The organism is Cypionkella sp. PAMC25878 (assembly GCF_058135695.1).
Genome location: NZ_CM176871.1, coordinates 1,436,700 through 1,493,403 on the forward strand (window position 1 = coordinate 1,436,700; position 56,704 = coordinate 1,493,403).

General features: G+C 60.8%; 55 protein-coding genes and 2 pseudogenes (2 of these 57 only partly in view). 21 read left to right on the top strand and 36 right to left on the bottom strand.

What is annotated here, in order from left to right; genetic code table 11:
• The 3 genes and pseudogenes from ACS5RD_RS06700 to ACS5RD_RS06710 all read left to right on the top strand — a co-directional run.
• Nucleotides 1-686, top strand: a protein-coding gene (locus ACS5RD_RS06700; protein ID WP_489927796.1) for an IS5 family transposase whose coding sequence is annotated in 2 segments (ribosomal slippage) — nucleotides 1-247 and nucleotides 247-686 — 759 coding nt in all (it extends 72 nt beyond the left edge of the window). Because the reading frame shifts where the segments join, the coding sequence is not laid out codon by codon here.
• A gap of 84 nt (nucleotides 687-770) precedes the next feature.
• Nucleotides 771-1,528, top strand: a protein-coding gene (locus ACS5RD_RS06705; protein WP_489927796.1) for an IS5 family transposase whose coding sequence is annotated in 2 segments (ribosomal slippage) — nucleotides 771-1,089 and nucleotides 1,089-1,528 — 759 coding nt in all. Because the reading frame shifts where the segments join, the coding sequence is not laid out codon by codon here.
• A 127-nt stretch (nucleotides 1,529-1,655) separates the two neighbouring features.
• Nucleotides 1,656-2,760 (top strand): annotated as a pseudogene (locus tag ACS5RD_RS06710) (integrase core domain-containing protein).
• Between the two features lie 343 nt (nucleotides 2,761-3,103).
• On the opposite strand, the gene ACS5RD_RS06715 reads toward ACS5RD_RS06710, so the two are convergent.
• From ACS5RD_RS06715 to ACS5RD_RS06765, 11 genes and pseudogenes are all read right to left on the bottom strand, one after another.
• Complete coding sequence (locus ACS5RD_RS06715) at nucleotides 3,104-4,222, bottom strand: IS110 family RNA-guided transposase (RefSeq protein WP_489930527.1); 1,119 nt, start codon at nucleotides 4,220-4,222, stop codon at nucleotides 3,104-3,106.
• 173 nt (nucleotides 4,223-4,395) lie between these two features.
• On the bottom strand, nucleotides 4,396-5,970 hold the full coding sequence (locus ACS5RD_RS06720; RefSeq protein ID WP_489930528.1) for a GMC family oxidoreductase: 1,575 nt from the start codon (nucleotides 5,968-5,970) through the stop codon (nucleotides 4,396-4,398).
• A 15-nt stretch (nucleotides 5,971-5,985) separates the two neighbouring features.
• Nucleotides 5,986-6,507 carry a Twin-arginine translocation pathway signal gene (locus ACS5RD_RS06725; RefSeq protein WP_489930529.1) on the bottom strand — a complete coding sequence of 174 codons (522 nt, stop codon included), beginning with the start codon at nucleotides 6,505-6,507 and terminating at the stop codon, nucleotides 5,986-5,988.
• A 61-nt stretch (nucleotides 6,508-6,568) separates the two neighbouring features.
• Nucleotides 6,569-6,964, bottom strand: coding sequence for a VOC family protein (locus ACS5RD_RS06730; protein ID WP_489930530.1), 396 nt, complete (start codon nucleotides 6,962-6,964; stop codon nucleotides 6,569-6,571).
• 90 nt (nucleotides 6,965-7,054) lie between these two features.
• Nucleotides 7,055-7,357 (bottom strand): ribbon-helix-helix domain-containing protein, encoded by a 303-nt coding sequence (locus ACS5RD_RS06735; RefSeq protein ID WP_489930531.1) that lies wholly within the window; start codon nucleotides 7,355-7,357, stop codon nucleotides 7,055-7,057.
• Between the two features lie 388 nt (nucleotides 7,358-7,745).
• A complete protein-coding gene (locus tag ACS5RD_RS06740; protein ID WP_489930532.1) occupies nucleotides 7,746-8,225 on the bottom strand; it encodes a hypothetical protein in 480 nt (159 codons plus the stop codon).
• Nucleotides 8,226-8,261: 36 nt separating this feature from the next.
• Nucleotides 8,262-9,413 (bottom strand): annotated as a pseudogene (locus tag ACS5RD_RS06745) (integrase core domain-containing protein).
• Nucleotides 9,414-9,577: 164 nt separating this feature from the next.
• Complete coding sequence (locus ACS5RD_RS06750) at nucleotides 9,578-10,057, bottom strand: hypothetical protein (protein WP_489930533.1); 480 nt, start codon at nucleotides 10,055-10,057, stop codon at nucleotides 9,578-9,580.
• Between the two features lie 66 nt (nucleotides 10,058-10,123).
• Nucleotides 10,124-10,921 carry a 3-methyl-2-oxobutanoate hydroxymethyltransferase gene (locus tag ACS5RD_RS06755; RefSeq protein ID WP_489930534.1) on the bottom strand — a complete coding sequence of 266 codons (798 nt, stop codon included), beginning with the start codon at nucleotides 10,919-10,921 and terminating at the stop codon, nucleotides 10,124-10,126.
• Nucleotides 10,921-11,235 (bottom strand): MocE family 2Fe-2S type ferredoxin, encoded by a 315-nt coding sequence (locus ACS5RD_RS06760; protein ID WP_489930535.1) that lies wholly within the window; start codon nucleotides 11,233-11,235, stop codon nucleotides 10,921-10,923. The genes ACS5RD_RS06755 and ACS5RD_RS06760 overlap by 1 nt, the downstream gene beginning before the upstream one ends.
• A gap of 3 nt (nucleotides 11,236-11,238) precedes the next feature.
• On the bottom strand, nucleotides 11,239-12,327 hold the full coding sequence (locus ACS5RD_RS06765; protein WP_489930536.1) for a fatty acid desaturase family protein: 1,089 nt from the start codon (nucleotides 12,325-12,327) through the stop codon (nucleotides 11,239-11,241).
• Nucleotides 12,328-12,464: 137 nt separating this feature from the next.
• On the opposite strand from ACS5RD_RS06765, the gene ACS5RD_RS06770 reads away from it, so the two are divergent.
• From ACS5RD_RS06770 to ACS5RD_RS06790, 5 genes are all read left to right on the top strand, one after another.
• Nucleotides 12,465-13,490, top strand: a complete 1,026-nt coding sequence (locus ACS5RD_RS06770; protein ID WP_489930537.1) for a LacI family DNA-binding transcriptional regulator — start codon at nucleotides 12,465-12,467, stop codon at nucleotides 13,488-13,490.
• A gap of 184 nt (nucleotides 13,491-13,674) precedes the next feature.
• Entirely contained in the window at nucleotides 13,675-14,481 is an 807-nt protein-coding gene (locus ACS5RD_RS06775) for a TIM barrel protein (RefSeq protein WP_489930538.1), read from the top strand.
• A gap of 80 nt (nucleotides 14,482-14,561) precedes the next feature.
• On the top strand, nucleotides 14,562-15,503 hold the full coding sequence (locus tag ACS5RD_RS06780) for a sugar ABC transporter substrate-binding protein (RefSeq protein ID WP_054005632.1): 942 nt from the start codon (nucleotides 14,562-14,564) through the stop codon (nucleotides 15,501-15,503).
• Nucleotides 15,504-15,613: 110 nt separating this feature from the next.
• Nucleotides 15,614-16,687, top strand: a complete 1,074-nt coding sequence (locus ACS5RD_RS06785) for an ABC transporter permease (protein ID WP_489930539.1) — start codon at nucleotides 15,614-15,616, stop codon at nucleotides 16,685-16,687.
• Nucleotides 16,684-17,442, top strand: coding sequence for an ATP-binding cassette domain-containing protein (locus ACS5RD_RS06790; protein ID WP_489930540.1), 759 nt, complete (start codon nucleotides 16,684-16,686; stop codon nucleotides 17,440-17,442). The genes ACS5RD_RS06785 and ACS5RD_RS06790 overlap by 4 nt, the downstream gene beginning before the upstream one ends.
• Before the next feature lies 1 nt (nucleotide 17,443).
• Here ACS5RD_RS06790 and ACS5RD_RS06795 read toward each other — a convergent pair whose 3' ends face one another.
• A complete protein-coding gene (locus ACS5RD_RS06795; RefSeq protein WP_489930541.1) occupies nucleotides 17,444-18,646 on the bottom strand; it encodes an MFS transporter in 1,203 nt (400 codons plus the stop codon).
• Nucleotides 18,647-18,707: 61 nt separating this feature from the next.
• Between ACS5RD_RS06795 and ACS5RD_RS06800 the strand changes: the two genes are divergently transcribed.
• Nucleotides 18,708-19,163 carry a MarR family winged helix-turn-helix transcriptional regulator gene (locus ACS5RD_RS06800; protein WP_489930542.1) on the top strand — a complete coding sequence of 152 codons (456 nt, stop codon included), beginning with the start codon at nucleotides 18,708-18,710 and terminating at the stop codon, nucleotides 19,161-19,163.
• 42 nt (nucleotides 19,164-19,205) lie between these two features.
• Here the strand turns inward: ACS5RD_RS06800 and ACS5RD_RS06805 are convergent, their stop codons facing one another.
• From ACS5RD_RS06805 to ACS5RD_RS06835, 7 genes are all read right to left on the bottom strand, one after another.
• Nucleotides 19,206-21,146 (bottom strand): cation:proton antiporter domain-containing protein, encoded by a 1,941-nt coding sequence (locus ACS5RD_RS06805; protein ID WP_489930543.1) that lies wholly within the window; start codon nucleotides 21,144-21,146, stop codon nucleotides 19,206-19,208.
• A gap of 147 nt (nucleotides 21,147-21,293) precedes the next feature.
• A complete protein-coding gene (locus ACS5RD_RS06810; protein ID WP_489930544.1) occupies nucleotides 21,294-22,535 on the bottom strand; it encodes a mandelate racemase/muconate lactonizing enzyme family protein in 1,242 nt (413 codons plus the stop codon).
• Nucleotides 22,536-22,565: 30 nt separating this feature from the next.
• Entirely contained in the window at nucleotides 22,566-23,783 is a 1,218-nt protein-coding gene (locus ACS5RD_RS06815; RefSeq protein WP_489930545.1) for a TCR/Tet family MFS transporter, read from the bottom strand.
• 120 nt (nucleotides 23,784-23,903) lie between these two features.
• The gene (locus ACS5RD_RS06820; protein WP_489930546.1) at nucleotides 23,904-24,575 is read right to left on the bottom strand and encodes an alpha/beta fold hydrolase; all 672 of its coding nucleotides are present in this window, start codon (nucleotides 24,573-24,575) and stop codon (nucleotides 23,904-23,906) included.
• Nucleotides 24,568-25,356 (bottom strand): 3-oxoadipate enol-lactonase, encoded by a 789-nt coding sequence (gene pcaD, locus ACS5RD_RS06825; protein WP_489930547.1) that lies wholly within the window; start codon nucleotides 25,354-25,356, stop codon nucleotides 24,568-24,570. The genes ACS5RD_RS06820 and pcaD overlap by 8 nt, the downstream gene beginning before the upstream one ends.
• Nucleotides 25,356-26,303, bottom strand: a complete 948-nt coding sequence (locus ACS5RD_RS06830; protein ID WP_489930548.1) for a threonine ammonia-lyase — start codon at nucleotides 26,301-26,303, stop codon at nucleotides 25,356-25,358. Before ACS5RD_RS06830 ends, pcaD begins: the two co-directional genes overlap by 1 nt.
• Nucleotides 26,300-27,121 carry an alpha/beta fold hydrolase gene (locus ACS5RD_RS06835; RefSeq protein WP_489930549.1) on the bottom strand — a complete coding sequence of 274 codons (822 nt, stop codon included), beginning with the start codon at nucleotides 27,119-27,121 and terminating at the stop codon, nucleotides 26,300-26,302. The genes ACS5RD_RS06830 and ACS5RD_RS06835 overlap by 4 nt, the downstream gene beginning before the upstream one ends.
• Before the next feature lie 126 nt (nucleotides 27,122-27,247).
• On the opposite strand from ACS5RD_RS06835, the gene ACS5RD_RS06840 reads away from it, so the two are divergent.
• The 3 genes from ACS5RD_RS06840 to ACS5RD_RS06850 all read left to right on the top strand — a co-directional run bounded on the left by ACS5RD_RS06840 (nucleotide 27,248) and on the right by ACS5RD_RS06850 (nucleotide 31,677).
• Nucleotides 27,248-29,032, top strand: a complete 1,785-nt coding sequence (locus tag ACS5RD_RS06840) for an ABC transporter transmembrane domain-containing protein (protein ID WP_489930550.1) — start codon at nucleotides 27,248-27,250, stop codon at nucleotides 29,030-29,032.
• Nucleotides 29,033-29,169: 137 nt separating this feature from the next.
• On the top strand, nucleotides 29,170-31,068 hold the full coding sequence (locus ACS5RD_RS06845; RefSeq protein ID WP_489930551.1) for an acyl-CoA synthetase: 1,899 nt from the start codon (nucleotides 29,170-29,172) through the stop codon (nucleotides 31,066-31,068).
• A 105-nt stretch (nucleotides 31,069-31,173) separates the two neighbouring features.
• Nucleotides 31,174-31,677, top strand: a complete 504-nt coding sequence (locus ACS5RD_RS06850; protein WP_489930552.1) for a hypothetical protein — start codon at nucleotides 31,174-31,176, stop codon at nucleotides 31,675-31,677.
• 212 nt (nucleotides 31,678-31,889) lie between these two features.
• On the opposite strand, the gene dtd is transcribed toward ACS5RD_RS06850, so the two are convergent.
• From dtd to ACS5RD_RS06895, 9 genes are all read right to left on the bottom strand, one after another.
• Nucleotides 31,890-32,333: a D-aminoacyl-tRNA deacylase gene (gene dtd / locus ACS5RD_RS06855; protein WP_054005646.1), complete on the bottom strand. Its 444-nt coding sequence runs from the start codon at nucleotides 32,331-32,333 to the stop codon at nucleotides 31,890-31,892.
• Nucleotides 32,330-33,253 (bottom strand): carbohydrate kinase family protein, encoded by a 924-nt coding sequence (locus ACS5RD_RS06860; RefSeq protein ID WP_489930553.1) that lies wholly within the window; start codon nucleotides 33,251-33,253, stop codon nucleotides 32,330-32,332. The genes dtd and ACS5RD_RS06860 overlap by 4 nt, the downstream gene beginning before the upstream one ends.
• Nucleotides 33,254-33,316: 63 nt before the next feature.
• Nucleotides 33,317-34,288 carry a phosphoribosylaminoimidazolesuccinocarboxamide synthase gene (locus ACS5RD_RS06865; RefSeq protein WP_489930554.1) on the bottom strand — a complete coding sequence of 324 codons (972 nt, stop codon included), beginning with the start codon at nucleotides 34,286-34,288 and terminating at the stop codon, nucleotides 33,317-33,319.
• A gap of 81 nt (nucleotides 34,289-34,369) precedes the next feature.
• On the bottom strand, nucleotides 34,370-35,503 hold the full coding sequence (locus ACS5RD_RS06870; RefSeq protein WP_489931345.1) for a TFIIB-type zinc ribbon-containing protein: 1,134 nt from the start codon (nucleotides 35,501-35,503) through the stop codon (nucleotides 34,370-34,372).
• Between the two features lie 12 nt (nucleotides 35,504-35,515).
• Nucleotides 35,516-36,610, bottom strand: a complete 1,095-nt coding sequence (locus ACS5RD_RS06875; protein ID WP_489930555.1) for an SPFH domain-containing protein — start codon at nucleotides 36,608-36,610, stop codon at nucleotides 35,516-35,518.
• A gap of 25 nt (nucleotides 36,611-36,635) precedes the next feature.
• Nucleotides 36,636-37,595, bottom strand: a complete 960-nt coding sequence (locus ACS5RD_RS06880) for a DUF2927 domain-containing protein (RefSeq protein ID WP_489930556.1) — start codon at nucleotides 37,593-37,595, stop codon at nucleotides 36,636-36,638.
• 2 nt (nucleotides 37,596-37,597) lie between these two features.
• Entirely contained in the window at nucleotides 37,598-38,782 is a 1,185-nt protein-coding gene (locus tag ACS5RD_RS06885) for a toxic anion resistance protein (protein WP_489930557.1), read from the bottom strand.
• 46 nt (nucleotides 38,783-38,828) lie between these two features.
• Entirely contained in the window at nucleotides 38,829-39,701 is an 873-nt protein-coding gene (locus ACS5RD_RS06890) for a 5-bromo-4-chloroindolyl phosphate hydrolysis family protein (protein WP_489930558.1), read from the bottom strand.
• A gap of 172 nt (nucleotides 39,702-39,873) precedes the next feature.
• Nucleotides 39,874-41,067, bottom strand: a complete 1,194-nt coding sequence (locus tag ACS5RD_RS06895; RefSeq protein WP_489930559.1) for a pseudouridine synthase — start codon at nucleotides 41,065-41,067, stop codon at nucleotides 39,874-39,876.
• A gap of 100 nt (nucleotides 41,068-41,167) precedes the next feature.
• Here ACS5RD_RS06895 and ACS5RD_RS06900 point away from each other — a divergent pair, with 100 nt between their 5' ends.
• Entirely contained in the window at nucleotides 41,168-41,596 is a 429-nt protein-coding gene (locus ACS5RD_RS06900; protein ID WP_489931346.1) for a nucleoside deaminase, read from the top strand.
• 133 nt (nucleotides 41,597-41,729) lie between these two features.
• Here ACS5RD_RS06900 and ACS5RD_RS06905 read toward each other — a convergent pair whose 3' ends face one another.
• The gene (locus ACS5RD_RS06905) at nucleotides 41,730-42,314 is read right to left on the bottom strand and encodes a flavin reductase family protein (RefSeq protein ID WP_489930560.1); all 585 of its coding nucleotides are present in this window, start codon (nucleotides 42,312-42,314) and stop codon (nucleotides 41,730-41,732) included.
• A 76-nt stretch (nucleotides 42,315-42,390) separates the two neighbouring features.
• Here ACS5RD_RS06905 and ACS5RD_RS06910 point away from each other — a divergent pair, with 76 nt between their 5' ends.
• From ACS5RD_RS06910 to ACS5RD_RS06925, 4 genes are all read left to right on the top strand, one after another.
• Complete coding sequence (locus ACS5RD_RS06910; protein WP_489930561.1) at nucleotides 42,391-42,915, top strand: GNAT family N-acetyltransferase; 525 nt, start codon at nucleotides 42,391-42,393, stop codon at nucleotides 42,913-42,915.
• Nucleotides 42,916-42,959: 44 nt separating this feature from the next.
• Entirely contained in the window at nucleotides 42,960-43,718 is a 759-nt protein-coding gene (locus tag ACS5RD_RS06915; protein WP_489930562.1) for an EcsC family protein, read from the top strand.
• A 134-nt stretch (nucleotides 43,719-43,852) separates the two neighbouring features.
• Nucleotides 43,853-44,242, top strand: coding sequence for a GFA family protein (locus tag ACS5RD_RS06920; RefSeq protein WP_489930563.1), 390 nt, complete (start codon nucleotides 43,853-43,855; stop codon nucleotides 44,240-44,242).
• Nucleotides 44,243-44,343: 101 nt separating this feature from the next.
• Nucleotides 44,344-44,919 (top strand): hypothetical protein, encoded by a 576-nt coding sequence (locus ACS5RD_RS06925; RefSeq protein WP_489930564.1) that lies wholly within the window; start codon nucleotides 44,344-44,346, stop codon nucleotides 44,917-44,919.
• Nucleotides 44,920-44,925: 6 nt separating this feature from the next.
• On the opposite strand, the gene ptsP is transcribed toward ACS5RD_RS06925, so the two are convergent.
• A complete protein-coding gene (gene ptsP / locus ACS5RD_RS06930; protein ID WP_489930565.1) occupies nucleotides 44,926-47,175 on the bottom strand; it encodes a phosphoenolpyruvate--protein phosphotransferase in 2,250 nt (749 codons plus the stop codon).
• A 251-nt stretch (nucleotides 47,176-47,426) separates the two neighbouring features.
• Between ptsP and ACS5RD_RS06935 the strand changes: the two genes are divergently transcribed.
• From ACS5RD_RS06935 to ACS5RD_RS06945, 3 genes are all read left to right on the top strand, one after another.
• Nucleotides 47,427-47,822 (top strand): hypothetical protein, encoded by a 396-nt coding sequence (locus ACS5RD_RS06935; RefSeq protein WP_489930566.1) that lies wholly within the window; start codon nucleotides 47,427-47,429, stop codon nucleotides 47,820-47,822.
• 64 nt (nucleotides 47,823-47,886) lie between these two features.
• A complete protein-coding gene (locus ACS5RD_RS06940; protein ID WP_489930567.1) occupies nucleotides 47,887-48,570 on the top strand; it encodes a L,D-transpeptidase in 684 nt (227 codons plus the stop codon).
• A gap of 70 nt (nucleotides 48,571-48,640) precedes the next feature.
• Nucleotides 48,641-49,066: a DoxX family protein gene (locus ACS5RD_RS06945; protein ID WP_489930568.1), complete on the top strand. Its 426-nt coding sequence runs from the start codon at nucleotides 48,641-48,643 to the stop codon at nucleotides 49,064-49,066.
• A gap of 131 nt (nucleotides 49,067-49,197) precedes the next feature.
• Here the strand turns inward: ACS5RD_RS06945 and ACS5RD_RS06950 are convergent, their stop codons facing one another.
• The 6 genes from ACS5RD_RS06950 to purD all read right to left on the bottom strand — a co-directional run bounded on the left by ACS5RD_RS06950 (nucleotide 49,198) and on the right by purD (nucleotide 56,066).
• Entirely contained in the window at nucleotides 49,198-50,454 is a 1,257-nt protein-coding gene (locus tag ACS5RD_RS06950; RefSeq protein ID WP_489930569.1) for an aspartate kinase, read from the bottom strand.
• Between the two features lie 173 nt (nucleotides 50,455-50,627).
• A complete protein-coding gene (locus ACS5RD_RS06955; RefSeq protein ID WP_489930570.1) occupies nucleotides 50,628-50,948 on the bottom strand; it encodes a hypothetical protein in 321 nt (106 codons plus the stop codon).
• A complete protein-coding gene (locus ACS5RD_RS06960; protein ID WP_489930571.1) occupies nucleotides 50,935-51,624 on the bottom strand; it encodes a calcium-binding protein in 690 nt (229 codons plus the stop codon). The genes ACS5RD_RS06955 and ACS5RD_RS06960 overlap by 14 nt, the downstream gene beginning before the upstream one ends.
• 87 nt (nucleotides 51,625-51,711) lie before the next feature.
• Complete coding sequence (locus ACS5RD_RS06965) at nucleotides 51,712-52,398, bottom strand: hypothetical protein (protein ID WP_489930572.1); 687 nt, start codon at nucleotides 52,396-52,398, stop codon at nucleotides 51,712-51,714.
• 208 nt (nucleotides 52,399-52,606) lie between these two features.
• A complete protein-coding gene (locus ACS5RD_RS06970; RefSeq protein WP_489930573.1) occupies nucleotides 52,607-54,598 on the bottom strand; it encodes a calcium-binding protein in 1,992 nt (663 codons plus the stop codon).
• Nucleotides 54,599-54,803: 205 nt separating this feature from the next.
• Nucleotides 54,804-56,066, bottom strand: coding sequence for a phosphoribosylamine--glycine ligase (gene purD, locus ACS5RD_RS06975; RefSeq protein WP_489930574.1), 1,263 nt, complete (start codon nucleotides 56,064-56,066; stop codon nucleotides 54,804-54,806).
• Nucleotides 56,067-56,150: 84 nt separating this feature from the next.
• Between purD and ACS5RD_RS06980 the strand changes: the two genes are divergently transcribed.
• Nucleotides 56,151-56,704: the 5' portion of a hypothetical protein gene (locus ACS5RD_RS06980; RefSeq protein WP_489930575.1), read on the top strand. It continues 31 nt past the right edge of the window; only the first 554 of its 585 coding nucleotides appear in the window; its start codon is at nucleotides 56,151-56,153; its stop codon lies off the right edge, out of view.

The window sequence follows — 56,704 nt, forward strand, 5'->3', positions numbered from 1 at the left end:
GTGCCGCGTGTCGATGATCGTCGGGTCTTGAGCGGCATTATCTTCATCAATCGCAATGGCTTGCGTTGGTCTGACGCGCCGAAGGAATACGGCCCGGCGAAGACGCTTTACAACCGTTGGAAGCGATGGGGCGACATGGGCGTCTTTGCCCGGATGATGGAAGGGTTGGCCTCCGAGGCGGCGGTCCCGAAGACGGTGATGATCGACGCGACCTATCTCAAGGCGCACCGCACGGCTTCAAGCCTTGGGGTGAAAAAGGGGGGCGCGGTCGTCTGATTGGCCGGACCAAAGGTGGCATGAATACCAAACTGCATGCCGTCACTGACGAAAACGGCCGACCGATCCGCTTCTTCATGACCGCAGGTCAGGTCAGCGATTACACCGGCGCTGCGGCCTTACTGGGCAGCTTACCCAAAGCGACGTGGCTGCTGGCTGACCGGGGTTATGACGCCGACTGGTTCCGAGACGCCCTGAAAAACAAGGGGATCACGCCTTGCATCCCCGGCCGGAAGTCACGCGCGAAGCCTGTCAAATACGATAAACGCCGATACAAACGCCGCAATCGGATTGAGATCATGTTTGGCCGTCTCAAAGACTGGCGGCGGGTGGCAACACGTTACGACAGATGCCCAAAAGTCTTCCTCTCCGCCGTCGCTCTCGCCGCAACCGTCTTGTTCTGGCTTTGACGATCAATGAGTCTGGACCCTAGGGTCAGGACCTATTGATTTTGCAACGCAGCCGTGATTCAGGCTCCGCAAGGAGACTGAGCAATGAGCAACCTTTACTGGCTGACGGACGAGCAGATGGCTCGACTTAAACCCTTCTTTCCCAAGAGCCACGGGGTGCCGCGTGTCGATGATCGTCGGGTCTTGAGCGGCATTATCTTCATCAATCGCAATGGCTTGCGTTGGTCTGACGCGCCGAAGGAATACGGCCCGGCGAAGACGCTTTACAACCGTTGGAAGCGATGGGGCGACATGGGCGTCTTTGCCCGGATGATGGAAGGGTTGGCCTCCGAGGCGGCGGTCCCGAAGACGGTGATGATCGACGCGACCTATCTCAAGGCGCACCGCACGGCTTCAAGCCTTGGGGTGAAAAAGGGGGGCGCGGTCGTCTGATTGGCCGGACCAAAGGTGGCATGAATACCAAACTGCATGCCGTCACTGACGAAAACGGCCGACCGATCCGCTTCTTCATGACCGCAGGTCAGGTCAGCGATTACACCGGCGCTGCGGCCTTACTGGGCAGCTTACCCAAAGCGACGTGGCTGCTGGCTGACCGGGGTTATGACGCCGACTGGTTCCGAGACGCCCTGAAAAACAAGGGGATCACGCCTTGCATCCCCGGCCGGAAGTCACGCGCGAAGCCTGTCAAATACGATAAACGCCGATACAAACGCCGCAATCGGATTGAGATCATGTTTGGCCGTCTCAAAGACTGGCGGCGGGTGGCAACACGTTACGACAGATGCCCAAAAGTCTTCCTCTCCGCCGTCGCTCTCGCCGCAACCGTCTTGTTCTGGCTTTGACGATCAATGAGTCTGGACCCTAGGTGTTTGATTCCACGGTTTGTTGGTGCGATCCTTTCTCAGGCATGGAAGGAAGCAACATGGGACAGGTTCGTCACGGAAGCACCACGATCCCGTTGCCCGGTAGGTGAATGCATGCATTCGCCGAGAGGCGCACGCCGTCAGAGCCGCAATACAGCGATCACAAGCTTCGCTCGCGCAGTTGAGGCGCGAGCTGGGCATCAACCCCAAGACGGTGGCGAAGTGGCGCAAGCGCGCGACGGTCGAGGATATGAAGACCGGGCCGTCGGAGCCGCGGTCCACCGTTCTGACAAAGGCCGAAGAGGCGATGATTGTCGCGTTTCGGCGCCATACGCTGCTGCCGTTGGATGACTGCCTCTATGCATTGCAACCGCCGATCCCGCACCTGACCCGTTCGGCGCGGCACCGGTGTCTGCAGCGACATGGCATCTCCCGCCTGCCCGACGTCGAGGGCGAGAAGCCCAAACGCCAGAAGCTCAAGCGCTACCCGATCCATTGGCCGACAGGCGATGCTTGCATCGCCGAGAGGCGGGTTCTTCCACATCCGCTGCCCGGCAGTGGTTTGCCTGCAAACCACAAGAGCGGACATCGCTGAGATGCAGACCGCTGAAGGCAAGCTCTCGTTCTTCGTCGGCATCGACCGGACAGCCAAGTTCGCCATCGCGCAACGCGTTGCAACGGCTGACAGACGCACCGCCTGGGAGTTCCGGCAACACATGCTCGAGGCCGTGCCCTATCAGGTTCAGACCATTCTCACCGATCGAGCCATTGGAAGCGCCACGGGTTCAAGCCCAATGGCGAGGGGCATCCCGTTCGCCGAGCAACCCCGGAACCGGAACACGATCTATTCCCGGCCAATGCGCTTCGACATGATCTGCGAGGCCAACGGCATCAAGCACCGATTGACGAAACCCAACCACCCATGGACGAACGGCCAAGTCGAGCGAATGCTTCTCGGCGTTTGACGGCAAACACCTGTCAGCCAACCGAACCGCACGATCAAGGACGCGACAGTAAAGCGCTTCCACTACGACAGCTACGATCAGCTGCGCACGCACCTTGCCGACTTCCTGGCCGCCTACAACTTCGCACGACAGCACAAGACGCTGAACGGCCGCACGCCCTACGCATACATCTGCAAAATCTGGACATCAGAGCCAGATCGATTCATCCTAAACCCGATCCACCGGATGCCGGGACTGAACACTTAGGGGGAAACACCTAGGTTCGGGACTTCAGTAACGGGGTCGTCCCAGTCAAGCGGTTTTGCGTATGCGGGATGCGCCGCCGAACTGCGGTTTTTGTCGGCTTAGGAAGTGATCTGCTTCCCTTCTCGGCAGCCTTCGCCTGAGGTCGACCCGGGTGCATGCTTCGGTCCGGGTCAGCGCGATGGCCGCCAACATGATGCTGGTCCAATGCAATTCCGATATGCCCATCTCATTGGCGTGCTCTATGTGATCGGCGTCAGTCCTGAGCACGGCATCATCGCAACCGTGTCCCGTCGGGACCTCGAAGGCCCGCGATCAGGCGGGCAGCAGTCTGGAGCTTGTGTCTTCAGCCGGCATGGATCACCGGAGTATCGAAGCGGAAGTCGATGTCATCCTTCCACATGCGGTGTAGGATTACGGCGATACGCCGCGCCAGCGCAACCATCGCGCGCTTGGCACCACGACGGCGCGCAAGTTTTGCGGCCCAGGTTCGCAACCAGCTCGCCCGTCCACCAATCGTCGGGAAAACAGTCCACCGGACTGTTTTCTGACCCTCATCATACATCATGACCGTGGCAGCCTGACACAGCGCGCGTCGAAGGTTGACGTCGCCCGCCTTGGTGATCCCACCCGAGATGTCTCGCTCGCCCGACTGGTTTCGCGAGGGAGTCAGGCCGACCCACGGCCCGACCCTCTTCGAGGAAGTGAACCGGTCTGGATCATCGACCGCAGATCGATAGGTCAGTGCCACAACAGCGCCGATCCCCATTGCCCGGCAGGCGATTTGCGAAGCAAATCTGCCGAGAGGGGGCATCGACATCAACCGGCGGCAGACCGGATCTTCCTGCGCGAGTTGCCGGACATGGCGTTCAAGGCCCGCCAACTCTCGCCGCAGCGGCAACCGCGCGCTGAGCATGGGTTCGGTTGCCGCTTCCAGCATCGGATTACCGGCCGCCAGCTCGCGGATACGCTGTTCGAACCGGCCTTGCGATATGGTGCCGACCTTAAGTCCGAAGTTCCGAAGCAGCCCGCGCAAAGACATTTCCAGCGTGATGAACCCCTGTTGCACGGCCTTTCGAGCAGTGAGCACCGCCCGAACCTCTTGTGCGGACACCGATTTGCAGTGAACAGGCCGGAACCAGCCGAGGTGCAGAAGACGCGCGATACCTTCGGCATCACGGCGGTCCGTCTTGATCGGCATAGCCTTAAGGGCGCCCTTCACTTGCCGGGCTTCCATGAGCACGACAGGCTGCCCAGCCTCGGACAACCCGCGATGCAACCACTGCGACAAGGGGCCAGCCTCGAGCCCGACGGCAGCGATTGCGCCGTCCTGATCGTTGATCCAACGCAACAGCGCCTCGGGCTCGCTCGCCACCTGCGCCTCCTTCACGATCTTCCCATGCTCGCTGATCACGCAGATCGCGGTCTTCTCCAGCGACACATCCAGTCCGACAAACAGCTTCATCCCGCACTCCTCCCTGTGGATCCGATACGGGAATGGCGCCAGCTTGCCCGCGATTCTGCAACGGTAACGGGCGGGTCGCGACGCAGGCCCCGTTACGGCATCTCCACTGGCAAGTCCGGCGAATACGCCGGGACCTTAAAAAATGCGCGCGGGGATCCCGCGCGCAGCTTGTATCAGATCGTGCCCGCAGCCATCTCGCTGGCGATATGATCTGCCTGACGGATCGCCAGCGCCACTATGGTCAGCGTCGGGTTTTCCGCAGCGCCAGTGGTGAACTGGCTGCCGTCCGAGATGAACAGGTTGGCGATGTCATGGGTCTGGCCCCATTTGTTGACCACGCCCAGTTTCGGGTCTTCCGACATCCGGTTGGTGCCAAGGTTGTGGGTGGATGGATAGGGCGGCGTCGGGAAGGCTCGCGTGGCCCCAACCGCCTCATACATCGCCACACCACGCTCGTAGGCATGGTTGCGCATAGCCATATCATTCGGGTGATCGGAATAATTCACATTGGGCGCAGGCAGGCCAAACTGATCCTTGGCATCCGCAGACAGCGTGACGCGGTTGGTTTCTTGCGGCAGATCTTCGCCGACAATCCACAGCCCGGCCATGTTTTCGTAGCTGTCCAAGCCCGAGGTAAATTCACGCCCCCAAGCGCCCGGATCAAGGAAGGCCGCCATGAACGGCAGACCAAGGCTGAGGGTTTCCAGCTCATACCCGCCGACAAAGCCGCGTTCCGGGGCGTGATGCGCCTCGTCCTGCATGATGCCTGCCATTGTGGTGCCGCGCCACATCCGCACCGGCTTGTCGAACACGCCGTAGACCGAGCCTGTGACATGCCGCATGTAATTGCGCCCGACCTGATCGGAGGAGTTGGCAAGCCCGTTCGGGAACATATCCGAGGCAGAGTTCAGCAGCAGCCGCGGGCTTTCAATCGTATTGCCCGCGACGCAAATGATCCGCGCCTTTTGGGTCTGCAAGGTGCCGTCCTTGTCATAGTATTCAACCGCCGTCACCTTACCCGCCGCGTCATGCAGGATCTTGGCGACATGGCTGCGGTCGCGGACCTCTAGGTTGCCAGTCGCTTCGCCTTCAGGGATGTCGGTATAAGCGGCGGACCATTTCGCGCCCCATTTGCAGCCCTGAAAGCAGAACCCGGTTTGCTGGCAGGCCACGCGATTGCCGGTTTCATCCGAGGATTGGATCGCCATCCGCCCGGTGTGGACTTTAGTGTAGCCAATCGCCGTGGCACCTTTTTCGAACACTTTGTAGTTGTTGTTGCCCGGCAGGCCGGGGCGATTGCCAGTGCGTGTCACGCCCAGCTTTTCTTCGGCCTTGTCATACCACGGTGCCATCTCGGCGCCATCAATCGGCCAGTCGAGCAGGTTCGCGCCCTCGACCTTGCCGTAGTTGGTCAGCGCCTTCCATTCGTGGTCCTGAAACCGCAGAGACGCGCCTGCCCAGTGCGTTGTGGTGCCGCCAACCGCTTTGACGATCCATGCCGGAAGGCCCGAGAAATCCTTCGCCACCCGCCAATCGCCGCTGGTGGTGCGGGTATCGGTCCACGCCAACTGACCAAAGCTGGCCCATTCGTCGTTCAGATAATCCTCGGGCAAATAGCGCCCGCCGGCCTCTAGTGCCACCACCTTGACGCCCTTTTGCGCCAATTCGTTGGCCAGCACGCCGCCGCCTGCGCCGGTGCCGATGATGACGACCACGGAATCGTCGTTCAGATCAAATTTCGCTACCATGTGTTCGTCCTCCCTTTACAACCAAGCAATGTCGTCGAAGCCGCGGTCGATATAGCCGCCCTTGCTGAAGGACTCGCCCTCATAGCCAAAGATCGGCCAGATCTCTTTCTGGTTATACAACCCGGTCACCAGACCACCCCGCACCTTCTGGAAGAACGCGCCAGTCTCGATGGCTTGCAGAACCTTCACCCGGTCCTTTTCCCAACCAATCGCCAGATACGAGGCATGACCCTGCGCCACCGCCGCCGCATCCAGCTCGGCAATCCCGGCGGCGATCATGTCTTTGCTGTCTTCGGTGTCATAGCCTTTGACGGCCACCGCATAGTATTGGTCGGCCACCTTGTCATGCGGATAGATATCGCGCGCCATTTGCAGCAGCGTCGCCATTTGATCCGGCGTGATCACCGCAACCTCCAGCGCCCAAGCCGCATCAGGTGCCGCGATAAAGCCCGCCCCCGAGACCGCCAGCGCCCATGTTGCGATGGAGCGCGACAGCAGCGCGCGCCGCGTGATGCCCTTAAGTTGATCTTGCTTCATGTCATCCTCCCTTGAGTGCGTAATGGCTGCGAACTCCCCCCCGCAGCCTTGCGTTAGCGCGTCAGAGATACCTGCCGCCGCGCTGCAAAACTTCGATCTGGTAGCCGTCCGGGTCGGCGATAAAGAAGAACCGCGCCACCAGCACATCGCCGTTTTTGAAATCCACCAGCTTGCGCGGCGCCAGACCTGCCGCCGTTAACCGAGCGTGTTCTGCGTCAAGATCATCCACCGACACGGCCAAATGCCCATAGCCATCGCCCAGATTGTAAGGCTCGGTGCGGTCTTTGTTGACCGTCAGTTCCACCTCAAACCCGCTCTCGGGATTGGACATATAGATCAATGTGAAGCTAGGAAAATCCAAGCGATCCGCTACCGAAAGCCCAAAAGCCGTCTGGTAAAAAGCAACAGAGCGCGCTTCCCGCAGCACACGGATCATAGAATGTATCGCCTTGGCCATAATCCCTCCTCAACCACCCCGGATTTGGTAAGATTACTGAACCAATTTATGCGTAGGGTAGTAGCCCTCTACTACAGCGCAATTTTATTGCTATTCCGCTGCAAACCGGGGCTGAACCTGATCGGGCATCTGATCTAGTTCGCCCAGATGAATGGTGCAGGCACAGCGCAGGAAAGAGGTAAAGTTTGGTGCCTCGCCATGTTGTTGCAGCACTTCGGAATGAAGTTTCGACAACAAGGCGGGCGTGGTCAGACCTTGTTTGTCTGCCATCGCGTCCAATATCCGCCAGAACGCACGCTCCAACCGGATACTGGTAGACTGGCCGTTCAGCCGCAAACGGCGGGTGACGGACTCGTAGCGAGCAGGGCTTTGCCCGGCGAAGATCTGGCACATCAGCTTGTACTCCCCCATCCAAGCTAAGTGATCTGCGCCCGAGTCGTCAACATTGCCGACATCACGATTGCCTTGGGTAGCCCGCTTTGCCGCACGGCAGCGTTATCAAAACTTTTGCATAGGCAACGAGGCGTCAGCAAATGACAGCGTTCCGCCCTTTACGTCGACCACGGGTCTTTAGGCATGATCGACCCAAACCCGTCGGTTGGTCGAGATATCTTCCCCATGCTCGGCGATCAGGTGCACGACCGGGCCGTCGCGTTCGATCCTATTACGCACGCGCACAAGCCGACCGGTGATAACGGCTTGCGCCCTAGGATTACGGAGAACTCCATCATCAGCTTATTCGTCGATGGCACCGCACACATAGATGCTCTGCAGTGCCGTATCAGGTAGACCCAAGACCTTCATCTTGGATGTTGAACCCTTTGGGAATACGGCAACCCTCATCAAGAGGCAGGGCTGCATCCTGCAATAGATCTTGTGCCATTGCATCGGCGTTGGGCCCCGCAGCCAAAAGCTGCTGCCATATATCACGAACGACGGGCGCGATCCGCGGCTCTGTTACGGCGCGTGCCGTGTGAAGCCAAATCGCCAGCCCGTCGCTACTTTCATACTCACGCTTCTTCCGCAGGGTGGTGACTTTTGCCTGCGCAGCACTGGCAAAACGCGCAACAGACGCGGATGGCCAGTTGATCAATTCTTGCAAGTTTTGCCCAGCGGAAAGGTAGGACGCTGCCCAGAAACGCGCCGCCGCTGCATGACTTTCAACGATATGTGGTTTCGCCTGTGCCAGCTTGTCTGCAAGGGCCTGCGCCTCGTCGACCAAGGTTGCTGTTGCCTTTTCTAGCTTCCATGCGCTGAACATTTTGTCCTCCATTCTCGCTTATGACGGACAATGCCGCTAAGTATTCAGTCCCGGCATCCGGTGGATCGGGTTTAGGATGAATCGATCTGGCTCTGATGTCCAGATTTTGCAGATGTATGCGTAGGGCGTGAGGCCGTTCAGCGTCTTGTGCCTTCGGGCGAAGTTGTAGGCGGCCAGGAAGTCGGCAAGGTGCGTGCGCAGCTGATCGTAGCTGTCGTAGTGGAAGCGCTTTACTGTCGCGTCCTTGATCGTGCGGTTCGGTTGGCTGACAGGTGTTTGCCGTCAAACACCGAGAAGCATTCGCTCGACTTGGCCGTTCGTCCATGGGTGGTTGGGTTTCGTCAATCGGGGCTTGATGCCGTTGGCCTCGCAGATCATGTCGAAGCGCATTGGCCGGGAGTAGATCGTGTTCCGGTTCCGGGGTTGCTCGGCGAACGGGATGCCCCTCGCCATTGGGCTTGAACCCGTGGCGCTTCCAATGGCTCGATCGGGGAGAATGGTCTGAACCTGATAGGGCACGGCCTCGAGCATGTGTTGCCGGAACTCCCAGGCGGTGCGTCTGTCAGCCGTTGCAACGCGTTGCGCGACGGCGAACTTGGCTGTCCGGTCGATGCCGACGAAGAACGAGAGCTTGCCTTCAGCGGTCTGCATCTCAGCGATGTCCCCTCTCGTGGTTTGCAGGCAAACCACTGCCGGGCAGCGGATGTGGAAGAACCCGCCTCTCGGCGATGCAAGCATCGCCTGTCGGCCAATGGATCGGGTAGCGCTTGAGCTTCTGGCGTTTGGGCTTCTCGCCCTCGACGTCGGGCAGGCGGGAGATGCCATGTCGCTGCAGACACCGGTGCCGCGCCGAACGGGTCAGGTGCGGGATCGGCGGTTGCAATGCATAGAGGCAGTCATCCAACGGCACCAGCGTATGGCGCCGAAACGCGACGACCATCGCCTCTTCGGCCTCTGTCAGAACGGTGGACCGCGGCTCCGACGGCCCGGTCTTCATATCCTCGACCGTCGCGCGCTTGCGCCACTTCGCCACCGTCTTGGGGTTGATGCCCAGCTCGCGCCTCAACTGCGCGAGCGAAGCTTGTGATCGCTGTATTGCGGCTCTGACGGCGTGCGCCTCTCGGCGAATGCATGCATTCACCTGCCGGGCAACGGGGTCGTGGTGCTTCCGTGACGAACCTGTCCCATGTTGCTTCCTTCCATGCCTGAGAAAGGATCGCACCAACAAACCGTGGAATCAAACATCTAATGTACGCGTTTATGGCCAGAGATCAGATCGCAGTCTTTTAACTAATTGTTTTATATGGGTATTTTATGATGATTATCTGCGTCGACCGATTCGGCGGGCACTCTTATGGCTCATTGGCATTGCAAGCATCCGCTGGAATATCCAGCGACTTGGCCGGGCGCAGATGGCCTTCCTTAATCTGAATTGGGCGGAACGGCGGAATTTCTTGCACGGCGGGCTGCACCTGCGACAGCGTGTAGCAGCCATTGAAAAACACCTCTGACCCATCAGCCCGGTGTGCCGCAATCGCCACCGGCACCGTGCTGAAGATCGTGCCCGCCGCCCCCTCGGATGTCACCGCGCCATAGGCCACATCAATCACCGTGGTATCTTGATAACCCTCTCGAAATGAAGGGTAATCCGCGACGGACCCTTCGGCAAAATAGCTCCAGGCCCGCAGATATTCCTGTCGGTTCAGCGCATTGTAAAGCGAAGCCACCACGGCCAACGGTGTGGAGCGATCATCAGTGTAATCGGGCGTAACGGCTCCAGCTGCGGTGCTGGACAGGATAAGGGCGGTTGCAAGGCAGGCGCGCAGGGTCATGGTATGTTCCAATTCAAAGGGCAGCGGGTGTTAACCCGCCACCCGCGCTTTCGTTCCAGATGTAGGTTAGCCTTGGCCCCCCAGCCACTCCCGGAAGGCCGCCACCACGTCGGCGTCGCTATCCACCATATACTGCGGCGCAGGATAGGCTCTGCCGTGCACATCGCTGGCGAAAGCCGTCATCGCCGTGATCCGCAGCTGCTGCAACCGCGCGTGTTCGCTGGCGAAATCGGCGTAGCGTTTGGCATGGCGCGGCACATGGCCCGAGGTTTGCCCCAGCACATCATCGCTGAACAAATACTGCGCATGGCCCGCAGGCCCGGCCCCCATCGAGATCAGGAACAGCCCGGTTTTGGCGGCAATCGCTTCGGTGATCGAATGTGGCACCACTTCGATTTCAACCGCAAACGCCCCCGCCGCCTCCAGCGCTTTGCACTGCTGATAGACCAGTTGCGCCGAGGCCAAGGTCTTGCCCACCGCCTTAAACCCGCCCGTCCAAGTCCGCTTCGATGGGATCAGCCCGACATGGCCGCAGACCGGCAGGCCATGATCCGCCATCGCCTTCACCGTCTGCAACGAGCCCGAGCAATAGAACCCATCCGCCCCGGCCTTGAACAGCGGAAACGCCCATTTCAGGAAATCCGCCGTATCGCCGATCTCATAGAAATTATCGCCGGGAAAGGCGAAGGCATTCGGCGCGGCATCGCGAAACTGGCGATCTAGGATCATTGCAGGCGGGATCGACAGCAGCTCAACCCCGGCCTTTTCTGCTGCCGCCGCTTCCTCCAAAGTCTCCACCCGTAGCATGGCAAACTGATGTTTGCCGCGCTGATCCAGCAAATCCCTAACCGTCAAACGTGCCATCACGCCACCTGAATGAAGACGCGCGCGCCCTCAACCTTCACCGGATAGGTTTTCAGGTTGATACACACCGGGGCACGCTTGGCCTCTCCGGTGCGGTAATCAAACTGGCCGTTGTGTTTGGGACATTCGATCACATAATCCATCACCAGCCCGTCCGCCAAATGCACCTCCTCATGTGTGCATTTGCCCGCAGTCGCAAAGAACTGCCCATCCGGGGAATGGTAAATCGCATAGGTCGCGCCGCCATGATCAAAGCGGATCAGATCCTCCGCGTCGATGTCATCGGTGGCACAGGCGTCAATCCATTGGGTCATCATCTACTCCGCAGCGGTCGGGGCGGCGCCAAGCGCGGCCGAATGAAAGTCTTCACGGTAAGGTTTGGCCGTGGCAGGCAGGTTGCGCTTCAGGAAAAAATCCTCATAGGCCAACTGCCTGCGCAGCGCGGGCCACATCTCCTTAAACGCTTGCGCAATCGAGGTATTCGGCGCGGGCAAGTCATGCTTGATCGCTGCGTGCAGCCGGGGCAGGGCGTGATGCGGCACCATCGGGAACATGTGATGTTCGACATGGTAATTCATGTTCCAATAGATGAACCGGCTGACCGGGTTCATATACACCGTCCGCGAGTTCAGCCGATGGTCGATCACATTGTCGGCCAGCCCACCATGCTGCAACAGCCCGGTCATCACATGATGCCATGCGCCGTAAATCCGGGGCAGGCCGATCACCATAAGCGGCAGGATCGACCCCATCCCGATCGCCAGCGCCAAAGTCGCGCCATAGATCGCAGTCGAAATCCGCGCCACCCGCACGACCTTCGGCCATTCGCTTTCCGGCACATAGGTTTTCTCGGTCGGATGCACGCCGATAAATGCATTGTACAACATAAGCGGGAAGAACGCCGCCACATCCGGCAGACCAAAGAACCCGGCAATCAGCTTGGCAAAAGCCGGGGGCCGCATCACGGCAATCTCGGGGTCGCGCCCGACGATATAAGTGTCGGTGTGGTGGCGCGCATGGCTCCACCGCCAAGTGGCCGAGTTGCGCATGATCATAAAGCTGGCAATCTCATAGACCACATTGTTCATCCACGGCGTCTTGAACGCGGTGCCGTGACCACATTCATGCCAACGGCTGTCAGAAGCCGAGCCATACAACACACCATAGGCCAGCCAAAACGGCGCTGACCACCACAACGGCCATAGGTAAATCCCGATCCCGGCAAAGCAGATCATCAGCCCATACAGCAGCACGGTATCCTGGATCGCCGGGCTATCAGAGCGCTGCATCAACGCCTTCATCTCTTTGCGCGGCACCTCGGTGTGATACCACTCCGCCGCCGCAAGCCCGGTCGCAACCGCCTGCGCCCCATCCGGGCCCAGCAGTGAATAATCGCGCTTTGTCATAGAAGCTCCCCCTCTCCGACCAATTCTGCGGCTAGGATAGAAGATATATTCCATTTCTGCCAAGCTAGGCTCTGGCGTTTCTCATCATATCTCGTCAGAATACCCGTATTGGTGATGAAAACCCATCAGGGGGCGTGATGAAACGTTTGGGCATGGCAGATTTGGCGCGCGCGGCGGGGGTTTCCATCGCCACGGTGGACCGCGTGCTGAACGGACGCGAGCCTGTGCGCGAAGACACCCGCGCCCAGATCATTGCCGCCGCCGAGCGCATCGGCCATCCTGCCGCGCGCCGCCTTTCGCCGCGCCCGGTTGATCTGCGCGAAATCCGCTTTGGTGTCGTGCTGCACAAACAGGGGCAGGATTTCTACAAGGCCTTCGCCGAGGCCCTGCATCGTGCCGTGGCACAGGCTCCCGGCGTGCAAGGCCGTCTGGTGCTGGAATTTTCCAGCAGCCAAGCCCCCGGCGAGATGGCAGCAGCCCTGCGCGCCATGGCGGGGCGCTGCGATGTGCTGGCCGCCACCGCCGTGAACCACCCCGAAGTGACGGCGGCAGTCGAGGAACTTTCCAGCAAAGGCCTCGCGGTGTTTTCCTTACTGTCAGACTTCGCCCAAGGCGCCCGCGCGGGCTATCTGGGGCTGAATAACCTGAAAGTGGGCCGCACTGCGGGCTGGTTCATGCATCAAACCGCCCGAAAACCCGGCGTGATGGCGCTGTTTGTCGGCGGCCACCGCTGGCACGGCCATGAACTGCGTGAGACCGGATTTCGCGGCTACCTGCGCGAATGTGCGCCGCATTTGACGGTTCTGGACACGCTGGTTAACCTTGAGACCCGCCAGCTGACCTATGAAGCCACCCTCAACCTGCTGGCCCGTCAACCCGATTTGCGCGGCATCTATGTGGCCGGTGGCGGCATGGAGGGCGCGATCGCGGCGCTGCGCGAGGCCCGGTCTGCGGGCGATGTGGCGCTGGTAGTTTCCGCCCTCACGCCAGAGTCGCGCGCTGGTCTGGCCGAGGGTCTGATCACCCTGACCGTCGATACGCCGCTGGAAAAGCTCTGCCGTGATCTGATGGTGATCATGACCCGCGCCGCCACCGAAGGCCGGGGTCCCGGCGGCTTACAGCATTTCCTGCCGCCCGATCTGCATGTGGCCGAGTCGGTCTAACCGTTGTGCTGGCCTGATATTATGGACGCGATCAGAGCATTGCGCGAAAATATCGTCAAAACACATCAGACTTCGCCCCCCTAAATAGAACCTATAGAAGAATTGCGACTTGAAATAGAATATCAATTCCACGACAGTACTACTACTGGCCCGAGGAGGGGCCATGAGTCGAGGAATTCCCAGAATGTTGCCTTTCGCGCTGAACCACATGACCACCCCGAAATTGGGCTGGTTGGCCTTCCTTGATCTCGCACAGTCTTTGGGCTGCGTGGGCGTCGAATTCCGCAATGATTTCAAAACCCCGCTGTTTGACGGCGCTGACCCCACCGAAGTGGGCGCTGCCGCCAAAGCGCGCGGCCTGCGCATCCTCGCGCTTGCCGAAGTGAAAATGTTCAACGATTGGTCGGACGCCAAACGCGCCGAGGCCGACGATCTGATGAAAATAGCCAAGGCCTGCGGGGCCGAGGCCATCAGCCTGATCCCGCGCAACGACAATGTGGCGACCTCGCGCGCAGACAGCCGCCAAGTCACCGAAACCGCCCTGCGCGCCCTGCTGCCGATGCTGCAATCTTACGGCCTCAAAGCCATGGTTGAACCGCTAGGCTTTGAAGTGTGCAGCTTGCGCTACAAAGATATTCTGGCCGAAGTGATCGAAGCCGTCGGCGGCAAAGGCACCTATTTCATCGTACATGACACCTTCCACCACGCCCTCGCGGGTGGTGGCCCGATCTACCCGGAGCTGACCGGCATCGTGCATGTCTCGGGCGTCAAGGACAGCATCTATGTCAATGACATGCGCGACCCGCACCGCGTTCTGGTCGATGCCGATGACCTGTTGGGCAACGTCGCCCAGATCCGCGCCTTGCGTGCCGCAGGCTACACCGGTGCGATCAGCTACGAACCTTTCGCCGCATCAGTGCACGATCTGGCTGACCCCAAATCCGCGCTGACGGCATCTATCGCATTCATCCGCGCGGGCGTTACAGCCTGACGCGGCAGAATACCGCCCTTGGGAGAGGGCGGTCCGGCCAAAAACGGTGTGCCGGACACCGACTTGTGGAGGAGAGACACATGAAAAAGACCCTTTTGACCGCGGGCTTCATCGCTTTGATGGGCACCAGCGCGATGGCAGACGGTATCGGCGTGTCGATGGCGCTGTTTGACGACAACTTCCTGACCGTTCTGCGCAACGGCATTCAGAAGCAAGCCGATGCTGCTGGTCTGAAAGTGCAGATCGAAGACGCGCAAAACGACGTGGCCAAGCAGTTGGACCAGATCAACAACTTCATTGCCTCCGGCGTCACCGCGATCATCGTCAACCCGGTGGACACTTCCGCGACCCAAGCGATGTCGGATGCCGCTGCCGCTGCCAACATCCCGCTGGTTTATGTCAACCGTCAGCCGATCAACGTTGACACGCTTCCGGCCAACCAAGCCTTCGTCGCCTCGAATGAAGTCGATAGTGGCACGTTGGAGACCAAAGAAGTGTGCCGCCTGTTCAAAGAAGCGGGCAAGACCGAAGCCAATGTTTATGTGATGATGGGCGAGCTTTCCAACCAAGCCGCCGTACAGCGCACCGCAGACATCCATGATGTGATCGGCGGCCCGGATTGCGGCGTAAAGATCAACATCATTGACGAGCAAACCGCCAACTGGTCGCGTGACCAAGCGCAAACCCTGATGACCAACTGGCTGTCGGCTGGTGCTGCGTTTGACGGCGTGATTGCCAACAATGATGAGATGGCAATCGGCGCGATCCAAGCGATGAAAGCCGCCAATATCGACATGAAATCGGTCGTCGTCGGCGGCGTTGATGCCACCCAAGACGCTCTGGCCGCGATGCAGGCGGGTGATCTGGACGCAACCGTGTTCCAGAACGCAGCAGGGCAGGGCGCAGGCGCATTGGATGCTGCCGTCAAGCTGTCGAAAGGCGAGGCTGTCGAGCATAAGGTCTATGTGCCGTTCGAATTGGTGACCCCGGCGAACGTCGCTGACTACGCCGCCAAGAACTGATCCCCAACGGGATAAAGGAGCGGCGCCACGGCGTCGCCCTTTGTCAAACCCTGCGCAGGGAAACGCGGGGCTAAGACCGTTTTCAATTGACAAATTGGGGGGAGAAGCCCGTGGCAGAGCCTGCGCATGGCCTTGGTGGCCTGAAATACGATCCAACGAAGAAAGCCCGCCCGCAAGAGTTGAATGTGTTCATCGCGTTCGTGATCATCGTGGTGGCCTTTGAAATTCTGGGCCGCCTGATCATTGGCGAAAGCTTTCTGTTCAACAGCCGCGAGGGCACTACGGGCCTGTTCAACACCCAGCGCCTGTCGATCATCATCCTGCAAGTCGCCACCGTCGGCATCATCGCCATTGGTGTGACGCAAGTGATCATCACCGGCGGCATTGATCTGTCGTCAGGCTCCATCGTCGGCGCCACCGCCATGGTCGCGATGAGTTTTGCGCAAACTGCCCTCGTCAACGGCAACCCCAACCCGAAGGCGATCTTCGGCGATTGGGCGATGGATTTGCCCATTCTGGTGCCAATCCTCGTCGGTCTAGCCTGCGGGTTGCTGGCGGGTCTGATCAACGGCGCATTGATCGCCTATACCAAAATCCCGCCCTTCATCGCTACTTTGGGTATGATGGTCTCCGCCCGAGGCTTCGCCCGCTGGTGGTCCACCGGCAACCCGATTTCCTTCCCGACCGAAAGCTACAACGCCATCGGTTCCGGGATGCGCCCGGTGTTCGTGTTCGTCGCCTTGGCGGTGCTGTTCCATCTGATCATGACCTACACCAAATACGGCAAACACTCCTATGCTATTGGCTCCAATGAACAAGCGACGCGGATGTCCGGCATCAACGTCGACCGTCACAAGGTGCTGGTCTATGTCATCGCCGGGATGCTGGCTTCCATCGCCGCCATCGTGGTCTCGTCGAAAGGCCAGACCGCGCAGGCGAATATGGGGGTGATGTATGAACTCGACGCCATCGCCATGGCCGTCATTGGCGGGATTTCCCTACAAGGCGGGCGCGGCTCGATCATCGGCACGGTGATAGGCGCTTTGATCTTCGGCGTGATCATCTCGGGCTTCACCTTCCTGAAACTCGACGCCTATTACCAAGAGATGGTGAAAGGCGCGATCATCGTCGGCGCGGTGGTGCTGGATCAATGGCGGCAAAAAAGCCGGGGGGCACGGGCATGAGCGAATTTATTCTGGAAACCCGTGGCCTGACCAAACGCTACGGCGGTGTGCACGCGCTGGAGGATGCCAATTTCAACCTGCGCCACGGCGAACATGTGGCGGTTGTAGGCGACAACGGTGCGGGCAAATCCACCTTCGTGCGCCAGATCACCGCCGTTGAACAACGCTCGGCAGGCGATGTGATTTTCGACGGCCATCCGGTGAATTTCGCAGGCCCCTTACAGGCCCGCGAGTCCGGCATCGAAACCGTGTTCCAAACCCTCGCCTTGGCCGATGACCTTGACGTGCCCTCAAACCTGTTTCTGGGCCGCGAGTTGTTCAAGTTCAAACTCGGCCCGTTCTCCATCCTCGACCGCAAGGCGATGCGCGAGAAAACCATGGAGGCGCTGAAAACGACGGCGGTGAAAATCCCCAACGTCGACAACCCGATCCGCAACATGTCGGGCGGTCAACGCCAATGCGTCTCGATTGCCCGCACGGCGGCGTTTGCCTCCAAACTGGTGATCATGGACGAACCGACGGCGGCGCTGGGCGTGCAGGAAACCGCACAGGTCGAAAACATCATCCGCGGTTTGAAAGAACGCGGCGTACCGTTGATCCTTGTGTCGCACAACCTGCGGCAAGTGTTTGATCTGGTCGACCGCATCGTCGTCTTCCGTCGCGGTCGCATCGTGGCCAGCTTGCGTCGCGATGAAACCGACGGCAACGACATCGTCAGCTACATCACCGGCGTCAAAGGTGGCGTTGAAGTCTAAGCTACGCCAGCGCGGCCTCTGGTAGGGGCCGCGCGAAGGGTCGGAATGTCATCGCCACCGCAAAAGCCGCCAACCCCAGCGCGAAACAGGTGATGTAAAGCCCGCCATAGCTCCCGGTCCGGTCAAAGATCCACCCACCCAGCACAGGCCCCGTCGCCATCCCCAAACTGCCCGCCATGCCCGTGCCGCCCATAATCGTCCCCATCATCTTCATCGGGAAATTCTCCCGCACCAGCACCGAATAGAGCGGCATGATCCCGGCATAGATAAAGCCAAACAGCGCCGCCACTGCGTAAAACTGCCCCAGATCGCGGGCGAAGAAATAGCCCAAAGCGCCAAACGCCTGCACCAGCAGCCCCGCCACCAGCACACGTTTCGCGCCAAACCGATCCCCCATCACGCCAAAGCCAATCCGCCCGAACATCCCGGCTATACCCTCCACCGAGTAAATCGACACCGCCGCCAGCGCCGCAATACCGCAAATCTCGGCATAGCTGACGGTGTGGAAAATCGGCCCGGAATGGGTGGCGCAGCAAAAGAAATTCGTCAAAACCAACACGACGAACTGCGGCGACCTTACCGCCCCCCGCACCGTCATGGCTGTATCCGGCGCATCAAACCCCACAACCTCCTCCTGCACAGGCGGCCGCTTCAACAGCAGTGCCAACGGCAAAGTCACCAGTGCCACCACCCCGGCCAAAATCATCAGCACCATGCGCCAGTCATAACTCTGCACCAACCACGCCGCCAAAGGCGACATGGTGACAGGCGCCATCCCCATCCCCGCCGAAACCAGCGACACCGCCAGCGACCGCTGCGTGGTAAACCACCCCGTCACCGTCGCCATCATCGGCGCGAAAAACGCCGCCACCGAGCCGCCCACCAACACGCCAAAAATCAACTGAAACGCCAGCAGTGACGGCGCATGGCCCGCCAGCCACAAACTCCCCGAGAACAGCGCCGCCCCCGCCATCACCACAGGCCGCGCGCCAAACCGATCCGACAGCGCCCCCCAAATCATCGCCATCGCCGCCATCGCCAGAAACGCAAAGGTCATCGCCGCCGAAATCCCGGTGCGCGACCACCCCGTCGCCTCGACCATCGGCGTCAGCAACACCGGCAGTGAGAACAAAGCCCCCATCGCCACGCAGCCCATCACCCCGCCTGCGGCCACGATCACCCAGCGATACTGTGCATCCGCCATGCTGCCCTCCTGCGACAACCCGCCGCTTGTCCTGCTCCAAGTAGTTTGATATCAATATAAAATGCAGCAATCAAGCCTCCCCATCGAAACCGTCCTTCAGATCCGCGATCAATGCCTGTGCCTTGCCGCCCAGCGCGCGGCGCGCAAACTGGCCCGCCGATTTGACCGCCTGTTCGCGCCTTTGGGTCTGACCAATGGCCAATTTTCCATGTTGGTGGCGCTCAGCGGCCAATGGCAGCCACGGATGGGAGAACTGGCCGAGTTTCTGGCGATGGATGCCACCACGATGACCGCCGCCGCGAAAACCCTTGAGAAACGCGGGCTATTGCACTTGATCCCCGACCAAGCCGACGCCCGCGCCCGGCGCCCCGTGCTCACCGAGGCAGGGCGCGTTCTTATTGCGCAAGCGGCACCGCTCTGGTGCGCCGAGCACGGCAAACTTCATGCCGAACTGGCCGAAACCCAAGCGTCAACCGATCCCAAAGCCTTGGCACAGCTTTTGTCGCAGCTTGGCTGAACAGGCTTTGGCGGAGGCGTGGGCTTAGCCGCAAACGTGGCCTTAGCCTGAAACTTGCTCTGGCTCTACGGTTTCCAACGGCGGCTCAGAGCGCTCCTCCAGCCCGCCGCGCTCGGCCCCCGGCAACAGCGTCTCAAAAGCGGGCTTGCCCAAAATCTCGGCGAATTTCACGATCAACTTCTGATCTACCTCTGTCGTCAACTCCCGCGCGCGCGCCACATAGGCCGCATTCTCAAAGTTCGGAATCTTCGGATCATAATGATCCGCCATCGCCCGCATGATTTTCTGATCAGCCACATGATAGACCTGCCGCATCGCTTCGGCCTGCTCGGGTGTCGCGCCCAATGCCTCGAACGCCGAACGCCCCATGCGGATCGAGCTGTCATAGGTTTCGCGGATAATATCCCGGCAGCCCGCCGCCCACAGATCATAAACATGGTTACGATCCACCGCCCGCGCGATCACATGCAGGTTCGGATAAGCGGCTACCGCATGGCGCACCATTTCGGTGATCTGGTCGCGATCATCAATCGCAATCACCAACAACTTGGCCTCGGCAATCCCGGCTGAATGCAGAATATCGGGGCGTGAGGCATCGCCAAAATAGGCCTTCACGCCAAATTTAGCCATCATTTCTAACTGCTTGCTGCTAAAGTCGATCACCGTGGTATGATACCCCGCCGCCCGCAGCATTCGATTGACCAAGCCGCCAACCCGGCCGATCCCTGCGATGATGATATGGCTTGGATCGGTGATCTCATCGGCCTCGCGCTGCGCCGTCTCGGCAAAGCGCGGGGCGATCACCTTGTCGTAAAAGATGAACAACCCCGGCGTCAGCAGCATCGACAAAGCCACGATCAACAGCAGCTTATCGGCAATTTCCGCAGGTAGAACGGCAGAGGACACCATCAACGAGATCAGCACAAAGCCAAACTCCCCCGCCTGCGCCAAAGCCAGCCCAAACAACCACTTATCCGCCGCAGCCAGCTTGAAAATCCGCCCCAGCACCAGCAACACCAGCACCTTCACCGCGATCAGCCCGAGCGTCAGCGCCAAAATCTGCCCCAGATTGCCCCAGAGCAGCGCAAAATTCACCCCCGCACCGACCGTCATGAAAAACAACCCCAGCAGCAGCGCCTTGAACGGGTCGATGTCCGATTCTAACTCATGCCGATACTCAGAGTTCGCCAGCACCACCCCCGCGAGGAACGTCCCCAAAGCCGGCGACAACCCCACCAGCGTCATCAGCAAGGCAATGCCAATCACCATCATCAACGCCGTCGCCGTGAACAATTCATGCAACTGCGCCGAGGCGACAAACCGGAACACTGGACGGGTCAGGTAACTGCCGCCCAGCACCACGCCGATGATTGCGGCAATGTTGACCAAAGCCACCTGCCAGCCATTCATTCCCGCGACCAAAGTGAACGCCTCGGCATGATCGGTCACGCTATGCGTGCCCTGCAACTCCGGCAAAGCCAGCAGCGGGATCAGCGCCAGCATCGGGATCACCGCAATATCCTGCGTCAAAAGCACCGCGAAACTGGCTTGGCCCGCGTCGCTTTTCAGCAGGCCCTTTTCGCCCAAACTCTGCAAAACAATCGCGGTCGATGACAGCGAAAACACCAGCCCCACCGCCATCGCCACCGACCAGACTTGACCCACCGCCATCGCCACGGCCATCACCGCCAGCACGGTTAAGGCCACCTGCCCACCGCCCAAGCCCAGCAGCCGCGCCCGCATGTCCCACAGGTTCTTCGGCTCCAGCTCCAGCCCGACCAGAAACAGCATCATCACCACGCCGAATTCGGCAAAATGCTGGATCGAAACCAGATCAACCTGCAAAATCGCCAACACCGGGCTGATCAAAATCCCCGCGATCAGATAACCCAGCACCGAGCCCAAGCCCAACCGTGCCGCAATCGGCACCGCAAACACCCCGGCGACAAGGAAGATGAACGCCAGCAACAGAAAATCGGTCATGCGGAAATCCTCAAGGACTGCCGTGTTTTACGCGAGAATCGTTACCGCAAACAGCCGATTTTGAGAAAAATCGTGGCCCCGCCACAACGGAGCCACTTGCGCACCGAAGCGGCGCATAGCTGGATCATCTGCCGCAATACCAGGCGGTCAAACCGTGGTCGGCGCAGGCGCACCGCCCTCAAACCGATTGCCATGGCGATAATCGCACGGCGCTTCCTGCATCTGCAAATGCAAGCCTGTCCCGGTATAAGGATGTGCCCGCGCGACATCCTCGTCGAACTCAATCCCCAACCCCGGAGCCATGGGCGGCAGGATATAACCATCCTCCCATTTCAAACTGTTCTTGATCAGCTTCAGATGAAATTCGCCGCCAGTCTGGATCGTCTCGGCCATCAGGATATTCGGGATCGACACCGCAAAATGCACGTTCGCCGCCCATTCCACCGGGCCCGCATAAAGATGCGGTGCCATCTCGGCGTTATAAACCTCGGCCATCGCCGCGATTTTCTTGGCCTCCCAAATGCCGCCAACCCGCCCCAAAGCCGGTTGCAAAATCCGCACTCCGCCATGCCGCAACAGCGCGCCAAATTCGGCCTTGGTGGTCAACCGTTCCCCCGTCGCCAGCGGCACCCGCACCGAGCGCGCCACTTCGGCAAACTCGGCCAGATTGTCCGGCGGGATCGGCTCTTCATACCACAGCGGGTTATAGGGCTCGATCGCCACCCCCAGCCGGATCGCCCCCGGCGTGGTAAATTGCCCATGCGTGCCGAACAAAAGATCGGCCTTGTCGCCTACCGCCTCGCGGATTTTCTTGCAGAACTCAACCGAGCGCGAAATATCCGACATCGCAGGCTCATGCCCGCCGCGAATGGTATAGGGGCCAGCGGGGTCGAACTTCACCGCCGTAAAGCCCTGCTTCACGCAGCGCGCCGCAGCCTCCGCCGCCATATCCGCATTCACCCAGAAATCCGCCGGGATCTCGCCCGGCTCGGGATAAAGATAGGTATACGAGCGCACCTTCTCATTCATCATCCCGCCCAGCAGAGCCCAAACCGGCCGATCGCGCGCCTTGCCAAGGATATCCCAGCAGGCAATCTCCAACCCCGAAAACGCCCCCATCACCGTGGGGTCAGGCCGCTGGGTAAAGCCCGAAGAATAGGCGCGGCGATACATCAACTCGATGTTCTCCGGGTTCTCACCCAGCATATGCCGCTCAAACACATCGTGGATCACCGCATCCATCGCGCGCGGGCCAACGGTCGAGGCATAGCACTCGCCATAGCCGACGATGCCATTGTCCGTGGTCAGCTTGACAAAGGTCCAATAGCGCCCGCCCCAGCCCGGCGCAGGCGGCGCTACAGTGAAAATCTCAAGATCGCGCAGCTTCATAAAGCACCCCCTGTTTGGGGTCAGGCTAACTTAGGATCGCTCCGCTTCGCGCGTCCCCGCGACAAAGAGTATAACAACCGCGACCATAAGTGTCGCAGACAGCAGAAACGGCGCGCCGGGCAGGTAAAGCGGCGCGGAAGCCGAAGTGAAAACCCCAAACACCCAAGTCATCACCAAGGGTGAGATAATCATCGCCAATGCGTTCAGCGACGAATTCACCCCCTGCAACTCGCCCTGCTGATTTTCCGGCACTGCCCGTGACATCATCGCCTGCAAACTCGGCCCGGTCACCCCGCCCAAAGCCGCAATCGGCGTGAACACCAAGGCCCAAAACCCCGAGGTGGCAAAGCCGTAAAACCCGTAAGACACCGCCTCCAGCCCCATCCCCACCGCCGCCGTGCGCCGCTCGCCCAACCGCCGGATCATCGGAGCCACCAACAACGCCTGCGTCAAAGCCATGCAGACCCCGAACGCCGCCAGCGCAAAGCCAATCCATTGCGCGTTCCAACCAAACGCCGCCTTGCTGTAATACGACCAGATCGCGGGCCAAACGTTGAAGGTCACCGCATAAAGAAAACTGACCAGCAGCAACCGCTTCAACCCCGGCAACCGCCGAATTGCGCGCAAAGATGCCAAAGGATTGGCCCGCGCCAGCGTAAACCCGCGTCGGTTCGCCAAACTCAAACTCTCTGGCATCACAAACCAGCCAAACACCAGATTCGCCAAAGCCAACCCCGCCGCGACCCAAAACGGTGCCCGCACGTCAATCCCGGCCAGCAAGCCGCCCAGCATCGGCCCCGCGACAAAACCAATGCCAAACCCCGCCCCGATCAGCCCAAACCGTTTCGCCCGCTGATCCGGGGGCGAGATATCCGCGACATAAGCATTCGCCGTCGAATGTGTCGCCGCCGCCACCCCTGCCACAAGCCGCGCTGCCAGTAACAACCAAACCGTGTGCGCCAAAGCCATCGCGACATAATCCAGCGCCATCACCGCCAACGACACCAACAGCACCGGCCTGCGGCCATAGCGGTCCGACAAATTTCCCACCAAAGGCCCGCACAAAAACTGCATCACCGCAAACGAGGCCGCCAAAACGCCGCCCCAAAGTGCCGCCTCGCCCAAGCCCGCGTGCGTCACATCTTCCATCAAATCTGGCATCACCGGAAAGATCAGCCCGATGCCAATCGCATCCAGCGCCACGGTGAACAGAATGAACAGCAAACTCAGATTGGCGCGGGCGAACATGAAAACCTCAAATCAAACGAATGTCTGACATAAACCAAATTCCCGACAATTCGATTAAAATTGTCATCCTCTGTGCTCAAATATCCCGGGGGTGCGGGGGCTGGCCCCCGCTCTAACGCCTCAACCAACCCCCCGCACCATCGTAGCGATCTCCCCCGCCAACCGCTCCGGCATCGCCAAAAATGGCGAATGCCCGCAGGGCAGGGCGTTCTGCGGATCAATCCCCCGCGCCATATGCGCCTGAAACGCCGGTGGAATAGCCCGGTCGTCCAGACAGGAAATATAGCCCCGAGGCAGCGCCTCCGCAGCCGTCACATCCGCAAGCGCCGTCTCCATCGGATCCAATGCCTCCCAACACAACCGCGCGCTTTCATCCGCGCAATCATGAAAAAACAAATCCTTAGCGAGTGCCGGATCAAACCCAAACACCCCGCGCGCCCGGTCCACCATGAAAGCCCCGTCCAAAGGCCGCTCCGCCCAGCCCTTGCGCATCTCGGCCAAAGACCGCCCCGCCGCGGGCACATAGCCGCAGACATAAACCAACCCGCGCACCAAGGGCGACACCGCCGCCGCCGTGATCGCAAACCCGCCCGCCGAATGGCCCACCAACACACTCGGGCACCGCAACCCTGCCATCAGCGCTTCCACCTGCGCCTCCAGCGACACCGCTTCCCCACGCCCCGGCAAATCCACTGCCCGCGCAGCCACGCCCAACGCCGCCAAAGCCGGGATCACCCGCGCCCAAGCCCAAGCGCCATGGCAGGCGCCATGCACCAGCACGACGTCAAACATGACCAATCGAGCGCAAAAACTCCGCAATCACCCCCGCATATTCCGCAGGCTTCTCCACCATCGGCAGATGCCCCGCCCCGCGCATCAAATGAAACCGGCTGCCCAAAATCAAATCCGCCGTCTCGCGCACCAAATCCGGCGGCGTCGTGCCATCATGCGCCCCCGCGATCGCCAACGTGGGCAAGGTCAGCCCCGCCGTGGGCGTGTAAAAATCCGTCCCCGCAATCGCCGAGGCACAACCGACCCAGCCGCGGGCATCCATGCCCTCCAGCATCGCCCGCACCCGAGGCATCCCCGCCACCTCGCGCCACTTGCGGCCAAACATCCGCTCCATCGCGCCCGGCGCATAAGCCGCCAGCCCCTCGGCCTGCACAGAAGCCACCCGCTCGCCCCACATCTGCGCCGAGCCGATCTTGGCGGCGGTATTCGACAACACCATGCCGCGCACCAGATCCAGCCGCTTCACCGCCAGCCCCTGCGCCACCAGCCCGCCCAAACTCAGCCCCACCACCACCGCATCGCGCAGCCCAAAATGCGCCATCATCCGCTCAGCGTCGCGGATCAGCGCCCCCATCGCATAGGGTGGCTCTGGCACGTCCGACAGCCCATGCCCGCGCTGATCAAACCGCAAAATCCGGCAGCCAGCGGGCAACAACGGCACCACCTCATCCCAGATCGCAAGCCCAGTCCCCAAAGCGTGCAACAGCACCACCGCAGGCCCGCCCACTGGCCCCGAAACCTCTGCATTCAACCGAATATCGTCGAGATAGACCAAGCCCATCAGCCAAACCGCTCCATCGCACCCCGAAACACCGCCGGATCGACATTGCCGCCCGAAGCCACCGCAATCACCGTCTCCGGCAACCCCTCGCGGAACAATGCCGCAGCCAGTGCCACCGCCCCACCCGGCTCCAGCACGATGCGCAAATGCTGAAACGCCAGCACCATCGCCCGCAGCGCCTCATCATCGCTCACCACCAGCCCCGGCCCGCACAGCCTTTGCATGATCGGAAAGGTAATCTCCCCCGGCGTCGGCGTCACAATTGCATCGCAGATCGACCCCGCCAGCGCGACATTCCGCACCCGCGCGCCCAAAGCCAAAGACCGCGCCACATCATCAAACCCCGCAGGCTCACAGGTGCGCACCCGAAACCGCCCCTCGCAAGCCAGCGCGACCCCTGATGTCAGCCCGCCACCACCGCAACAGGTCAACACCTCGGCCTCGCCGCCAAACCCCGCCTCAAACTGCGCCACAATCTCAAGGCCCACCGAGCCTTGCCCCGCAATCACCTCCGGCTCATCATAGGGCTTCACCAAAACCAGCCCACGCTGCGCAGCCAACGCCGCCCCAATCGCATCGCGGTCCTCGGTCTCCCGATCATAGAGAACCACCTCCGCGCCATAAGCCCGCGTGTTCTCAATCTTCACGCTTGGCGCATCCGACGGCATCACGATCACCGCCGCCAAGCCGTGCTGATGCGCAGCCAAAGCCACTCCCTGCGCATGATTGCCCGAGGAAAACGCAATAACCCCCTTGGCCTCCCGCAAAGCCGAAACCGCCGCCCAGCCGCCGCGATACTTAAAGCTGCCCGTCCATTGCAGACATTCCGCCTTGACCACCACCCGCCGCCCGGCAATCCGGTCGAGCAATGGCGCATTCAGCAACGGCGTCACCCGCGCATGGCCCTGCAACCGAGTCGCCGCCGCCCGGATCATCTCGATATTCATCTGCAAGCCTCCAGAAACGTCCGCACCACCGCCAAACTTTCCGGCTCATCCAGAAACGGAATATGCGCCCGGTCCGGCACCTGCCCAAACATCATATCCGGCCTGCGCGCCTGCATCTCAACCACCGTTTCCATCGACAACAAATCCGAATTCTCCCCCCGGATCAGCGCCAAAGGCAGCCCCGCGCAGGCGTCAAACAACGGCCAAGCATCCACCGCTGGCCCCTCAAACCCCGCCAGAAAACTCTCGCGCAGCGCCGGATCATAGGTGATCCGCAACCCCTCCGGCCCTTCAGTATAATGCAGCCGCGCCTCCTCCGCCCACCGCTCCGCCCCAACCACAAACCCCGGCATCGCCCCCGGCAACCGCTCGGCCAGCGCCGCATGCGTTTTCACAAAAGGATTGCGCCCGACGTAATCGAAGATCCGCTCCAACCCTTTGCGCTCAATCACCGGGCCAATGTCGTTCAAACACAACCCCGCCAGCCGATCCTTCGCCAAAACCGCCAGCAACATCCCGATCAACCCGCCGCGCGATGTCCCCAACACCGCCGCCCGCGAAACCCCCAGATGGTCCAGCAACGCCAAAGCATCCTGCGCCTCTTGCAAAACGGTATAGCTCGCAGCCCCCGTCCAAGCACTTTCCCCCCGCCCACGATAATCCATGCGGATCAAGCGCACGGGGGGCAGATGCGGGCGCAAATAGTCAAAATCACCCATCGTCCGGGTCAGCCCGGCCAGACACAGCAAGGGCAACCCTGCACCCTCATCGGCATATGCCAGCTTCGCCCCATCCGCCGCCGTGAAAAATTCGACCATATCCGCCCCCATTTGCCGCCAACCTGCCACGGGCAGGGCAGGGGGGAAAGGGGGTGCGGCAACAGCAAAGCTTGTAGACCCGTGTGGGCGGGCTTAGACGAGCGCCAAGCTAGCAAGGGCGAGATCATGGCCGACACCACCACCGAACAACGCGCGAAATCCAAAAAAGTCGGTGCCCTGCGCGGCCTCTGGCCCTTCCTGCGCCCGTATCGCCCGATGATGATCACCGCTGGCCTCGCGCTGATCCTCACTGCCTCGGTCAGCTTGATCCTGCCCATGGCTGTCCGCCGGGTCATCGACAACTTCAACGCGGGCGACCTTGGCCTTGTCGATAAATACTTCGGTGCGGCCCTGCTGATCGCCGCCACCTTGGCCATCGGCACCGGTATCCGCTACTATTTCGTCACTCGACTGGGCGAGCGCGTCGTCACCGACATCCGCCGCGCGTTGTTTGATCGCGTCATGGGCATGAGTCCGGCGTATTTTGAGAAAATCCTGACCGGCGAAGTCCTTAGCCGCATCACCACCGACACCACGCTGATCCTGTCCGTCATCGGCTCGTCGGTTTCCGTCGCCCTGCGCAACATGCTGACGGTGCTGGGCGGTATGGTGCTGATGAGCTTGACCTCCTTCAAACTCACCGGATTGGTGCTGCTGATCGTCCCCGCCATCATCATCCCCATCGTCACCCTTGGCCGCCGCCTGCGCAACCAAAGCCGCGAGAACCAAGACTGGATCGCGCAAAGCTCCGGCAAAGCCTCCGAAGCCCTGTCCGCCGTGCAAACCGTCCAGAGCTTCACCCACGAAACCCTGACCCGCGCCGATTTCGCCGCCGTGTCCGAGCAAAGCTTCACCTCCGCCAAAACCCGCATGGCCACCCGCGCTGCGATGACTGTCATCGTGATCTTCCTCGTTTTCGCGGGCGTCGTCGGCGTGCTCTGGATGGGCGCACGCGATGTCCGCGCAGGCACCATGACCCCCGGCCAACTGGTGCAATTCGTCATCTACGCGGTTCTCGTCGCCGGAGCCGTCGGTTCGCTCTCCGAAATCTGGGGAGAACTCCAACGCGCCGCAGGGGCCACCGAGCGCCTCGTCGAAATGCTGGACGCCACCGATCCCGTAGCCGAACCGCTCCACCCCGCCACGCTGACACGCCCGGTAAAAGGCGCGATCACCCTAGACAACGTGGAATTCCACTACCCCGCCCGCCCCAATGCCCCCGCCCTGCACGGCATCTCCCTCACCGTGCAACCCGGCGAAACCGTCGCCCTCGTCGGCCCCTCGGGTGCCGGCAAATCCACAGTCCTGCAACTCCTGATGCGCTTCTATGACCCGCAATCCGGCAGCCTCGCCCTCGACGGCCAAGACCTGAAATCCCTCGCCCGCGAGGATTTCCGCGCCGCCATGGCCTTGGTGCCACAAGACCCCGTCATCTTCGCCACCTCCGCCCTGGAAAACATCCGCTTCGGCCGCCCCGACGCGACCCAAACCGAAGTCGAAGCCGCCGCAAAAGCCGCCGCCGCCCATGACTTCATCGCAGCCCTACCAAACGGCTATGACACCTACCTAGGCGAGCGCGGCGTCATGCTCTCCGGCGGTCAAAAACAACGCATCGCCATCGCCCGTGCCATCCTGCGCGACGCCCCGGTGCTGCTGCTCGATGAAGCCACCTCCGCCCTAGACGCCGAATCCGAACGCGCCGTGCAAGCCGCCGTCGATCACCTCTCGCATGGCCGCACCGTCATCGTCGTCGCCCACCGCCTTGCCACCGTCAAACGCGCCGACCGCATCGTCGTCCTCGACCAAGGCCGCATCGCAGCCATCGGCACCCACGACGAACTCGTCGCCCAAGGTGGCCTCTATGCCCGCCTCGCCCGCCTGCAATTCACCGACGGCAACCTAAACCCCTAAGACGGCACTCTTACCCCCTGACGTTGCGTTTTCCCCGCCGCTTTTCCTTGCCCCAGCCCACAATCTTCCCCATCTTGAACCGATCGAGGCCGCAACAGAACGGCCCGGTATCCGAAAGACCACAGGGGAGGAACATCATGACAGGCGGCTTCGCATCACGCGCCGATCTCAAAGCCATTGAGGCGGAATCATCGTGGGAAAACCGCGACATCGCCCATTCGATCTATGATTTCCTCTCACGCACCCGAGCCAAACACGGCCCCCGGCCCGCGATAAGCTACCAACTGCTCTCCGGCCCCCGCGACCCCGCACAAACCCTGACATGGGATCAGTTGCACGCCAAAGTCACTCAAGCCGCCAACCTGTTCCGCAGCTTGGGCGTTGGCCCCAATGATGTGGTCGCCTACGTGCTGCCAAACGCGCTGGAGACCGCCGTCACCCTTCTGGCCGGGGCCACCGCAGGCATCGTCAACCCGATCAACCCGCTGCTGGAACCGTCGCAAATCTCGTCGATCCTGCGCGAAACCGGGGCGAAAGTCGTCGTCACCCTGAAAGCTTTCCCGAAAACCGATCTGGCGCAAAAGGTGGCCGAAGCTGTCCAGCACGCCCCGAGCGTCAAAACTATCCTCGAAGTCGATCTCAACTGCTACCTCAGCCCGCCGAAAAGCTGGATCGTGCCGTTTGTGCGTCCGAAAAACCCCATCCACCACACCGCCAATGTCAAAAACTTCACCACCGAATGCGCTCGCCAACCCGCCGATAAACTGACCTTCGCTGATCGCACCAAAGACCACACCGCCGCCTATTTCCACACCGGCGGCACCACCGGCATGCCAAAAGTCGCGCAACACCGCGCCTCTGGCATGATCTACAACGGCTGGCTTGGCGCAACTCTGCTGTTCCGCGAAACCGATACCGTGATGTGCCCGCTGCCGCTGTTCCACGTCTTCGCTGCCTACCCGATCTTGATGTCGATGATCGCCTCCGGCGCACATGTGGTCTTCCCCACCCCCGCTGGCTACCGCGGCGAAGGCGTTTTCGACAACCTGTGGAAGCTGATCGAACGCTGGCAAGCGACCTACCTTGTCACCGTGCCCACAGCACTTTCCGCTCTGCTGCAACGCCCGGTCAACGCCAAAATCGACTCCCTCCGGGGTGCCTTCTCCGGCTCCGCCCCACTCCCAATCGAGCTGTTCAACCGCTTTCAGAAAATCACCGGCGTGCAGATCGTCGAAGGCTACGGCCTGACCGAATGTACCTGCCTTGTCGCCGTTAACCCGCCCGATGGCGCGAAGAAAATCGGCTCGGTCGGCCTCGCCTTTCCCTATACAGAAATCCGCATCCTGCAAAAAACCCCAGACGGTTTCCGCATCTGCGACACCGATGAAGTCGGCGAAATCTGCGTCTCCAACCCCGGCGTTCTGCCCGGTTCGACCTATACCGAGCTCGATAAGAACCGTGATCTGTTCGCCGATGGTATTTTCCTGCGCACCGGCGATCTGGGCCGCCTCGACGCCGATGGCTACCTTTTCATCACCGGACGCGCCAAGGATCTGATTATCCGTGGCGGCCACAACATCGACCCGGCCGTGATCGAAGAGGCCTTGATGGGCTGCGAAGGCGTCGGCTTTGTCGGGGCCATCGGCCAGCCCGATGCCCATTCGGGTGAGTTGCCCTGCGCCTATGTCGAGCTTGGGAAAGGGGCGACCGTCACTGTCGAGCAACTGATGGATTACGCCAAAGCCCATATCGCCGAGCGTGCGGCTCAGCCGAAATACATCGAAATTCTGCCGGAATTGCCAAAAACCGCCGTCGGCAAGGTTTTTAAGCCTGACCTGCGCCGCTTGGCGATCACCCGCACTTACAACGCCGCCTTGGCCGAAGCCAAGCTGCCGGTGACGGTGCGCGCAGTGGTCGAGGATAAAAAGCGCGGCCTTGTCGCCAAACTTACAGCCTCCGGCCCGGCTTCGACCGAAGCCGTCGCCGCCGTGCTGGGGGCATTTACCCAAAGCTGGGATTGGGTGGAAAAGCCTTAAACCACAGGTTGAAAACCACTAACCCACCAAAGATGACAGCCAAATTCATTTGCGAAACGGCGGATTTTCTCCGATCTTTCTCACAGAAATGTGAGGAGGATCGCCATGAAGCTTTGGCAAATGGGAATGGGTGCAGTGATGTTGGGCTTCGGTTTGGCCCCAAGCTTGGCGCAGGCCGAGCAAGAAACCCTGTTCCAGCACAAAAACTGGATGGTGGCGGTCAACAGCTTTGACGATGGCTCAATCGCCTGCCAAGCAGCGGTGGATGAGGGCTCGGAAAGCTTCACCATCTGGGTATTTCAGGACCAATCGGTGCGCTTGCAATTCTACTCCACCGACTGGAACTTCACCGAGGGCGAGACCGCCGATCTGCAAGTCGAAGTTGACCGCCGCGGTGAATGGAGCCTGTCCAACGCCACCCTGACCGGCAATTCGGCATTGTTCGATTTGCCTGATGGCGACAAAGGCGTGCGTTTCCTCGTCGAGGTCGCCGAAGGTCGCACCGCCCATCTGCGCGACGCCGATGGCACCGGGGTGCGCGATTACCCGCTGGCAGGCTCAAAGGCCTCAATGTCAGCGCTGATCGAATGTGCTGACGGCATCAAATAGGTAAAACATCGGTGCGGGGCAGGGCGCTCCGCACCATCCAACCGCTAAACTTTGTCTAAAATTGTCATCCTCTGTGCTCAAATATCCTCGGGGTCTGGGGGGCGAGCCCCCCAGCCTTTGCCTGCACCCCGTGCAAACGTTAACAAACCCTTAAAACCGCCACCCCAAGTCCCTAAATCAAAACACTAAAAAAAGGTCCCGAGTTGGGACCGTCACAAATCATCGGTATCCATCCAGATCGTCACCGGCCCATCATTGTGCAGGGCCACATCCATATCCGCGCCAAAAATCCCGTTGGAAACCGCGATCCCCTCCGCCGCCACCCGTCCGGAAAAATACTCATAAAGCCGCCGCCCTTCCTCCGGTGCCGCCGCATAAGAAAACCCCGGCCGATTGCCGCGCAAATCCGCAGCCAAAGTAAACTGAGACACCACCAAAGCCGCCCCACCCGCATCCTTCACCGACAGGTTCATCTTGCCAGCCGCATCCTTAAATATCCGCAGCTTGGCAATCTTGGCAGCCAGTTTATCCGCCTGAACCTCGCCGTCCCCCTGCATCGCACAGACCAAGATCAGCAACCCCGCGCCAATCTCCCCCACCACTGCGCCATCCACCGACACAGAAGCGCGGGAAACCCGCTGCAGCAGCGCCCTCAAAGTTCGTTGGCCCAAGGCGGATTGGCCCCGGCACGGCTGACAGTCACCGCCGCCGCCCGCGTCCCCAACGATAAGGCCGCATCCAACTCCGCATCTGTCAGGCTGGCCACCCGCGCCTTCGACAAAGCCCCCGCCTGATGCAATGCCGCCAAAACCCCCGCGTTGAACGTATCCCCCGCGCCAACCGTATCAACCACCGTCACCTTCTGCGCCGCGACAAACCGATCCTGCGACGCCGTCACCGCCCGTGCTCCAGCCGCGCCTTCCGTGATAAAAACCACCGAAGGCCCCTTCGCCAGAATCCCACGCGCCAACCCAAACAGATCGCCCGCCCCCCCGAGCCAGTGCAAATCTTCATCCGACAGCTTCACAATATCCGCCCGCGCCACCATCCGCTCAATCCGCGCGCGATATTCCACCTCTTTGCCCGCGATAAACCCGGGCCGGATGTTCGGATCAATCATCGTCACCCGAAGTGGGGCCTCGCGCGCCTGCAACGCCTCATAAGTGCTGGCCGCCGGATCATTCACCAGACAAATCCCGCCCACAAACACCGCCTCAATCTCATCGCCCAAGCTTGGCAAATCCGCCAGCGCCAGCATCCGCCCGGCCGTGCCCTCATCATAAAACGCGTAAGTTGCCTGCCCATTCACCAGCTTGACAAAAGCCACCGTGGTCGGGCGATCCGAGCGCGCACATAGCGAGATATCCACGTTCGATGCCGTCAGCGTATCCGCCAAAATCTCGCCCAGCATGTCGTTTGAGATGCCCGAGAAAAATCCCGAAGGTGCCCCGAGCCGCCCCAAAGCCATCGCCGTGTTGAACACCGCCCCCCCGGCATAGGGCGCAAAAGCCGCCTCACCCAAGGTCGAGCTGCGCGGCAGCATGTCGATCAAAGCTTCACCACAGGACAGAATCATCACGGCCTCCTTGCGCATTTGCGCGAGATTACACGACACGCCGCTGTTAGCGCAAACAGTGGCTCAGGCGAAAAATGGTTTCAAATTGGCGCGCACACGGTCCAGCGGCGTCGCACCGGTCAGATCGGGCACAAATGTCTGCCCGGTGATCGCCTCAAACGCCTCGATATAGACTTTTGAGGTCGCGAGGATGATCTCCGCCGGAATTTCCGGGATGTCATCCACATAAGGATCACAGCGCGCACCGACCCACGAGCGGATCACATCCTTGTCGAAACTCGGCGGACGCGTGCCCGCTTCAAAAGCCGCCTGATAGCCCGAGGCGATCCAATAGCGGCTGGAATCCGGCGTGTGAATCTCATCGGCGATCAGGATATTCCCGTCAGTATCCAGCCCAAACTCATACTTGGTATCGACCAAAATCAACCCACGCTCGGCCGCCATCTTCTGCCCGCGCGCGAACAAAGCCAGCGCCTTGGCTGACACATCCGCCCATTGCGCGGCAGTCAGAAGCCCTTGCGAAACAATCTCCTTCGCCGTCAGAGGCTCGTCATGCGCGCCGTCGAATGCCTTTGAGGTTGGCGTGATGATCGGGGCCGCCAGCACCTGATTGTCACGCAAACCATCGGGAAGCACATGGCCATACATCGCCCGTACGCCCTTTTTGTACTGCGTCAAAACCGAGGTCGAAGTCGTCCCCGCCAGATAGCCACGCACCACCACTTCCACTGGCAGGATCGTCACATGCTTGCCGATCACCACATTCGGGTCCGGATAGGCCAGCACATGATTGGGGCAAATATCGGCAGTGTGATCAAACCAGAACCGCGCCATCTGCGTCAACACTTGGCCCTTGAACGGGATCGCCGCCAAAATCCGGTCAAACGCCGAAATCCGATCCGAAGAAATCAAAATCCGCCGCGCGGGTTGGTCTGCCGTAGCGGGCAGATCGTAGCAATCGCGCACCTTGCCGAAATAGGGGTTCGGCAGTTCCGCAATGCGGGCATGGTCAAGAACGCGGGAAAGATCGGTCACGGATTGGCCCCCAAGCTGCCCAAACAAGCTGTTTCGCCTATCGCGCGCGGGCGGGCGAGAGTCAACCTGCCCGCCATCAGATCAATTCATCCAATCCGGCCTCGACAGCCCGAAGATCGACGGATCGTAGAGATAAGCCGCCCCTGCCGCCAGAATCACCGCGCCCAGCAACGCAAAACTGATCTTCCACCAGCTGTAAGGCCGCTCGCCCTGCACTTCGCCGGTTTGGCCGTTGACCAAAAACCGATAGCTTTTGCCGCCATATTTATAAGCCGCCATCCAGATCGGCAGCAGCACATGCTTGAAGGTCTCATCGGCGTAATCGGTATCGACCGACTCGACCCTTTGCACGTCGCCACCAATGTCGCGGCGCACGTCATCCTCAATCACCCCGGCCATCACGCTTTTCGCCGTGCCCCAACCATCGGCAAGGCCAACGGTATAGCCCTCAGCCTGAAAACCCGCGAGGTAATCGGCGGAATAGGGTTCCAGCTTGCCCAAATCCCACGGCGTCAGATCATTGCCCAAGCGCGCGGGCAGGCTGGTTGAGGCCATCACCAACACATCATCGAAATCGCGCGAGACTCGTCCCGAGGCTGGATACCACCGAGTCTTCTGTACCTGTTCCTGCCGCCGTTCGGTCTTGCCATTGACGGTGACATTCACCCATTGGGTTTCATAATAATACTCGCCGCGTTGTCCGCGATAGCGACTGTCGGTGTCGGCGTCATAGGTCCAGAACGGCGCGTAGATACCGTCCATCGCCCGACCGGCGCGAGTGTATTCGAGCAGTGAATTCGGCGCAAACCATAATCCCCCCAGCCAGCCGATCAATGCTTTGCGCGCCTGCGTCTCGGTCAACTCAAACGGCACCACGGCCTGAGGTTTGATCCGACGATGGCTGCCCGTATCCACCACCACGGGCGTGGCACAAAACGGACATTGGCTGGCGTGGTTCGCGCCCTGAAACTCCACCACCGCCCCACAACTCGGACATGAGGTGCTGCGAACCTCTTCGGTTGCGGCATCCGGCAAATCATCGGCCAAGCCCTTGGCCAGATCATGCTCGGTCAGCGCCTGCGCCTTTTGGCGCGGGGCTTTGGCGGGGATGGCTTGCACAAAGCCGCAATGGTCACATTTCAACTCGGTCTGACCGGGCGCATAGCGCAGGTCGGCCCCGCATTGCGCGCAGGGCCAATGATTTGCTTCCATCACGGCCATGAAAGATCAGCCTGCCGGAGGTGGTGGTGGCATCATCGCAAACAGCTTGGCAAGATCGGTATCGCCCGCAGCCTTCCAGCCATCCTGCCCCGCTGTCCAAACTTGGGCGCTGCGGCTGAGGCCACCTGAAGCCACCATCCTCGCCAGATCGGATTCGCTGAACGGGCCTTTGGTCGCACCATTCTCGGCGACATGCCAAGCCTTGCCCGCGGGTGGAGGCGGAGGCGGCGGAGGTGCCGCTGCCGCAGGCGCAGCCCCCCAAGGCCCCACCCCGCTCGCCATATTCATCCCCATGCCCGCCGCCATGCCCGCCCCGACCATAGCCCCCACACCGCTGTTTGGTTGCGCCATGCCCTCAGCCGCATTGAACTGCATGTATTTGTTCAGATCGCCCGCCACCCCCATCGAGGTGCGCTTATCCAGAACCTTCTCGACTTCTTCCGGCAAGCTAATGTTCTCAATATAGAATTCCGGGATCGAGATTCCGTATTCCTTGATCTTCGGCTCAATCGCCGTGGCGATCAGCTTGCCCAAATCGGCGGTATTCGCCGCCATATCCAGCACCGGAATCCCCGATTTCGCCAACACTTGCGACGCTTCCTGCACGATCACATTGCGGATTTGCAGGCTGATCTCATCCGCCGTGAACTCGCCATCGGTGCCAACAATCTCACGCAGGAACACCGCAGGATCGGCCACCCGCATCGAATAGGTGCCAAACGCCCGCAGCCGCACCGGGCCAAACTCGGGGTCGCGGCACATGATCGGGTTTTTGGTGCCCCATTTCTGATCGTTAAACCGGGTGGTGTTGATGAAATACACCTCGGATTTGAACGGGCTATCAAAGCCGTGGTCCCAATGCTGCAACGTCGTCATGATCGGCATGTTGTTGGTTTCCAACATATACATACCCGGCCCGAACACATCGGCCAACTGCCCCTCATGCACGAACACCGCCGCCTGGCCTTCACGCACCGTCAGCTTGGCGCCGTATTTGATCGCATTGCCCTGCCGCTCAAACCGCCACACCATCGTGTCGCGGGTGTCATCCAGCCAGGTGATGACATCAATGAACTCGCCCTTCAGAAATCCGAAAACCATGACGTACTCCTTTGCCCATAAGGGCCTAGCTTTCCCCACCCATCAGACGACGGGCAAGGGTTTCCACGATGGGCCGCGCTTCGGCCTCGGTCATGCCGGGGCGCAGGGCGGGGTTGTACAGCATCCGCAACATCATCTCGTCTTGCGTGGTCAGCAAAGCGAATTCTTCATCGTCGTTGAAGATCGAGGGCCGCGCCTGCGGGCTGTCATTTGGCAGCCCCAAACCCTGCGCGATTTCCTCGTGAATGCAGGACAGCCGCAGCAGATCGGGGTGCTCGGCCCGGATCACCGCAAACGCCCCGGTATAAACCCCCGACGCCCCCGCCGATTGCGCATAAACGATGCAATAGGTGGATCGCTGCATCGCTGTGATGCCGCTGACATCATTCGCCGTCAACCCCGGCATCGCGGCGTGCAGCACCGGGCCTAATGCCTGCCGCTCATCTTCCGAGACGATATAGACCCAGAAATTCGGGCGGTTGTCATCCAGCCGGATCGGATGCCCGGTCAACCCTTGCAAACGCTGCAAGTAAGACCCCACCCGCGCGGTATCGGTCGCGCGCATCTGCGCCGAAACCGAATCGCCAAACCGCAAGCCCACCCGCACAGGCTGCTGCCACCGCCGCAGCGCCGAGGTGGTCTGCCGCTGCACCGTGCTGGTGTTGGACCGATCGTATTCGTCGTAAAGTGCGACACGGATGAAGTTATCCGCCAGCATCCGGTCGGTATAGGGCGTATCCACCCCGCCGCCATCGGTGCGCAGCAGACCCTGACCCAGCAAGCCCTGCTGCACTTGCGCATAATACGCCCGTGCCGCCGCACTCGCCGCGGTTTCCGGCGTCACCACCGGTTCCGGCGGCTGCGCCATCACCGGGCGCGGCGCAGGTTTCACCACAGAAACTGGAGCCTCAGCGCAGCCCAACAGCGCCAGCGCGGCCAGAAGACCGCCCCAACGTTTCAACAATACGGGCCGCGCTTGCACCATGATCAGACGGCGCTGCCAATATTGACGCCGCTGGCGGTATTGCGCGCGCGCGCCGAAGCCAAAGTGTCGCGCAGCTCACCCTCCATCTTCACCAGCTCAATCTCTGCCGCCGCCCTGCGCGCCTTGCCCTCATCTGCAATCGCCAGGCTTTCCTCGATGGTCGCGACCAAAGTGGCATTGGCCTTCTGCACCGCTTCAATATCAAACACCCCCCGCTCCATCTCGGTGCGCACGATCTTGTTGGCGTCTTGCAGGTTCGTGGCGTTGGCGGTCAAGAGTTCATTGGTCAGATCATTGGCATCCTTGATCGCCACCGCCGCTTCCTTGCTGCGCTGGATCGTCACCGCCTGGGCCAGCTGAGTTTCCCACAACGGCACGGTGTTCATCAGGGTCGAGTTGATCTTGCCGACCAGCGACTTGTCATTTTCCTGCACCAACCGGATTGAGGGCAGCGACTGCATCGTCACCTGACGCGTCAGCTTCAGATCATACACCCGCCGTTCCAGATCATCGCGTGCCGCGCGCAGATCGCGCAACTCCTGCGCCCGGATCAGCTGATCGGCTTCCGGGGCCGCCTTCACCGCAGCTTCCCGCGCCGGAATATCATTGGCGTCGAGTTCCTTCAGCTTAGCTTCCCCCGCCGCAATATAGAGGCCGAGTTCGTTATAGAAGGTCAGCGTCTTACCATAAAGGATATCCAGGCTCTTGATATCCTTCAGTAAAGTCGTCTCATGCACCAACAGGTTTGCCGTCACCTTGTCGATCTGAGTCTGCACCTGCTCGTAGCGCGCCACAAACTCCGCCAAGGGGGCGGCGTGGCCGGTCAGCCATTCCCACCAGCTTTGCTTGCGGTTCACATCCAACTCTTCGCCCGAAAAGCCGCGAATGGTGGTGACGATCTCGCGCAAGGAATCCCCGGCTGGCCCGACATCCTTATTCTTCACGCCTTGCAGCATTTGCTGCGAAATCACCTGCAACTCCGCCTGCGCCCCCGACCCAAACGAGATGATCGACTGGGTGTTGCTCATATCCAGTTCCGCCATCCGCTTGCGAATGTCTTCGGCAACCGGGGCAGGGGCGGATTCCAGCGGCACAATCTCGCGCCCGGGCTCCGGCAGGATCACAGCGGTGACTTTTTCAACTTCGGCCAGCGTGGTGGCAGCAGCAGCGCGGATATCTTCTGTCATGGCTCTCACTCGTTCAAAGCCCCGCAGGGGGCGGATTGCAGAAAGATTAGGTTTCCAGTTTCAACCGATCTCGTAACACCTGAATTTCAACATCCAGATCGGTGTGATCGCCTTGCAGCATGGCTTGGGTGCGCGCGGCAAACGTTGTTTCCAACTCGCCCAGCAGCGTCTCATAATCCGCCCGGATTTTCGCATCACGCCCCTGTGCAAAGGCATCGGCGAACTTCACCGTCGCATCGCGCGCACCCATCAGATAGACCGACAGATACTTCCGCGCCGCCGTCAAATCGCCCGGATCGCTTTCCACGGATCGGAACAGCCCGCGCGCGATGCCGGAAAACTTCGCCACCCGCACCTCGAGGCCCGAGTCCTTGGCCCGCAGGATCGCATCCTTCATCCCCGCCAGCAGCGCCTCGGCCTCATCGACCGCCTTAGCCACCCGCTCGACCTGAAAGCTGTCGACGCCCTCCATGCCCTTGTCGCGCATCGGGTCCAGACCGAATGCGCCGACATGTAGGATCACCCCGGCCAGCCCCAGCAAAATCGCATAAACCATCGGCTGCGCCACCATAGCACCGACAGCCAAGCCGGCGCCCATCAGCACCGCGCCAAACGCCTTGCGCGGTATCGCCGGACGCCGCGCCACCTTGCGGGCGTCATAGGCATCCTGTGCCAGCGCGCCCTGCTGGGTCAGCCAAGCCGACAACAGCAAAACCCCGCAAGCAGCTAACCCCATGATCAGCGCGCGGGGTTCGCCCTTGAACGCCAAAGCCGCAAACAGAAACGGCGGCAAGAACAGCGCCCGCGCCCGTCCGGTGGACTTTGATCGCGCCGGCATCCCCGGCTGTGGTGCAACCCCCGGCCCCGCGTCGACACGCGAATTGCCCGGAGAATACTTACCGCCAAACCGCTCTGCCATCATTGGGCTCCAGTGATTGCGACATAGACCATCAGCGCCAGCAACAGCATAAACGCGCCCGATTCCAGACCCTTGGCAGACATGACGCCTCCTACCCGAACACCGGGAACCTCATGACTATAGGCACAGCCGCGCCGCCATGCCAGAGGGCACAAACGGGGAATTATCGCGTTCAGGCACCGCGCTTTGGCCGCCCGCCCGCAGGCTTCGGCCCCGTAGGCCCACCGCGCGTCGGCGTCGCCCGCTTCGCCGCTGGTTTTGTCGGCCGCAAAGCCCCGCCTTCAGCCTTCTTGGCCGCCGTGCCAAAGCTACGCGGCTTGCCCGCCTCAGCCTCGGCCTTTTTCGCCGCCGTCCCGAATGTGCGCGGCTTTACCGCCTCACCCCAAGCCTCTGACAACTGCTTCAGCCCCTCGCCCGCCTTCAATCTTTTGCCCGAAGCCGAACCCTCAGCCTTGCCCGTCGTGGTCCGCGACGCAGGCCGAGGTGCCCGCGTCCGCTTCGGCGCATCCTCATCCACCGTCGCCCCTTGGCCAAGTTGATCGCGCAAAACCTTGCCCTTGACCTCCTCAACCTCACCCGGCTGCAAATCGTTCAACCGGAACGGCCCGTAGCTGACCCGGATCAAACGGTTCACCGTCAGGTTAATCGCCGCCATCGCGCGGCGGATTTCGCGGTTCTTGCCCTCGCGCAAACCCACCGTCAGCCAGGCATTGGCACCCTGAATCCGGTCAATCACCACGATCATCGGTTGAAACCGCTCGCCCTCAACCACGATGCCTTTGCGCAACGGCTCCAGATCCGGGTCCACCGGATTGCCATTCACCCGCACGCGATATTTGCGCAGCCACCCAGTCGAGGGCAGTTCCAACCGCCGCTTCAACGCGCCGTCATTGGTCAGCAGCAGTAAGCCTTCCGAGTTCAAATCGAGCCGCCCCACCGACATCACCCGCGGCAATTCTGCGGGCAGATTGTCAAACACCGTCTCACGGCCTTTTTCATCGCTTTCCGAAGTCACCAGCCCGTCCGGCTTGTAATACAGCCACAACCGCGCCTGCTCCGGCTCGCCCACCACCACACCACGCGCCACGATCTTATCCTTCGAGGTCACGTTCAGCGCCGGCGAGGTAATCACCTTGCCATTGACCGAAACCTCGCCCAATTCAATCATCCGCTCGGCTTCCCTGCGCGAAGCGACGCCAGCCCGAGACAAAACCTTAGCAATCCGATCTCCCTCCGGCGTGCCCGCCGCAGGCTTCGCCGCCACCGCAGACTTCCGCTCAACGGCTTTGCCTTCAGTCCGGGGGGCCTCAACCTTGGGGCCAGCGATCTTCGGTGCAGATTTCGGGGGATTTGTATTCTCGGCCATAGTCTCTTATCCTTCAACGGGCTCAGCGCGCGACATGCGGGCTATTGGATCAAACTATTCTCTCAACCGCCAAGGGGCAAGCACGGTGTTCAAAACCTTCATGGACGCCGCCCTAAGCGAAGCTCGTGCCGCAGGCGCGCGCGGTGAAGTCCCCATTGGCGCGGTCGTGGTCAAAGACGGCCAAATCATCGCCGCCGCCGGAAACCGTACCCGCGAGCTTTGCGACCCCACCGCCCATGCCGAAGTCTTAGCCATCCGCGAGGCCTGCCGCCTCGCAAACTCCGAACGCCTCCCCGGATACGACCTCTATGTCACCCTAGAACCCTGCCCAATCTGCGCAGGTACTGTCTCCGCCGCCCGCATCGCCCGCCTGTACTACGGCGCTGCCGATCCCAAATCCGGCGGCACCCTCCACGGCGCGCGGGTGTTCAGTCACCCGCAATGCCACCACATCCCCGAAATCTACGACGGCATCAACGCCGCCGAGTCCGAGGCCTTGCTAAAGGCCTTCTTCACCCAGCGCCGCTAATTCCCTAAAATTTATCTAAAATTTGCTTTCACATTGCCTAAATACTCCTGCGCGTCGCGCTGCTGTGGCAAGCGGAGCATGCCTCCGGCGGGGATATTTACGCACAGAGGATGACCAAGTGCCGCTCGGCCCCTCACTCATCCGGCCGCCGCAATTCAAACGGTTCCCTCACCACCGCGTAATCCATATAGCCCAACCGCGCCACAGGCCGCACCAAGCCGAGATCAAACCGCCCTGCGCGCAGATATTCCTCGCGGATATGCACGCCGACAACCTCCCCCACCGCCATCCAGTTCTCGCCCGCCAACTCCAGCAAATGCACCAAGCGGCACTCCAACACCGCCGGAGCCATCGCCACCCGCGGGCAATCAATCGCCACACATTCCGCCTTCTCCACCCCGGCCAGCACAAACTCATCCACCCCGCGCGCCACACTTTCCGAACTGGCGTTCATCTCGGCGATCATACTCTCGGCCACCACATTCACCGCAAACACCCCCGTCTCGCGCAGGTTAGAGATCGAATCCTTCATCCCGCCCGCAAACATCACCTGCATCGGCGCATCATTCACCGCGTTGAAAAACGAATAGGGTGCCAAATTGTCCCCCAATCCGCCGCGCGTCGAAATCCAGCCAATCGGCCGCGGGGCCACAATCGCCTTGAACGGATTGTGCGGCAGCCCGCCATTTCTAGGCCCCGCTTTCGGCTCATAAAACATCCACATCCCCTTCAGGTTTGATCCTGCCCCAAACGCATGTTACCCGCGTTTCCAGATGATTCTGGAAGGGCCGCCCGTGTATCAGCTGGAAGAAGAAGTCGAGGAGGATTGGTGGGAAGTCGAGGCGCTTTATGATCTGTGCTTTTCCCCCGGTCGCACCGCTTTGTCTTCCTATCGGTTGCGCGACGGCGTGCCCACCGTCGCCGCCCTCTGCCTGATCCTGCGCGATGAAGACGGCACCTTGGCAGCCGCGATCCGCTATTGGCCCGCTGAGATCGACGAGGGCGATGGCGAAGATGGTGAAGACGTGCTGCTGCTTGGCCCGATCGCCGTTCATCCCACCCGCCAAAGCGAGGGCCTGGGTGGCCTGTTGATCAACGAAAGCCTTGTCGAAGCCCGCCGCTTGGGGTGGGAGCGCGTGCTGCTGGTCGGCGACGCGCCCTATTACTCCCGCTTCGGTTTCAAAAAGCTCGACGGTGTGGTGATGCCGCCGCCGACCAACCCCGACCGCGTGCTGGGGTTAGAGCTGAAAAAGGGCGCTTGGGATGGCATCAAGGGCCATGTCATCAAGGCCAGTGGCGCGACCCTGCCGCAAGCCTGATCACCGCTCTTGCCGAAGCTGCGCAAACCCCCCACATTGGCCCTATGACCCAACTTCCCGCCTTGCGCCCCCCCGCTGCCGACACCGAAATCGCCGAGCTGGCCCGCGCTTACAAGCGCGCCAATGGCCCGTTGATGACGCTGGTGAACAAAATCGGCGGTGGGTTGGAAAAACAGGCCGCCCTGATCCCTGCCGCCCTGCGCACCCAGATTGAACAGGTGGTGATCCGCGCGCTGACCGCCGCCCACGGCCTCGCAGGCCTCGCCGATCAGGGCCCAAAAATGGGCGGCAAAGCCAGCACCTTCGCCGCCATGGCGACCGGGGCCGCTGGTGGGGCAGGGGGCTTGCTGACCTCGCTCGCCGAACTCCCCGTCACCATCACCTTGATGCTGCATACGATCCGGGCCGAGGCGATCCGCGCCGGGTTTGATCCCACGGAACCGGGCATCCGCGCCGCCTGTCTTGAGGTTTTCGCCGCAGGCACCCCCCTGCAAGGCGACGACGGCGTCAACGCCGCCTTCCTGTCGGCAAGGATGACGCTGACCGGCCCCGCGATCCAAAAACTCATCGCAACCGTCGCCCCCCGGCTTGCCGCCACCATGGGCCAAAAACTCGCCGCCCAAGCCGTGCCCGTATTGGGAGCCGTCTCGGGTGCTGCCCTGAACGCCGCCTTCCTCAGCTATTACCGCGAAATGGCCCGCATCCGTTTCGCGCTGATGCGTCTGGCCGAAACCCAAGGCGGCGAAGCCGTGGTCGCTGCCTTCGCCAAAGCCACCCTGCCGCCGAAAATCACCAAAGCCTGATGCCGCTTATCGCTTCCTTCGGGCGCTCTGCGCTTGGCCTAGCGCAGAGCGCCCGAAGGAAGCGATAAGCCGCCCCGTTGCCCCAGACCGCCGCCAAACCCATTCGCTTTTCAGTTGCACCGAAGGAGACCGACATGACCACATTCACCGGCGGCTGCCTCTGCGGCCAACTGCGCATCGTAGCCACAGGCCAGCCCTACCGGGTTGGCCTGTGCCACTGCCTTGATTGCCGCAAATACCACGGCAGCTTGTTCCACGCCTCAGCGATGTTTCCCGAAACCGCCGTCAGCATCACCGGAGAATCCCGCAGCTACACAGGCCGCAGCTTCTGTCCCACCTGCGGCTCGTCGGTGTTCGCAATCAGCGGTGATGAGGTCGAGGTGAACCTCGGCTGCCTTGATGCCGCCAACCTACTGACGCCAACCTACGAACTCTGGACCATCCGCCGCGAAGCCTGGCTGCCAGAGTTTCCGCTGAAGGGATACGCAGGAAATCGTGTATCGGCTGGGCGAACCGAAGACTAGCGGTCTATTTCCCCGCTTGATAACCTAAACGATCTGGGCCTAGCTTTGTGTGTGCGAACAGTAAATTGGCGCATGGCGACCCTGGAAGGATTTCCACTCTTATGTGCAAACTGCTTATTTTTGTTATGTTCTACGGGCTAACTTGTTTGAGTGCCCAAGCGTCTGAAGCAACACTATTGTTCAAACGTGAATTCATCGAACGTTTTTTGGAAACCTTCTACAATGGCCAGCAGTTCTCTTTTGCAGGGCTCAACTGTAAAGGTGATCCTTGGTTAGACAAGCGCGCTGCTTGCGACAGTGCTGATCGCGTGGTTTCCATTCAGATTCGCAATACAACGCGCCAAGATGGCGACAAGATCGAAAATTGGAATGCCGTCGCTCAGTTGGTTAGCGTCCCGCCGATTCGGTCATATGGCAACTGGGCAGTTGATAGCCGAAGCGATATGGACACGATCATTGACGCTTTGAACGATTGGATCAAATCAAAGCCAAATATGAAATTTGACGCTCCGTGCTTCCAACCTAAGGGTGCGACCAGAAGACTTGCCTTCAATGTCATTTCCCTAACAGGTGAGCACGCATATATTGTGGTCGCCCTCACTGATAGCGAATTTGGCCCGATGCTCGTTTTCGCCATAACACGCGGAGAGGGCTTTTGCATGGCCGCACTAGGATAAGCCCCCTCACTCCCCCACTGACGCCAAATACTCCATCAACGCAGGCCGGATCGTCTCCGCCCCCTCACTCCGCGCCTGATCAATCACCTTCCGCGCCTCACTCAAATCCACCCGCCGCAGCAAAGCCTTTACCGGGCCAATCGAGGCTGGCCGCATCGACAGGTTCCGCAGCCCTATCGCCGCAAACGCCACCGCTTCCACCGGACGCCCCGCATCCTCGCCGCAGAACGACAGTTTCGTCCCCGCCGCAGCACAGCGCGCGATCACCACTTCCAGGAACGTCAGGAACGAGGCGTTCAGCGAGTCATAGCGCTTCCTCACCCGCTCATTTTCCCGATCTGCCGCGAAGAAAAACTGTTTCAGATCATTGCCGCCAATCGAGATAAAATCCGCCATCTCAAAAAACGCATCCGGCGCATAGGCCAAACTCGGTGTCTCCAGCATCGCGCCCACTTCCAGCGCGGAAGGCACCGCATGGCCCAAAGATTTCTCGCGGTGAATCTCGCGCAGCACATGCGCACGCGCCTCAACAAATTCGCCATGCTCAGACACGAACGGAAACATGATCGCCAAAGGCCGCCCCGCCGAAGCCCGGATCAGCGCCTGCAACTGCATCCGCAGCACGCCGGGTTTGTCCAAGCCCACCCGGATCGCCCGCCAGCCCATCGCCGGGTTCGGCTCGTCCTGCGGCTTCATATAGGGCAGCACCTTGTCCGAGCCGATATCCAGCGTGCGAAACGCCACCGGCAGCCCCTTGGCCGCCTCAATCACCCGAGAATACAGCGCCGCCAACTCATCACGGCGCGGCATGTAATTGCGCACCAGAAACTGCAATTCAGTGCGGAACAGCCCGACCCCTTCAGCCCCAGAGCCCACCAGAGACGGCAAATCCGCCATCAGCCCGGCGTTCATATGCAAGGCAACTGTCACCCCGTCGCGCGTCGTCGCAGGCAGGTCGCGCAGCGAGGCATAGCGTTCCTGCGCCTTGGCCTGCATCGCCATCGTGCCCCGGAACGACCGCGCCACGGCATCTTCAGGTCGCAAATGCACAATGCCCTGATCGCCGTCGACCAAGATCGGATCGCCGTTCAGTGCCTCATTGGTGATCCGCTCGGCGTGGATCACCATCGGGATCATCAGCGCCCGCGCTACAATCGCCGCGTGCGATCCAACCGAACCTTCCTCCAACACCAAGCCTTTCAGCTTGCGGCCATATTCCAGCAATTCCGCAGGCCCGATGTTGCGCGCCACCAGCACCGGGTTGTCCGGCATCTCGGCCCCGGTATCTTTGCCTTGCCCGGTCAAAATCCGCAGCAGCCGATTCGACAGATCGTCCAGATCATGCAGCCGCTCGCGCAAATAGGCATCTGGCACCTGACTTAACCGCGCCCGTGTCGCCGATTGCTCTTTCTCCACCGCCGCTTCGGCAGACAGGCCCGAGGAAATATCCTCCTCCATCCGCCGCAACCAACCGCGGGAATGGGCAAACATCCGATAGGCCTCCAGCACGGCTTTCTGGTCTTTGTCCAGGCTTTCCGCCGCCAGCAGATCATCCACAGATACCCGCAGCACCCCCACGGCCTCGCGGATGCGGTCGATCTCGGTCAACGGATCATCCGCCACCGGATTGGTGACAACCACGCGCGGCTCGTGCAGCCAGACCCGGCCTTCGGACGCCCCCTCTTGGCCGCTGGTGCCACGAAACAGCACCGGCTGCTTGTGCAACCGCCCCATGCCGCCGCCGCCCTCACCCGAGAACGCGCCAAGCTCGGTCATCTCGGCCAAAACCATCGCCACCACTTCCAGCGCGTAGATCTCATCTTCCGAATAGGCCCGCGCCTGCTTGGATTGCACCACCAACACGCCCAGCTTTTCACCCACCCGTTGGATCGGCACGCCAAGGAAGGCCGAATACAGCTCCTCACCGGTTTCCGGCATAAACCGAAAGCCTTTTTCAGAGGGCGCATCAGCCGTGTTCACCGGCAGACCAATTCGCGCCACCCGACCGACCAGACCCTCACCCAGCTTCATCCGAGTCTTATGCACAGCGGCTTTCTTCAGCCCTTCCGTCGCACAAAGCTCCAGCGTTTCGGGGTCGCGGAACAGATAGATCGAGCACACTTCGGTGCCAATCGAATCCGCGATCAGATGGGTGATCTGGTCAAGCCGCTCTTGCCCCTTCGCCTTGGTGCCCAGCACATCGCGCAGGCGGCGGAGAAGTTTACGACTGTCACTGTCACTGCGCTCTGCGGGCATAGCCTCAATCCGATCAAATCCAATCTGCTCTCTATAGGCGAGTTATGTGACAAAAGTCAGTGGGCAAACCGCTGTCGCAGCCGAGTTTATCACCCGCCTGCGTAAAAACCGTCCGAAGCCGCAGCAATCGCGGCAGAATTGCGCGCAAACGTGTCGGCCTCACGGCCATGTGACAACAGGTGATCACCCTCGGCGTAAGATCGCCGCCCCGGCCCCTCGACACCCCAGCCCTGCCATGGCAGGTAAACCCCATGTCGATGCTGACTCGCCTTTTCCTGCTGCTGACCGTGTTGGCGCTGCTGCCTTTCGGCAGTTTTACCGCCAAATTCGGTACGGGCCCGTTCAACACAGGCCCGTTCAACACAGGCCCGTTCAACACAGGCCTGCGCGCCGTCGCGGTGATCTCTGCGCAGCTTGATGACGCAGCCGTCGCAGCCACCCCCAGCGAGAAAACCTTCGCCGCAGCGCAAAGCCGCTGCAAAGGTCCGGCCTTGCCCGGCTCGCCCTGCAACCCGGCGCTGGTGGTTTGGCCAACCGAGCTGACACTCGCCTTCAACGCCCCGGCGACGACGGTTCACCCCGCCGCATGGCCACCAAAGATCGGCCACAAACCCGCGCTGCCCCTCGGCCCGCCAAGGCTGGCCTGAACGCCACTGCCGCGCCTGATCGCGGCCCCGTTCTGCTCAAACTCCAGCCGATAAGGATACCCCCATGCTCACCCGACGCGCCTTCATGGCCGCGGCTTCCGCCGCATCGCTCGCCGCCTGCGCCCCGAACCCCGCCGAAGTGATCCCGCCACCACCGCCACCGCCGATGCCGGCCCGCTATGGCGCGATCTACACCGAGCCGCATCCGGTCCCCGCCGTGCCCGATGGCGTGGTAGATGAAAAACTCTGGCGGCAAGAGGTCGAGAACCCGTTCCCCGCCGAGCCCCCCGGCACCATCATCGTCGATCCAGATGCCGCGTTTCTGCATCTCGTCACCGAACCGGGCCGTGCGTTGCGCTACGGCGTCAGCGTTGGGGCTGCAGGTTACGGCTGGAATGGCACCGCGCGCATGCAGTTCCGCCGCAAATGGCCGGTCTGGAAAGCCCCGGATTCGATGATCACCCGCCGCCCCGATCTTGCGCCCTATTCCGTCGCCAATGGCGGGATGCCCGGTGGCCCCGGCAACCCCTTGGGCGCCCGCGCGCTCTATCTGTTCCAGAACGGCCAAGACACGCTTTACCGCATCCACGGCGCATGTGAGCCAAAATACCTCGGAAAATCCGTGTCCTCGGGCTGCATCCGTATGCTCGATCAAGACGTGATCGACCTGCACGACCGGGTGCAAGATGGCTGCAAGGTGGTGGTGCTAGCCTCGCTGGGCCAGTCGCAGTTCGAGGTGCCATACTAAGGCCCGCAGGGCAGCGGGAAAGCCGCGCTGCCCACACGCAAGCGTGCTTGCCTGCCCGCCGACAACCAGCTTGTCCGAACCGCCGTACTCTGCAATCCTGCCGCCGATGAATGACACTCTCAAGATGAACGACGCCCTCAACCTGACCGGCCGCATCCTGATCGCTGTGCTGTTCCTCGGTGGCGCGCTGCAAAAACTCGGCGACCCCGCCCCGGTCGCCGAGATGATCGCCTCCATAGGCCTGCCCGTGTGGCTGGTCTGGCCCGTAGCCGCCTTCAACCTGATCGCCGCCCTCGGCCTGATCTTCGGCCCCGGCGTCCGCACATGGGCGCTGATCCTCGCCGCCTATTGCATCTTCACCAGCTACTTCCACTACCAACTCCGCGCCGATCCGTGGCAAATCACCATCATGGTGAAAAACTGGTCTATCGCCGGCGGATTGTTGATCCTCGCTGCGCAAGGGCCGGGGCGGTATGTGTGGCGGGGCAGGGGTTAACAAACCTTGAACCTAAAAGTGCAAACCGCTGATAACAAACAAAACTCTATCCGGTCCCAACTCGGGACCACATAGAAAAACGCCGGGCAGCCTAGTCACCCGGCGTCCATTTCTCAACCGAAAAAACCCTCTCAGGCCTTTTCAAGCTCAAAAGCATCGTGCAAAGCCTGCACCGCCAGCTCCATATATTTCCGGTCGATCAGCACCGAGATCTTAATCTCAGACGTCGCGATCACCTTGATATTGACGTTCTCTTTCGACAGCGCCTTGAACATCGTTGCCGCCACCCCGGCATGAGACCGCATCCCGATCCCCACCACGGAAATCTTGGCAACATCACTGTCCACCACGATCCCATCATAAGTGATCGTGCCCGCCGCGACAGCATCCTCCATCGCTTTCTGCGCCCGCGCCACCTGATTGACCGGGCAAGAGAACGTCATATCGGTGGTCGCCCCCTTGCTGCTGCCAACCTCAACTTCCGAGATATTCTGCACGATCATGTCGACGTTGACGCCAGCCTCGGCCAGCGGCCCAAAGATCGCCGCCGCGATGCCGGGGCGATCCTCGACCCGCACCAGCGTCACCTTGGCCTCATCCCGGCTATACGCCACGCCAGAAACTACTTTCGATTCCATGATCTCATCCTCGTCGCAGACCAGCGTTCCAGAGTTTTCATCGGTATCCTCAAACGAGGACAACACCCGCAGCCGCACCTTATAGCGCATCGCCAGTTCAACCGAGCGGGTTTGCAGCACCTTCGCGCCTAAGGATGCCAGCTCCAGCATTTCCTCAAACGCGATCTTGTCCAACTTGCGGGCTTTATTGGTGATGCGCGGGTCAGTGGTGTAGACCCCGTCCACATCCGTATAAATATCGCAGCGCTCCGCCCCGAATGCCGCCGCAAAGGCAACCGCCGTGGTATCCGACCCGCCACGCCCCAAGGTGGTGATCCGACCCTCAGCCGACACGCCCTGAAAGCCCGCGACCACGGCCACCTTGAAGCCCTCAGCAAACTTTGCGTCGATATGCTCGCGCGGGATCGAGATGAACCGTGCGCTGGAATGGGCGGAGGTGGTGTTGATCGGCACCTGCCAACCCTGCCAAGACCGCGCTGCGATGCCCATTTCTTGCAACCGCAACGCCATCAGCCCCGCCGTCACATTCTCGCCGCTCGACACCACCGCGTCATATTCGCGCGCATCATACAGCTTTGAGGTGCCTTCCACGAAACCAACCATCTTGTTGGTTTCCCCCGACATCGCCGAGACGATGACAATCACGTCATAGCCGCGCGCGACCTCGGCCTGCACCTTTTTCGCGGCATTTTCGATCCGCGCGAGGTCGGCCACCGAGGTGCCGCCAAATTTCATCACCAGAAGCGGCATGGTACGCCTTTTCCCGCCATTCAAATCGCGGGCTTCATAACAGAAGCACCCGCGAGGGCAAGGCTTACAGGATCAGATCGATCGCCGTCAGCACCGGCTTGTTCAGCAGCACAATCTGCCAATCCGCCACACCACTGCCAACGTTGTCACCCGAGATCGCACGGATGCGAATGTCATAGCGCACCTGCCGCGCCCCACTGAACGCCGCCGCCCCCCAAGCCCGCGTCAGCCGCCGAACGGAACACAAAGAAATCCGCCCCCGCGCCAGCATCAGTGTCGTTCGCCCCGCCGTTGCCAATCAATTCATTGCCAACAGCAGAGCCAGTCAGGTTGAGTTTCTGATCCCCGTCCAACTGGGCCTTTTCGACATTGGCGAAGCTGGTCAGGTCGATTCCAGTGCTTGAAGCGATGATCTCGTCCACCCCCTCGTTGACCAGCTCGAAAATCCGGTCCAACGCCGTTTCGATCGGATAAGTGTCGTCACCCGCTGTCACCCGCGCCGCCCACAAGGCTGTCGTTTCCGGTGCCACCGTCCATAGTGTGGTTACCGACGTCTCCGAAAAGAACGTCGCCGTCACTTTCGCCGCTCAACACGTCAGCGCCCGCACCGCCATAAATCAAGTCGCTGCCGCTTCCTCCATTGACCTGATCATTTCCATCGCTGCCAAAGAGTCCGTCGTTTCCGGTGCGGCCATAAAGGATGTCATTGCCTGCATTCCCGGCAATGGTGTCGTTGGCGGCGCAGCCAAACAGCGTGTCGTTGCCAGCCTTACCTTCCAAATGCATGGCTAAAACACCTGGATCATAAATTCGCGCATGTGCCTCGTCATCCTGCCAGCTCACGGTAAAGCGTCCATCGGACAAAACTTGCAACGCTAGCCCGCTGATATGGCCATTGGCTCCGGCCGAGGCGACGTGGAACTCGGTGCCGGACATAGTGCCATCAGAATTAAAAACCTGACCTTCGATAGAGAAGTCGGACGCTATTGAATACCGGACTGCCACAAACCGCCCGTCGGGAAGCGCCTTGATCTCAACGTCAGTCTGATTGCCTGATGTCGTCGTGTTTATTTGAAACTGTGGGCCGATTGCTTCGCCGTTGCCATCCAGCAGTTGGGCATGCAGGGAGCCAACTGAAGATCGCCCCCGCTGGTGGATTGTTCCTGCCATGCAACGACGAGGTCTCCGTTTACCAGTGCGGCGATCTGCACATACGCCCCCCCCCCCCTCCAGCGGTAGAAGTGGTGAAATGCTGGGTCAGGCCCGACAGTGTCCCGTCAGTATTGATGATCTGAACTGAAAATCCTGCGGGGTCGCTTCCCAGCTCAATGCGAGACCTCCATCCGGCAGCATAGCAACAGAGTGACGGCGACCAAAACCACGGGGCGACGTCGCAAAGGTGAGGACCGCAGAGTCCGCGACGCCGGCAGCGGTAAATATCTGGCCGTTTAGACTGCCAATATGTCCCTGATCGGCAGAGCCGTCATCTGACCAAATTGTCATGAAGCGTCCGTCGGGAAGCATTGTCGTGTTTTCCGAACCCAGATGGTGTGTCGGCGATGAAGTGACAACCGTTTTTGTGCCCACTGGCGTTCCGTCCAGAGCAAAAACTTGGTGCTTGAAGGCAAGGCTCGCCCTATCCGGACCGACAAAAGTTTCATCCCGCCAAGAGACGACAAACCGCCCATTTTCTAGTGCCGTAACTGTGGCCAGGGTGATGCCTTCTGTTCCTATTGGCTCGACAAGAAGTGGGGTCGTTGCAAAGGTGCCGTCTGGATTGAGTATGCATGTCCAGACCTCTTGCGGCGACGCATCGCTCGACTGAAACCAAACGCCGGCAAAGCGGCCATCGCTGAGTTCGGACACGATTGGCGCAAACAACGCTGCCGCCGATGGCCAGCCAGCGACCAAGTTTTCTGGGCCGACTGGAATTGGGTTGGGCATTTCGGGCCTCGTTAATCCACGCAACTTGCGAAGAAGCGGTTGCGTGCCCGCATCCGCACGGCAAGTTTGTTAGGTCAAATATCAACGTTCGTTGAAATGCAGGTGGTGACTGAACCGCATACTAGCCATATCTCTGCGGTATCCCCTACGGAACTCAAGGGCGCACCCGTCGCACGGTCCACATGCCAGCCCGTGCCACGCAAGGGATTTACCCAAACCCCGCCAGCAAGTCCGTCAGTCCGATCACGCTGCGGGAATAGAACGCCAGATCGACCGTGGCATCACCGTTGAAATCGAACTCGTACAGCAACACTGCCATCGAATTGTAGATGCCAATGCTCGCGCCGATCAGCGGCAGGCCGGGGCCAACCGTTGCCGCCGCATCATTTAGGTCCAACACATCGCCCAACTCGAAATCATCGAGATAATCGACGCCGCCGCTGCCGATCAGATCGAACACAAAGCGGTCAGTGCCCGCGCCGCCATGCAACTCGTCCGTGTCCGCGCCACCACTCAACGTGTCATTGCCAGCCCCGCCATCCAGCGTATCATTGCCCGCCGCACCGCTGAGATATTCAGCATTGCCCACACCAGTCAGATGGTTCGCCCCAGCGTTGCCCTCCAACCTCTGAACCGCACCGCCGCCGGTCAGATCCAGCAGCGCCGCGCCCAGCAACCGCAGCACTTCGATATTCTGGCCATAATCCGCAGCCGAACTGGCATCCAGTGAAGCGCTCTCGGTCTCGACCACATCAAAGCCCTGATCTGCCGCCTCATGCACATGATCCAGCGCCGGGTCATACAGAAAGTAGCGATCATCGCCGCTGCCGCCATAGAGCTCCACCCGATTGAACGCGGTCAGCGCCAAAAGCACGTCATTGCCCGCGCCGCCATACAGACTTTCGCCGTCCATCCCGCCCGAGGTCAGCGTGTTGCGCCCCGCATTGCCGATCATCAGGATGACCTGACCACCGCCCGACAGATCGAGGTTTTGCGCGCCCTGCAGTTGCAAAACCTCCACCTGAGGCAGATCACCGCCACTCAGCGCGATCACCGAGGATCGTACGATGTCGTAGCCCTCGCCGACCAGTTCAACCACCTGATCCGCCGCGCGATCCATGACATACACATCATCGCCCAGGCCGCCGCGCATCACATCAATGCCGCCATCGCCCATCAACAGATCATTGCCGCTGCCCCCCTCCAGCGTATCGTCTTCCGAGCCGCCATGCAGCGTATCGTCGCCATCGCCGCCCGACAGCAGATCACTGTCGCGGCCACCGAACAGCTGATCATGGCCCGCATCACCACTCAGCCAATCCAAGCCATTCAGCCCGATCAGAGAATCATGTCCCGCGCCACCAAACAGGCTGTCATCGCCGACATTGCCGTTTTGGGTATCGTCACCGTCGCCGCCATAGAGACAATCCGCATCATAGCCGGAATCGAGATAGTCGTTCCCCGCCTCGCCCCACAATGTATCCGCGCCGGTGCCACCAAACAGCCGATCATCGCCGCCGGGGCCTGCCAACAGCCCGCTGTCGCCCCACAGTTGATCCGCACCGCCGCCGCCATAAAGCGAGTCCTTGCTCAAGCCCCCCAGCAGACGATTGCCGCCCAGATTGCCATAAATCTTATTGGCCAGATCCGAGCCATCGACGTTAAAGTCCTGGCCTCCCTGCAAGGTCAGATTTTCGATATTCACCATCAAGGCCATGTCGACGCCGCTGCGTCCCAAAGCCGCCGCGCGCAGTAAATAGCTAGGCGTGACAAACACTTGATCGGTGCCGCCATTCGCCACTTCGATCAAGCTGACATCGGTATGGTTCAACTCGTAGCTGTCATTGCCAAAGCCACCCGACAGGGTTTCGGCAAGGCTATAGGCCGCCTCTTGCGCTGCGGTCAGCCCGGCAAACCGCTTGGCCGAGATCAGCATATCCTGACCATTGCCGCCCAACAGCACCGTGCGCAGGGTCAAACTCTCGTCCGGCAGCCGCCCTGCATTGGCAAAGGTGGGCCAATTTGCCGGGCCTTGCCAGCCCGTCAACGTATCGTCGCCGGAATATCCCGTCAGGGTGGTGAAGTAGCTGCGCACCGCGCCAGTGGCGACTTTCTCGCCCGCCGTGAACACCTGCTGCACGTTCAGCACATCATCGCCAGTCGTTCCCGTCGCGGAACGGGTAAGGTTAGGTTCGGCCAAATCAGCCACCTTTGGTTAATTGCAACCCAAACGAGCAACAATGTCAGCGATACGCAGGCAAGACCCTACAACAGAACAGAGATGACTATGCCAGAGAACTGTTTTCAGTGCAATTTGCATCGAATCGTCGGCATTTCGCGCCGCAACCGCAGGCTGCAGCGGAATTCGCGCGAATTCCGTGGACGAATTCCGCTACGGAATTCGCCTACAGCGCCCGCCAACCGATGTCAGAGCGGCAGAACCCCTCCGGCCAGCGCAGCAGGTCAATCATTGCATAGGCCCGGTTGCGCGCATCAGCCAAACTATCGCCTCGTGCCGTGATGTTCAGCACCCGACCGCCGTTGGCAACAACCTGACCGTCCTTCATCGCCGTGCCTGCGTGAAACGCCATATGGCGGCTGTCCTCGGGCATCCGCTCCAGCCCTTCGATCGCCGAGCCCTTCCGGTACGCCCCCGGATAACCCTTCGCCGCCATCACCACGGTAATCGCATGATCGTCGGCCCAGTTGACCTGCGCGCGGTCCAAACGGCCTTCCGCACAAGCCAGCAGCAAATCCAACGCCTGCGCGCCCAAGCGCATCATCAGCACCTGCGTCTCCGGGTCGCCAAACCGCGCGTTATACTCCACCAGCCGCCCCTGACCGCCTTTGATCATCAGCCCCGCATAAAGCACTCCCTGATAGGGCGTGCCGCGCCGCGCCATCTCGGCAATCGTCGGCAAAACGATCTCGTTCATCGCCCGCTGCGCCACCGCATCGGTCAGCACCGGAGCAGGCGAATACGCCCCCATCCCGCCGGTATTCGGCCCTGTATCGCCGTCGCCCACCCGCTTGTGATCCTGCGCCGTGCCAATCGGCAAAGCATGGACGCCGTCGGTCAACACGAAGAACGACGCCTCCTCGCCGGTCATGAATTCCTCAATGACCACTTCCGCGCCAGCAGCCCCGAACCCGCCGCCGAACATATCGTCAATCGCAGCGAGGGCCTCGCCTTCAGTCATCGCCACAATCACGCCCTTGCCCGCCGCCAAGCCATCGGCCTTGACGACAATCGGAGCGCCCTGCGCCCGGATATACGCCTTCGCCGCCTCGGCCTGATCAAACCGCGCATAGGCTGCCGTAGGCGCGCCACATGCGTCACAAATCTCCTTGGTAAACCCCTTCGAGGCCTCCAGCTTCGCGGCCTCGGCACTTGGCCCGAATGTCAGAAACCCCGCCGCCCGCGTCGCATCCGCAACCCCAGCCGCCAGCGGAGCCTCCGGCCCGACAATCACAAAATCAATCGCATTTTCGGCGCAGAACGCCACCACTTCGGCGCCATCGAGAATATCAAAATCCGCACATTCCGCCAGCATCGCGATCCCGGCATTGCCCGGTGCCACAATCAGCCGATCCGTCTTCGGGTTCTGCTTCACCGCCCAAGCCAAAGCATGTTCGCGCCCGCCCGAGCCTAAGATAAGGATGTTCATGCGCGCCCCCCGCTTGGCTTGTGGATGCAGGCTTCATAGGATGGTGCTTGCGGTTGAACAAGTGCGGCGATGTGCGAGGTGGCAATGCAGGATGATAAACTGTGGCAAGAGATCAAGACGGCCCCGAGTGCCCTTGTCACTCTGGATCATGACTTAGAAGCTGCAATCACCAAAGCGATGCTGCGCCAATACACGATTGATGCGCGCAGTGTTGCGATTGCGCTGCGTGAATACCGCCGCCTGCGCTATCTCCGCGCCATTTCGGCGGAACCCCTGCGCGCGCCGCCGCTGCTGGCGTTTATCCAAGATCGGGATACAACAAGTTCGCGGGCCTTTCGTGAGACAACGCGGCAGTCCATGCAAGCCACAACGACCTATCTGGCGGGCACGCTACCATTTGTCAGTGATCCCGCATATCAGCGGACGCTTTATCTTTATCGTCAAGAGTTCACTCAGGCGCCGATGCCAGAGATATGGCCTTCTCTGACCCAAGCTCGCCAAAGATATATCGCTATGGCCTGTGCGGTGGCCAGTGCTGGTGCCATAATCATGGGAAACCGTTTGTCTTCCAATTTGCTCAATATCCTTGGCTGCGCGCTGCTTTTTCCGGCGATCTTCTTCATCATATTCTTTCAACC

Excerpts from the sequence above, each read along its gene's own strand:
- ACS5RD_RS06715 (WP_489930527.1), bottom strand. The coding sequence starts at position 4,222 with ATGAAGCTGTTTGTCGGACTGGATGTGTCGCTGGAGAAGACCGCGATC.
- ACS5RD_RS06720 (WP_489930528.1), bottom strand. The coding sequence starts at position 5,970 with ATGGTAGCGAAATTTGATCTGAACGACGATTCCGTGGTCGTCATCATC.
- ACS5RD_RS06725 (WP_489930529.1), bottom strand. The coding sequence starts at position 6,507 with ATGAAGCAAGATCAACTTAAGGGCATCACGCGGCGCGCGCTGCTGTCG.
- ACS5RD_RS06730 (WP_489930530.1), bottom strand. The coding sequence starts at position 6,964 with ATGGCCAAGGCGATACATTCTATGATCCGTGTGCTGCGGGAAGCGCGC.
- ACS5RD_RS06735 (WP_489930531.1), bottom strand. The coding sequence starts at position 7,357 with ATGTGCCAGATCTTCGCCGGGCAAAGCCCTGCTCGCTACGAGTCCGTC.
- ACS5RD_RS06740 (WP_489930532.1), bottom strand. The coding sequence starts at position 8,225 with ATGTTCAGCGCATGGAAGCTAGAAAAGGCAACAGCAACCTTGGTCGAC.
- ACS5RD_RS06750 (WP_489930533.1), bottom strand. The coding sequence starts at position 10,057 with ATGACCCTGCGCGCCTGCCTTGCAACCGCCCTTATCCTGTCCAGCACC.
- ACS5RD_RS06755 (WP_489930534.1), bottom strand. The coding sequence starts at position 10,921 with ATGGCACGTTTGACGGTTAGGGATTTGCTGGATCAGCGCGGCAAACAT.
- ACS5RD_RS06760 (WP_489930535.1), bottom strand. The coding sequence starts at position 11,235 with ATGACCCAATGGATTGACGCCTGTGCCACCGATGACATCGACGCGGAG.
- ACS5RD_RS06765 (WP_489930536.1), bottom strand. The coding sequence starts at position 12,327 with ATGACAAAGCGCGATTATTCACTGCTGGGCCCGGATGGGGCGCAGGCG.
- ACS5RD_RS06770 (WP_489930537.1), top strand. The coding sequence starts at position 12,465 with ATGAAACGTTTGGGCATGGCAGATTTGGCGCGCGCGGCGGGGGTTTCC.
- ACS5RD_RS06775 (WP_489930538.1), top strand. The coding sequence starts at position 13,675 with ATGTTGCCTTTCGCGCTGAACCACATGACCACCCCGAAATTGGGCTGG.
- ACS5RD_RS06780 (WP_054005632.1), top strand. The coding sequence starts at position 14,562 with ATGAAAAAGACCCTTTTGACCGCGGGCTTCATCGCTTTGATGGGCACC.
- ACS5RD_RS06790 (WP_489930540.1), top strand. The coding sequence starts at position 16,684 with ATGAGCGAATTTATTCTGGAAACCCGTGGCCTGACCAAACGCTACGGC.
- ACS5RD_RS06795 (WP_489930541.1), bottom strand. The coding sequence starts at position 18,646 with ATGGCGGATGCACAGTATCGCTGGGTGATCGTGGCCGCAGGCGGGGTG.
- ACS5RD_RS06800 (WP_489930542.1), top strand. The coding sequence starts at position 18,708 with ATGCAGCAATCAAGCCTCCCCATCGAAACCGTCCTTCAGATCCGCGAT.
- ACS5RD_RS06805 (WP_489930543.1), bottom strand. The coding sequence starts at position 21,146 with ATGACCGATTTTCTGTTGCTGGCGTTCATCTTCCTTGTCGCCGGGGTG.
- ACS5RD_RS06810 (WP_489930544.1), bottom strand. The coding sequence starts at position 22,535 with ATGAAGCTGCGCGATCTTGAGATTTTCACTGTAGCGCCGCCTGCGCCG.
- ACS5RD_RS06815 (WP_489930545.1), bottom strand. The coding sequence starts at position 23,783 with ATGTTCGCCCGCGCCAATCTGAGTTTGCTGTTCATTCTGTTCACCGTG.
- ACS5RD_RS06820 (WP_489930546.1), bottom strand. The coding sequence starts at position 24,575 with ATGTTTGACGTCGTGCTGGTGCATGGCGCCTGCCATGGCGCTTGGGCT.
- pcaD (WP_489930547.1), bottom strand. The coding sequence starts at position 25,356 with ATGGGCTTGGTCTATCTCGACGATATTCGGTTGAATGCAGAGGTTTCG.
- ACS5RD_RS06830 (WP_489930548.1), bottom strand. The coding sequence starts at position 26,303 with ATGAATATCGAGATGATCCGGGCGGCGGCGACTCGGTTGCAGGGCCAT.
- ACS5RD_RS06835 (WP_489930549.1), bottom strand. The coding sequence starts at position 27,121 with ATGGTCGAATTTTTCACGGCGGCGGATGGGGCGAAGCTGGCATATGCC.
- ACS5RD_RS06840 (WP_489930550.1), top strand. The coding sequence starts at position 27,248 with ATGGCCGACACCACCACCGAACAACGCGCGAAATCCAAAAAAGTCGGT.
- ACS5RD_RS06845 (WP_489930551.1), top strand. The coding sequence starts at position 29,170 with ATGACAGGCGGCTTCGCATCACGCGCCGATCTCAAAGCCATTGAGGCG.
- ACS5RD_RS06850 (WP_489930552.1), top strand. The coding sequence starts at position 31,174 with ATGAAGCTTTGGCAAATGGGAATGGGTGCAGTGATGTTGGGCTTCGGT.
- ACS5RD_RS06860 (WP_489930553.1), bottom strand. The coding sequence starts at position 33,253 with ATGATTCTGTCCTGTGGTGAAGCTTTGATCGACATGCTGCCGCGCAGC.
- ACS5RD_RS06875 (WP_489930555.1), bottom strand. The coding sequence starts at position 36,610 with ATGGTTTTCGGATTTCTGAAGGGCGAGTTCATTGATGTCATCACCTGG.
- ACS5RD_RS06880 (WP_489930556.1), bottom strand. The coding sequence starts at position 37,595 with ATGGTGCAAGCGCGGCCCGTATTGTTGAAACGTTGGGGCGGTCTTCTG.
- ACS5RD_RS06885 (WP_489930557.1), bottom strand. The coding sequence starts at position 38,782 with ATGACAGAAGATATCCGCGCTGCTGCTGCCACCACGCTGGCCGAAGTT.
- ACS5RD_RS06890 (WP_489930558.1), bottom strand. The coding sequence starts at position 39,701 with ATGGCAGAGCGGTTTGGCGGTAAGTATTCTCCGGGCAATTCGCGTGTC.
- ACS5RD_RS06895 (WP_489930559.1), bottom strand. The coding sequence starts at position 41,067 with ATGGCCGAGAATACAAATCCCCCGAAATCTGCACCGAAGATCGCTGGC.
- ACS5RD_RS06900 (WP_489931346.1), top strand. The coding sequence starts at position 41,168 with ATGGACGCCGCCCTAAGCGAAGCTCGTGCCGCAGGCGCGCGCGGTGAA.
- ACS5RD_RS06905 (WP_489930560.1), bottom strand. The coding sequence starts at position 42,314 with ATGTTTTATGAGCCGAAAGCGGGGCCTAGAAATGGCGGGCTGCCGCAC.
- ACS5RD_RS06915 (WP_489930562.1), top strand. The coding sequence starts at position 42,960 with ATGACCCAACTTCCCGCCTTGCGCCCCCCCGCTGCCGACACCGAAATC.
- ACS5RD_RS06920 (WP_489930563.1), top strand. The coding sequence starts at position 43,853 with ATGACCACATTCACCGGCGGCTGCCTCTGCGGCCAACTGCGCATCGTA.
- ACS5RD_RS06925 (WP_489930564.1), top strand. The coding sequence starts at position 44,344 with ATGTGCAAACTGCTTATTTTTGTTATGTTCTACGGGCTAACTTGTTTG.
- ptsP (WP_489930565.1), bottom strand. The coding sequence starts at position 47,175 with ATGCCCGCAGAGCGCAGTGACAGTGACAGTCGTAAACTTCTCCGCCGC.
- ACS5RD_RS06935 (WP_489930566.1), top strand. The coding sequence starts at position 47,427 with ATGTCGATGCTGACTCGCCTTTTCCTGCTGCTGACCGTGTTGGCGCTG.
- ACS5RD_RS06940 (WP_489930567.1), top strand. The coding sequence starts at position 47,887 with ATGCTCACCCGACGCGCCTTCATGGCCGCGGCTTCCGCCGCATCGCTC.
- ACS5RD_RS06950 (WP_489930569.1), bottom strand. The coding sequence starts at position 50,454 with ATGCCGCTTCTGGTGATGAAATTTGGCGGCACCTCGGTGGCCGACCTC.
- ACS5RD_RS06960 (WP_489930571.1), bottom strand. The coding sequence starts at position 51,624 with ATGGCAGGAACAATCCACCAGCGGGGGCGATCTTCAGTTGGCTCCCTG.
- ACS5RD_RS06965 (WP_489930572.1), bottom strand. The coding sequence starts at position 52,398 with ATGCCCAACCCAATTCCAGTCGGCCCAGAAAACTTGGTCGCTGGCTGG.
- purD (WP_489930574.1), bottom strand. The coding sequence starts at position 56,066 with ATGAACATCCTTATCTTAGGCTCGGGCGGGCGCGAACATGCTTTGGCT.